General features: G+C 32.8%; 66 protein-coding genes and 3 pseudogenes (1 of these 69 only partly in view). 46 read left to right on the top strand and 23 right to left on the bottom strand.

The window, feature by feature from the left end:
• Positions 1–333 carry the 3' portion of a sensor domain-containing protein gene (locus D9842_RS08005; RefSeq protein WP_121662075.1) on the top strand. Its footprint begins 900 nt before the window's first position, so the window shows 333 of its 1,233 coding nt (coding positions 901–1,233); its start codon lies beyond the left edge, outside the window; the stop codon is at positions 331–333.
• 74 nt (positions 334–407) lie between these two features.
• Here D9842_RS08005 and D9842_RS08000 read toward each other — a convergent pair whose 3' ends face one another.
• Complete coding sequence (locus tag D9842_RS08000) at positions 408–1,337, bottom strand: DMT family transporter (protein WP_162987360.1); 930 nt, start codon at positions 1,335–1,337, stop codon at positions 408–410.
• A gap of 206 nt (positions 1,338–1,543) precedes the next feature.
• Between D9842_RS08000 and D9842_RS07995 the strand changes: the two genes are divergently transcribed.
• Positions 1,544–2,530: an LLM class flavin-dependent oxidoreductase gene (locus D9842_RS07995; RefSeq protein WP_121662073.1), complete on the top strand. Its 987-nt coding sequence runs from the start codon at positions 1,544–1,546 to the stop codon at positions 2,528–2,530.
• A gap of 85 nt (positions 2,531–2,615) precedes the next feature.
• On the opposite strand, the gene D9842_RS07990 is transcribed toward D9842_RS07995, so the two are convergent.
• On the bottom strand, positions 2,616–4,055 hold the full coding sequence (locus tag D9842_RS07990) for a L,D-transpeptidase (protein ID WP_373995097.1): 1,440 nt from the start codon (positions 4,053–4,055) through the stop codon (positions 2,616–2,618).
• Between the two features lie 402 nt (positions 4,056–4,457).
• Between D9842_RS07990 and D9842_RS07985 the strand changes: the two genes are divergently transcribed.
• From D9842_RS07985 to D9842_RS26520, 4 genes are all read left to right on the top strand, one after another.
• Positions 4,458–5,738, top strand: coding sequence for a replicative DNA helicase (locus tag D9842_RS07985; protein WP_257536010.1), 1,281 nt, complete (start codon positions 4,458–4,460; stop codon positions 5,736–5,738).
• A 210-nt stretch (positions 5,739–5,948) separates the two neighbouring features.
• On the top strand, positions 5,949–6,107 hold the full coding sequence (locus D9842_RS25775) for a hypothetical protein (protein WP_162987359.1): 159 nt from the start codon (positions 5,949–5,951) through the stop codon (positions 6,105–6,107).
• 355 nt (positions 6,108–6,462) lie between these two features.
• Positions 6,463–6,939: a DUF3231 family protein gene (locus D9842_RS26525; RefSeq protein ID WP_306821512.1), complete on the top strand. Its 477-nt coding sequence runs from the start codon at positions 6,463–6,465 to the stop codon at positions 6,937–6,939.
• A gap of 108 nt (positions 6,940–7,047) precedes the next feature.
• Complete coding sequence (locus tag D9842_RS26520) at positions 7,048–7,404, top strand: DUF3231 family protein (protein WP_306821511.1); 357 nt, start codon at positions 7,048–7,050, stop codon at positions 7,402–7,404.
• 121 nt (positions 7,405–7,525) lie between these two features.
• On the opposite strand, the gene D9842_RS07975 is transcribed toward D9842_RS26520, so the two are convergent.
• The 4 genes from D9842_RS07975 to D9842_RS07960 are packed head-to-tail and all read right to left on the bottom strand — an operon-like array spanning position 7,526 to position 11,520.
• The gene (locus D9842_RS07975) at positions 7,526–7,732 is read right to left on the bottom strand and encodes a hypothetical protein (RefSeq protein ID WP_121662071.1); all 207 of its coding nucleotides are present in this window, start codon (positions 7,730–7,732) and stop codon (positions 7,526–7,528) included.
• Positions 7,732–8,892 carry a Ger(x)C family spore germination protein gene (locus tag D9842_RS07970; protein ID WP_121662070.1) on the bottom strand — a complete coding sequence of 387 codons (1,161 nt, stop codon included), beginning with the start codon at positions 8,890–8,892 and terminating at the stop codon, positions 7,732–7,734. The genes D9842_RS07975 and D9842_RS07970 overlap by 1 nt, the downstream gene beginning before the upstream one ends.
• Positions 8,889–10,418 (bottom strand): spore germination protein, encoded by a 1,530-nt coding sequence (locus D9842_RS07965; RefSeq protein ID WP_257536009.1) that lies wholly within the window; start codon positions 10,416–10,418, stop codon positions 8,889–8,891. Before D9842_RS07965 ends, D9842_RS07970 begins: the two co-directional genes overlap by 4 nt.
• Entirely contained in the window at positions 10,411–11,520 is a 1,110-nt protein-coding gene (locus tag D9842_RS07960) for a GerAB/ArcD/ProY family transporter (RefSeq protein ID WP_121662069.1), read from the bottom strand. Before D9842_RS07960 ends, D9842_RS07965 begins: the two co-directional genes overlap by 8 nt.
• A 224-nt stretch (positions 11,521–11,744) precedes the next feature.
• Here D9842_RS07960 and D9842_RS26640 point away from each other — a divergent pair, with 224 nt between their 5' ends.
• From D9842_RS26640 to D9842_RS07940, 4 genes and pseudogenes are all read left to right on the top strand, one after another.
• Entirely contained in the window at positions 11,745–11,912 is a 168-nt protein-coding gene (locus D9842_RS26640) for a TetR/AcrR family transcriptional regulator (RefSeq protein ID WP_162987358.1), read from the top strand.
• Positions 11,896–12,279, top strand: coding sequence for a hypothetical protein (locus D9842_RS07950; protein ID WP_121662067.1), 384 nt, complete (start codon positions 11,896–11,898; stop codon positions 12,277–12,279). The genes D9842_RS26640 and D9842_RS07950 overlap by 17 nt, the downstream gene beginning before the upstream one ends.
• Before the next feature lie 15 nt (positions 12,280–12,294).
• Positions 12,295–12,447 (top strand): annotated as a pseudogene (locus D9842_RS07945) (GNAT family N-acetyltransferase); the annotation flags it as partial.
• Positions 12,448–12,471: 24 nt separating this feature from the next.
• Positions 12,472–12,901 (top strand): annotated as a pseudogene (locus D9842_RS07940) (FMN-binding negative transcriptional regulator); the annotation flags it as partial.
• Positions 12,902–13,219: 318 nt separating this feature from the next.
• Here D9842_RS07940 and D9842_RS07935 read toward each other — a convergent pair.
• The gene (locus tag D9842_RS07935; RefSeq protein ID WP_121662066.1) at positions 13,220–14,272 is read right to left on the bottom strand and encodes a DUF3231 family protein; all 1,053 of its coding nucleotides are present in this window, start codon (positions 14,270–14,272) and stop codon (positions 13,220–13,222) included.
• An 802-nt stretch (positions 14,273–15,074) separates the two neighbouring features.
• Here D9842_RS07935 and D9842_RS07925 point away from each other — a divergent pair.
• Positions 15,075–15,266, top strand: coding sequence for a hypothetical protein (locus D9842_RS07925; protein WP_121662065.1), 192 nt, complete (start codon positions 15,075–15,077; stop codon positions 15,264–15,266).
• 303 nt (positions 15,267–15,569) lie between these two features.
• Positions 15,570–16,121: a GNAT family N-acetyltransferase gene (locus tag D9842_RS07920; protein ID WP_121662064.1), complete on the top strand. Its 552-nt coding sequence runs from the start codon at positions 15,570–15,572 to the stop codon at positions 16,119–16,121.
• A gap of 420 nt (positions 16,122–16,541) precedes the next feature.
• On the opposite strand, the gene D9842_RS07915 is transcribed toward D9842_RS07920, so the two are convergent.
• From D9842_RS07915 to D9842_RS07905, 3 genes are all read right to left on the bottom strand, one after another.
• A complete protein-coding gene (locus D9842_RS07915) occupies positions 16,542–17,054 on the bottom strand; it encodes a CBO0543 family protein (RefSeq protein ID WP_121662063.1) in 513 nt (170 codons plus the stop codon).
• 313 nt (positions 17,055–17,367) lie between these two features.
• Positions 17,368–17,835 carry a CBO0543 family protein gene (locus D9842_RS26515; RefSeq protein WP_121662062.1) on the bottom strand — a complete coding sequence of 156 codons (468 nt, stop codon included), beginning with the start codon at positions 17,833–17,835 and terminating at the stop codon, positions 17,368–17,370.
• Complete coding sequence (locus D9842_RS07905; protein WP_121662061.1) at positions 17,832–18,320, bottom strand: CBO0543 family protein; 489 nt, start codon at positions 18,318–18,320, stop codon at positions 17,832–17,834. The genes D9842_RS26515 and D9842_RS07905 overlap by 4 nt, the downstream gene beginning before the upstream one ends.
• Before the next feature lie 757 nt (positions 18,321–19,077).
• On the opposite strand from D9842_RS07905, the gene D9842_RS07900 reads away from it, so the two are divergent.
• The 4 genes from D9842_RS07900 (at position 19,078) to D9842_RS07885 (ending at position 21,567) form a co-directional block, all read left to right on the top strand.
• Positions 19,078–19,785, top strand: coding sequence for a sigma-70 family RNA polymerase sigma factor (locus D9842_RS07900; protein ID WP_121662060.1), 708 nt, complete (start codon positions 19,078–19,080; stop codon positions 19,783–19,785).
• 33 nt (positions 19,786–19,818) lie between these two features.
• Complete coding sequence (gene clpP / locus D9842_RS07895) at positions 19,819–20,391, top strand: ATP-dependent Clp endopeptidase proteolytic subunit ClpP (RefSeq protein WP_121662059.1); 573 nt, start codon at positions 19,819–19,821, stop codon at positions 20,389–20,391.
• Positions 20,392–20,553: 162 nt separating this feature from the next.
• Entirely contained in the window at positions 20,554–20,922 is a 369-nt protein-coding gene (locus tag D9842_RS07890) for a hypothetical protein (protein ID WP_121662058.1), read from the top strand.
• A gap of 147 nt (positions 20,923–21,069) precedes the next feature.
• A complete protein-coding gene (locus D9842_RS07885) occupies positions 21,070–21,567 on the top strand; it encodes a GNAT family N-acetyltransferase (protein WP_121662057.1) in 498 nt (165 codons plus the stop codon).
• Between the two features lie 373 nt (positions 21,568–21,940).
• Here the strand turns inward: D9842_RS07885 and D9842_RS07880 are convergent, their stop codons facing one another.
• Positions 21,941–22,399, bottom strand: coding sequence for a GNAT family N-acetyltransferase (locus D9842_RS07880; protein WP_121662056.1), 459 nt, complete (start codon positions 22,397–22,399; stop codon positions 21,941–21,943).
• A gap of 260 nt (positions 22,400–22,659) precedes the next feature.
• Here D9842_RS07880 and D9842_RS07875 point away from each other — a divergent pair, with 260 nt between their 5' ends.
• The 3 genes from D9842_RS07875 to D9842_RS26110 all read left to right on the top strand — a co-directional run bounded on the left by D9842_RS07875 (position 22,660) and on the right by D9842_RS26110 (position 25,176).
• Positions 22,660–23,397, top strand: a complete 738-nt coding sequence (locus D9842_RS07875) for a metallophosphoesterase family protein (protein WP_121662055.1) — start codon at positions 22,660–22,662, stop codon at positions 23,395–23,397.
• 122 nt (positions 23,398–23,519) lie between these two features.
• Positions 23,520–24,083, top strand: coding sequence for a hypothetical protein (locus D9842_RS07870; protein ID WP_121662054.1), 564 nt, complete (start codon positions 23,520–23,522; stop codon positions 24,081–24,083).
• Positions 24,084–24,255: 172 nt separating this feature from the next.
• On the top strand, positions 24,256–25,176 hold the full coding sequence (locus D9842_RS26110; protein ID WP_180320418.1) for a hypothetical protein: 921 nt from the start codon (positions 24,256–24,258) through the stop codon (positions 25,174–25,176).
• A gap of 93 nt (positions 25,177–25,269) precedes the next feature.
• Here the strand turns inward: D9842_RS26110 and D9842_RS25770 are convergent, their stop codons facing one another.
• A complete protein-coding gene (locus tag D9842_RS25770) occupies positions 25,270–25,422 on the bottom strand; it encodes a hypothetical protein (protein WP_162987357.1) in 153 nt (50 codons plus the stop codon).
• A gap of 241 nt (positions 25,423–25,663) precedes the next feature.
• Here D9842_RS25770 and D9842_RS07860 point away from each other — a divergent pair, with 241 nt between their 5' ends.
• On the top strand, positions 25,664–26,320 hold the full coding sequence (locus tag D9842_RS07860; protein ID WP_121664986.1) for an HAD family hydrolase: 657 nt from the start codon (positions 25,664–25,666) through the stop codon (positions 26,318–26,320).
• Between the two features lie 96 nt (positions 26,321–26,416).
• On the opposite strand, the pseudogene D9842_RS07855 reads toward D9842_RS07860, so the two are convergent.
• From D9842_RS07855 to D9842_RS07845, 3 genes and pseudogenes are all read right to left on the bottom strand, one after another.
• A pseudogene (locus D9842_RS07855) lies at positions 26,417–26,816 on the bottom strand (TerC family protein); the annotation flags it as partial.
• Between the two features lie 106 nt (positions 26,817–26,922).
• Positions 26,923–28,272, bottom strand: coding sequence for an APC family permease (locus D9842_RS07850; protein ID WP_121662053.1), 1,350 nt, complete (start codon positions 28,270–28,272; stop codon positions 26,923–26,925).
• Positions 28,273–28,320: 48 nt separating this feature from the next.
• Positions 28,321–29,118, bottom strand: coding sequence for a carbon-nitrogen hydrolase family protein (locus tag D9842_RS07845; protein WP_121662052.1), 798 nt, complete (start codon positions 29,116–29,118; stop codon positions 28,321–28,323).
• 185 nt (positions 29,119–29,303) lie between these two features.
• On the opposite strand from D9842_RS07845, the gene D9842_RS07840 reads away from it, so the two are divergent.
• The 7 genes from D9842_RS07840 (at position 29,304) to D9842_RS07810 (ending at position 34,220) form a co-directional block, all read left to right on the top strand.
• Entirely contained in the window at positions 29,304–30,578 is a 1,275-nt protein-coding gene (locus D9842_RS07840) for a sigma-54 interaction domain-containing protein (RefSeq protein ID WP_121662051.1), read from the top strand.
• A gap of 4 nt (positions 30,579–30,582) precedes the next feature.
• The gene (locus tag D9842_RS07835; protein ID WP_121662050.1) at positions 30,583–31,380 is read left to right on the top strand and encodes a carbon-nitrogen hydrolase family protein; all 798 of its coding nucleotides are present in this window, start codon (positions 30,583–30,585) and stop codon (positions 31,378–31,380) included.
• Between the two features lie 180 nt (positions 31,381–31,560).
• Positions 31,561–31,995 (top strand): hypothetical protein, encoded by a 435-nt coding sequence (locus D9842_RS07830; RefSeq protein ID WP_121662049.1) that lies wholly within the window; start codon positions 31,561–31,563, stop codon positions 31,993–31,995.
• Between the two features lie 329 nt (positions 31,996–32,324).
• Positions 32,325–32,594: a CD3324 family protein gene (locus tag D9842_RS07825; protein ID WP_121662048.1), complete on the top strand. Its 270-nt coding sequence runs from the start codon at positions 32,325–32,327 to the stop codon at positions 32,592–32,594.
• A 137-nt stretch (positions 32,595–32,731) separates the two neighbouring features.
• Positions 32,732–33,382 carry a FusB/FusC family EF-G-binding protein gene (locus D9842_RS07820; RefSeq protein ID WP_121662047.1) on the top strand — a complete coding sequence of 217 codons (651 nt, stop codon included), beginning with the start codon at positions 32,732–32,734 and terminating at the stop codon, positions 33,380–33,382.
• Between the two features lie 210 nt (positions 33,383–33,592).
• On the top strand, positions 33,593–33,859 hold the full coding sequence (locus D9842_RS07815) for a hypothetical protein (RefSeq protein ID WP_121662046.1): 267 nt from the start codon (positions 33,593–33,595) through the stop codon (positions 33,857–33,859).
• A 61-nt stretch (positions 33,860–33,920) separates the two neighbouring features.
• Entirely contained in the window at positions 33,921–34,220 is a 300-nt protein-coding gene (locus D9842_RS07810; RefSeq protein WP_121662045.1) for a hypothetical protein, read from the top strand.
• 388 nt (positions 34,221–34,608) lie between these two features.
• Here the strand turns inward: D9842_RS07810 and D9842_RS07805 are convergent, their stop codons facing one another.
• Both D9842_RS07805 and D9842_RS07800 read right to left on the bottom strand, forming a co-directional pair.
• A complete protein-coding gene (locus tag D9842_RS07805) occupies positions 34,609–35,700 on the bottom strand; it encodes a polysaccharide pyruvyl transferase family protein (RefSeq protein ID WP_162987356.1) in 1,092 nt (363 codons plus the stop codon).
• A gap of 25 nt (positions 35,701–35,725) precedes the next feature.
• Complete coding sequence (locus D9842_RS07800; protein ID WP_121662043.1) at positions 35,726–36,670, bottom strand: glycosyltransferase; 945 nt, start codon at positions 36,668–36,670, stop codon at positions 35,726–35,728.
• Between the two features lie 161 nt (positions 36,671–36,831).
• Here D9842_RS07800 and D9842_RS07795 point away from each other — a divergent pair, with 161 nt between their 5' ends.
• The 8 genes from D9842_RS07795 to D9842_RS07765 all read left to right on the top strand — a co-directional run bounded on the left by D9842_RS07795 (position 36,832) and on the right by D9842_RS07765 (position 46,136).
• Complete coding sequence (locus tag D9842_RS07795) at positions 36,832–37,947, top strand: polysaccharide pyruvyl transferase family protein (RefSeq protein WP_121662042.1); 1,116 nt, start codon at positions 36,832–36,834, stop codon at positions 37,945–37,947.
• Positions 37,929–38,861 carry a glycosyltransferase family 2 protein gene (locus D9842_RS07790; RefSeq protein ID WP_121662041.1) on the top strand — a complete coding sequence of 311 codons (933 nt, stop codon included), beginning with the start codon at positions 37,929–37,931 and terminating at the stop codon, positions 38,859–38,861. The genes D9842_RS07795 and D9842_RS07790 overlap by 19 nt, the downstream gene beginning before the upstream one ends.
• A 212-nt stretch (positions 38,862–39,073) precedes the next feature.
• Positions 39,074–39,814, top strand: a complete 741-nt coding sequence (locus tag D9842_RS07785) for a sugar phosphate nucleotidyltransferase (protein ID WP_121662040.1) — start codon at positions 39,074–39,076, stop codon at positions 39,812–39,814.
• 20 nt (positions 39,815–39,834) lie between these two features.
• Positions 39,835–41,988, top strand: a complete 2,154-nt coding sequence (locus D9842_RS07780; protein WP_121662039.1) for a glycosyl transferase — start codon at positions 39,835–39,837, stop codon at positions 41,986–41,988.
• A gap of 2 nt (positions 41,989–41,990) precedes the next feature.
• Positions 41,991–42,968, top strand: coding sequence for an NAD-dependent epimerase/dehydratase family protein (locus D9842_RS07775; protein WP_121662038.1), 978 nt, complete (start codon positions 41,991–41,993; stop codon positions 42,966–42,968).
• Complete coding sequence (rfbG, locus tag D9842_RS07770; protein ID WP_121662037.1) at positions 42,958–44,028, top strand: CDP-glucose 4,6-dehydratase; 1,071 nt, start codon at positions 42,958–42,960, stop codon at positions 44,026–44,028. The genes D9842_RS07775 and rfbG overlap by 11 nt, the downstream gene beginning before the upstream one ends.
• Before the next feature lie 444 nt (positions 44,029–44,472).
• The gene (locus D9842_RS26280) at positions 44,473–44,601 is read left to right on the top strand and encodes a hypothetical protein (protein ID WP_257536008.1); all 129 of its coding nucleotides are present in this window, start codon (positions 44,473–44,475) and stop codon (positions 44,599–44,601) included.
• 215 nt (positions 44,602–44,816) lie between these two features.
• A complete protein-coding gene (locus D9842_RS07765; RefSeq protein WP_121662036.1) occupies positions 44,817–46,136 on the top strand; it encodes a SpoIID/LytB domain-containing protein in 1,320 nt (439 codons plus the stop codon).
• Between the two features lie 84 nt (positions 46,137–46,220).
• On the opposite strand, the gene D9842_RS07760 is transcribed toward D9842_RS07765, so the two are convergent.
• Complete coding sequence (locus tag D9842_RS07760) at positions 46,221–46,448, bottom strand: hypothetical protein (protein WP_257536007.1); 228 nt, start codon at positions 46,446–46,448, stop codon at positions 46,221–46,223.
• Between the two features lie 270 nt (positions 46,449–46,718).
• Between D9842_RS07760 and D9842_RS07755 the strand changes: the two genes are divergently transcribed.
• The 3 genes from D9842_RS07755 to D9842_RS07745 all read left to right on the top strand — a co-directional run bounded on the left by D9842_RS07755 (position 46,719) and on the right by D9842_RS07745 (position 48,745).
• Complete coding sequence (locus tag D9842_RS07755) at positions 46,719–47,177, top strand: hypothetical protein (protein ID WP_121662034.1); 459 nt, start codon at positions 46,719–46,721, stop codon at positions 47,175–47,177.
• A gap of 187 nt (positions 47,178–47,364) precedes the next feature.
• Positions 47,365–48,030, top strand: a complete 666-nt coding sequence (locus D9842_RS07750; protein WP_121662033.1) for an HAD family hydrolase — start codon at positions 47,365–47,367, stop codon at positions 48,028–48,030.
• 106 nt (positions 48,031–48,136) lie between these two features.
• Positions 48,137–48,745 carry a transglutaminase-like domain-containing protein gene (locus tag D9842_RS07745; RefSeq protein WP_121662032.1) on the top strand — a complete coding sequence of 203 codons (609 nt, stop codon included), beginning with the start codon at positions 48,137–48,139 and terminating at the stop codon, positions 48,743–48,745.
• Between the two features lie 112 nt (positions 48,746–48,857).
• Here D9842_RS07745 and D9842_RS07740 read toward each other — a convergent pair whose 3' ends face one another.
• The gene (locus D9842_RS07740) at positions 48,858–49,346 is read right to left on the bottom strand and encodes a spore coat protein (protein ID WP_121662031.1); all 489 of its coding nucleotides are present in this window, start codon (positions 49,344–49,346) and stop codon (positions 48,858–48,860) included.
• Positions 49,347–49,577: 231 nt separating this feature from the next.
• Here D9842_RS07740 and D9842_RS25765 point away from each other — a divergent pair, with 231 nt between their 5' ends.
• Complete coding sequence (locus D9842_RS25765; RefSeq protein WP_162987245.1) at positions 49,578–49,760, top strand: hypothetical protein; 183 nt, start codon at positions 49,578–49,580, stop codon at positions 49,758–49,760.
• 72 nt (positions 49,761–49,832) lie between these two features.
• Entirely contained in the window at positions 49,833–50,312 is a 480-nt protein-coding gene (locus tag D9842_RS07730; RefSeq protein WP_121662029.1) for a hypothetical protein, read from the top strand.
• A gap of 110 nt (positions 50,313–50,422) precedes the next feature.
• On the opposite strand, the gene D9842_RS07725 is transcribed toward D9842_RS07730, so the two are convergent.
• Positions 50,423–51,067: a hypothetical protein gene (locus D9842_RS07725; protein ID WP_121662028.1), complete on the bottom strand. Its 645-nt coding sequence runs from the start codon at positions 51,065–51,067 to the stop codon at positions 50,423–50,425.
• Positions 51,068–51,357: 290 nt separating this feature from the next.
• Here D9842_RS07725 and D9842_RS07720 point away from each other — a divergent pair, with 290 nt between their 5' ends.
• A complete protein-coding gene (locus tag D9842_RS07720) occupies positions 51,358–51,708 on the top strand; it encodes a VOC family protein (RefSeq protein ID WP_121662027.1) in 351 nt (116 codons plus the stop codon).
• Between the two features lie 171 nt (positions 51,709–51,879).
• Here the strand turns inward: D9842_RS07720 and D9842_RS25760 are convergent, their stop codons facing one another.
• The gene (locus D9842_RS25760) at positions 51,880–52,056 is read right to left on the bottom strand and encodes a hypothetical protein (RefSeq protein WP_162987355.1); all 177 of its coding nucleotides are present in this window, start codon (positions 52,054–52,056) and stop codon (positions 51,880–51,882) included.
• 225 nt (positions 52,057–52,281) lie between these two features.
• Positions 52,282–53,235, bottom strand: a complete 954-nt coding sequence (locus tag D9842_RS07715) for a hypothetical protein (RefSeq protein ID WP_121662026.1) — start codon at positions 53,233–53,235, stop codon at positions 52,282–52,284.
• Positions 53,236–53,458: 223 nt separating this feature from the next.
• Here D9842_RS07715 and D9842_RS07710 point away from each other — a divergent pair, with 223 nt between their 5' ends.
• The 5 genes from D9842_RS07710 (at position 53,459) to D9842_RS26270 (ending at position 56,134) form a co-directional block, all read left to right on the top strand.
• On the top strand, positions 53,459–54,439 hold the full coding sequence (locus D9842_RS07710) for an NAD(P)-dependent alcohol dehydrogenase (protein ID WP_121662025.1): 981 nt from the start codon (positions 53,459–53,461) through the stop codon (positions 54,437–54,439).
• A gap of 257 nt (positions 54,440–54,696) precedes the next feature.
• Positions 54,697–54,918 (top strand): superinfection immunity protein, encoded by a 222-nt coding sequence (locus tag D9842_RS07705; RefSeq protein WP_257536006.1) that lies wholly within the window; start codon positions 54,697–54,699, stop codon positions 54,916–54,918.
• A gap of 197 nt (positions 54,919–55,115) precedes the next feature.
• Positions 55,116–55,565: an inner membrane protein YiaA gene (gene yiaA / locus D9842_RS07700; RefSeq protein ID WP_121664984.1), complete on the top strand. Its 450-nt coding sequence runs from the start codon at positions 55,116–55,118 to the stop codon at positions 55,563–55,565.
• 45 nt (positions 55,566–55,610) lie between these two features.
• Positions 55,611–55,874, top strand: a complete 264-nt coding sequence (locus D9842_RS26275; protein ID WP_232273407.1) for an NAD-dependent epimerase/dehydratase family protein — start codon at positions 55,611–55,613, stop codon at positions 55,872–55,874.
• The gene (locus D9842_RS26270) at positions 55,793–56,134 is read left to right on the top strand and encodes an SDR family oxidoreductase (protein WP_257536005.1); all 342 of its coding nucleotides are present in this window, start codon (positions 55,793–55,795) and stop codon (positions 56,132–56,134) included. The genes D9842_RS26275 and D9842_RS26270 overlap by 82 nt, the downstream gene beginning before the upstream one ends.
• 327 nt (positions 56,135–56,461) lie before the next feature.
• Here D9842_RS26270 and D9842_RS07690 read toward each other — a convergent pair whose 3' ends face one another.
• The gene (locus D9842_RS07690; RefSeq protein ID WP_121662024.1) at positions 56,462–56,884 is read right to left on the bottom strand and encodes an SRPBCC family protein; all 423 of its coding nucleotides are present in this window, start codon (positions 56,882–56,884) and stop codon (positions 56,462–56,464) included.
• Between the last annotated feature and the right edge of the window lie 236 nt (positions 56,885–57,120).

Below are 57,120 nucleotides of genomic sequence, written 5' to 3'. Positions count from 1 at the left end.
ACGTTTGGACATGACGTTGGAGATCAACTTCTGATTGAAGTAGCTAAAAGGATGAGAGTTGCTGTTGGAGACGAAGGCATTGTTGCTCGCTGGGGTGGAGATGAATTCACGGTTCTTCAAATGAATATAGAAACAAGAGAAGAAATAACGTCGCTAATGAACCGAATTGAGTTTGTCATTTCCGAACCAATCATCATCATGGGGCATCCAATTTCTATTATGGCAAGCATAGGTGCCGCATTTTCGAAAGAAGATGGAGAAACGGTAGAGGATCTCATAAATCATGCTGACGCTGCAATGTATCGTGCTAAATTTAAATTGGGAATGGATTAAGCTTTCTAAAATGTAAAAAAGCACTCACAAAGATTGAATTATGAATGCTTGTGAGTGTTTTTTTCTATTTTTTCCTATATTTTAAAAGTTTCCCCGGGAATCTGTTCCACTTTTCCTTTCCTAGCCTTCACTTTCATACTTGTTAAATAAACCCCCATAAACACCAAAACACCACCAACAACTTGAACAACTGAAATGCTTTTGCCAAGAATTAAACCTATGATTGCTGTAAAAACTGTGATTAAATTCAAATAAATTCCGGCCTTACTAGCATCAATATGTCTTAATGAGATATTCCAAAATATAAAAGAACAAACAGAAGGGAACATTCCCATATACAAAATTCCGATTAGTGCTTGATGACTTAGATTTAAATTAAAATCACTTCCGTTAACCGCAATCATTGGAAGCAGCATTATTAACGCAAATATAACTGAAACAGAGGTAGCAGCGATAGGGGGAATATTTTTTGTTTTTCTCCCGATTATAGAATAAATTGTCCAAACGATAATAGCAAAGATCATTAGGATATCGCCCTGATTATAGTTATTATGGAAAATTAGATGTAACTGTCCTTTGGTTAACACTAGAAGTACACCTAATAATGAAATCATTAATCCAATCATATTTTTAAGCTGAATTTTTTCTTTAAGAAATAACACTGAAAATAAGACGATAACAGCTGGATTAATAGAATTGACTAAAGCCGCATTTAGTGAAGTGGTATACTGTAAAGCTTCGTATAATAGAAAGTTATAACTTATGATTCCAAGTACAGCTAACACAAGGAGAGTTTTCCACTCCTTCCAAACACTTTTCCAATTTGGCCGCTCGATAAAATGTGCTAAAGGTACAAGGAGAAAAACAGCGATTAACCATCGGAAAAACGTCATTTGCAAAGGAGTCATTTCAGCAACTAAGTATTGACCAAATACATAATTACCTGCCCAAAATAAATTAGCTAACACAAGAAACAGTAAAACAGAATATTTCTTCAATGACATCACTCTTTCAATATTTATAAAAAAGTTGGTATATTTATTCTACTAATATATCAAAATGGAAATAAATGAGCAATTCAATCATGAAAATATTTATATCTTAAAAAAATAAAATTTTATTGTATGTAGAAAAGGCAAGATAATTGAGAACTATAAAAATGTCATATAAACTAATTACTCAACACGATTTAAGAAAAGCGGTGTAAGAAATGAAACTCAGCGTTCTCGATCAATCTGTTATTAGTGAAGGGCAAACTGCTATTAATGCTCTTCAAAATACGATTGAGTTAGCAAAAATTACAGAGGAATTAGGCTATACAAGGTTTTGGGTAGCTGAACATCATAACTCAAATGGAATGGTTGGGACCTCTCCAGAGATACTTATGTCACAAATTGCTTCAAATACAAAAAAGATACGTATCGGCTCAGGAGGTGTACTTCTTCCACAATATAGTCCATATAAAGTCGCAGAAAACTTTAAAATGTTAGAAACGCTGTTTCCAAATCGAATTGATGTTGGGATAGGCCGATCACCAGGCGGATCAACAATAACTCGTTTAGCATTAACAGACGGGATAAGAAAAAGTATGAATGAGTTTCCGAGACAGGTTTCAGACCTTCAAGACTATTTATTCGACACTAACTCAAGTTCTCAACCAATTCACAATGTCAAAGCCTATCCAAGCATTCAAACATTTCCTGAAATGTGGTTATTAGGTGTAACACATCGTGGAGCCAGATTGGCAGGAGAAATGGGGACATCATTTACATTTGGCCATTTCATTCATCCCACAAACGGTTTATATGCTATGGAAACTTATAGAAGGAATTTTCAGCCATCAAAAACACAATCAAGCCCGAAAGCGAATGTATGTATTTTTGTTGTATGTTCTGATACACAAGAAAAAGCAGAAGAAATCGCCGTGAGTCAAGATTTATGGCTTTTAGCCGTTGAAAGAGGACTAGATACAAGAATTCCATCACCAAAACAAAAGAAGCTTTCACCTAGAGATAAAGAAAAGATCATGGAAAATAGAAAAAGGATGATTGTAGGAACTCCTCAGAAGGTAAGAGAGGAAATACAAAGACTAAGCGATTACTATCAAACAGATGAATTTATGATTATTAACAATACGTTTAATTTTGAGGATAAAGTACGAACCTATCATTTGTTGGCTGAGGTATTACTTAAATAATTTTACACAAACATAGCCAGTATCTATGATTACTTAGAAATCAAAGATACTGGCTATTTACCGTAAAAAATTCTCATTAGTTTTTCTAATAAACAACAACCGGCTCATAAGTTTCGAGATTATTATAAACCTCTTTCATAACGTTAGGAGGGACATTCACGCACCCACCGGAGCCTGCTGTCAGATAAGCGTTGCTTGACCAGTTATTTCGCCAGCCTGCGTCGTGAAATCCTTGCCCGCTGTTTGTGAAAGGAGCCCAATAGTCAACTTCTATTGAGTAATTAGGATTACCCGCAGTGCTACCAGTTAGAGTGTATGGACTTCTTTTATAGAGAATATACCATACTCCAGGAAGAGTATCTTGCTGCGTACTATGCTTACCAGTAACCACATGTGTTGATAGAATAAGTTTTCCATCCTTATAAAGCCAAATCCGCTGTTCTTTAATCGACACTTCAGCATAAGTATCGCCAATGCCGTTGTTTGTGAGCGTGTTATAGCCATAGCCCTCATTACTCCAACCATTTCCGATAATATTAGTTGCAGATAACGCTTTTTCTCCATTTTCGAAAGCACTTTTAACAAGGGCTGCTTCTTTTTCAACATCTAGTGCCCAACCGTAGCCTTGACCCTTAACAGAAATGACTTTCCCTGAATGGGTTTTAAAGGTGAAATGTTTACCTAATGTGGATTGAGAGTTATCGATTTCAGTTATTTTATTTGTGATATTCGCAGGATCAATGGATACGTCCAAATCTTTCGAGACTGTGGCATTTTTTATGAGCTCACTTGCTTTTAAAGAATACACCTGATCTTGTACCTTATACTCAACAGTACCCTGTAGAAGCTGCTGAAGCTTTTTTTCTTGATTTTTTACAATCTCGCTGTCTTCCTTAATCGGAAGAATAAATGAAGAGTCGAGATGAATCTCGCTGATATATTCCTGTTTATCATAATTATTTAATAGAGTAGTAACATCGTATTGAGTGCCATCTCTACTCTCTGAAATGATTATTTTTCCATCTTTCAAAATGGCTTGTGCATCTTTTGGTGCTTTTAATTGCTGATTCATTGAAATGAGTTTTTGTTCAAATTCTTCTTTAAGTGTTTCGCTACGATATTTGTCTTTGGTTTTTGGCATTAAGAAATAGTTTTTTGATTTAAATGAAGGGAAAAATGTCCACTGGCTTTTTAAATGCTTTTTGATTGCTGGTAGATCATCTTCTGTAAATTCCATCTTTGTATCTTTGCCATCGAAAATTAGTTCATTTCCGATATAAACTTCGTTAGTCAAAACGGATGATTGTAATTGCTTTAATGCCTCTTCAACGGTTAAGTGACCAACATTTACGTTATTAATCGTAATCTTGGCATTAAAATGATTTGCCTGATAGTAAGTCAATCCAATCACAATAAGTATAAAAATAATACCGATACCGCTTGTGATAAGCTTCCAATTTTTATACCACTTAACAGTGTGATAGTCGTGCCTTTGTTCAATCGTTTGTGCTGCAGTGTTCCTCATAACATTTCCCCCAATAATACCTTTACATGTAACTTTTCTAATGTTCATTTTACAAAGTTTACGATTATTTTACTAATATTAAACGATATCTACAATTTTACTAAAAAACTTTGTGTAATTTTGTCGTATTTTGCAATTTATTTATAGTTTTATCTATTTATTTTTTTAGTATAAAGTTTATTTTATTAGATTAGTTGGATTCTATATTGAGAAAATTATCCTATTTTTTCGTTATTGAATGAAAAAATTGTTAAACTTTGTGTAAGTATTTTTTAATAGTCCATCGCATTATTGTTTTGACTAACCATAGAAAAATTTTACAATATATTTACAAAAAATATGCTACTCTGACGACTTTTTTTCGTATATAAAGTGTGAAAAAAATTAAGGAAGGAATTTATTATGAGTTTAAATCATGCTGAATTTATCGTAACGGGTTTTGAAGAGATGAGTATCGCTGAAAAAGCATTTTTAGGTAGTTTAATGAAGGCAGATTACCTGCTAAAGGATACGGTCGTTCAACCTGAACAATTAGCAAGTACTCGCCATCAAGAATTAATGCGAAGGATGGTGGAATGGAATCGTGAAGGGAAAAATATTGACTTAATTTCACTCACAACTTTACCAGACCTTGAAAACTTTGGTGGGATGTCATATCTTGCGGAATTGCTTTCCTTTGCAGATCTAGAGAGATTTGAAGGAATGGAAAAACTTATCCTCGATTCTTGGAAGGAGCGGGAAAAGAGAAACATCTTATCAGTTGCGGCTCATAATGATTGGGAGATTGCTAAGGTTATTGCTGAGTTGGATAGAATTAACCAAAGCAAAGTTGACGATCATACTTCCTTACAACAAGCACTGTTAACTATTTATGAGGCACCTTGGGAAGAACAAACTATTTTGCAAGCTGCAACAACTGGTATTAATAAGCTTGACGAGATGACAGGAGGATTTCAGGAAGGCGAAGTAGCGATTATTGCTGCAAGACCATCGATGGGAAAAACGGATGTGATGCTTCATTTTGCAAAAATGTCAGGGTGGGCTGGCTATTTACCACTAATATTTTCCCTAGAAATGCCGGAAAAGCTAATTACTAAGCGATTAATTGCATCAACAGGTGGTTTTAACCGTTCAAAAATGCGCGATCCTAAAAGATTGCTAAGTGAAAATCAGAAGAATAATTGGGCGAATGTAATCGGTCATCTTAACGAAACTCATATACAAATTTTTGATGGTTCTGGACAAACTGTAGCGGAGATGAGAGCAAAAACGCGTAAAATGATGAATCAATATCCAAATAAAAAACCGATTCTTTTTATTGATTATTTAACACTCATTCAACCAGGACAAATCTACGGTGGTAATTCACATCAACAAGTAACAGAAATCTCCAAATCTCTCAAAACAATGGCAAAGGATTTTAAATGCCCTGTTATTTGCTTGGCACAGCTAAACCGATCGGTCGAATCACGAGCAGATAAACGGCCAATGATGTCAGATATTCGGGAATCAGGAAGCGTTGAACAAGACGCCGATGTGATTTTGTTCTTATATCGCGAAGCCTATTACGATAAGGAATCTCAAGACAATACTCTTGACATCATCGTCTCGAAAAATCGAAATGGCTCTGTAGGATACATCTCAGTGAATTACAACAAATATACAGGAGAGATTGTGGAGTAAAATGACTTTTTTCACTATATTTTACATAACCATATTCTTAATAAGGAAATCAAATCACACTAATAAATTTACTTTTTTGTAAAAAATAGGATATACTAGTTGTAGTTTAATGGTATAATAGTTCTATAGGAGCGAGGTTTGCATTAGTGCTTTTTACTCATACTCCTAAAAGCGACAAAGTATAAATACCATGAAAAGGGGTAAATAAACATGAACAAGGAGCAAGGAAAACCAACTTATTACGATGGTTCAGGTAATTCAAGTTTATCTCCAACAGTACTTTCGTCCAATACATACGTTATAAAACCGGAGTATGATAAAAAGTCTCTTATTAAATATCCTTATTTTCCTTATATGGGTAAGGAGTAAGTATTGAAAACTTAATCACTGATATTCATTATTAAAACCTGGTTACGAGATGATCGTAATCAGGTTTTAATCTTTGTTAAGGAGTCAAAAGTCATTGAGATTATGATGCAAAAGAATGATGAGAGAGATGTTTACCTTAAATACAAAATGAAAAATCCCTTGAAAAAACGCATTTTAAACATGAGTAAGCATAAAAAGTTCTATAAAAAATAAAGAAAGTTTGAAAATAATAAACAGGGTACATTTGGAAAAACTATTTAAGACTAATATTTAGGAGGTTTAATAAAGGAAATGAGTGACCATATGATCAGAATGAGTGCTTCTGAATAAGCAAATCTTTGGACACAATATATAAATGACAGTCTGGCACGCTGCATGTTCCGCTATTTTCTTCATCATTAAGGATCATGATATTATTCAGGTGCTTAAATATGCTCTCGAACTTACTGAGATGCACCTTCAAAAGGTTGAGGATTTTCTAACAAAAGATGGTTATCCAATACCGATTGGTTTTACAGATGAAGATGTCACAGTAGAAGCACCTCCATTATTTACAGATACATGTATAATTGTTTACCTTCATATTATGTTTATGTCTATTCACGGATTGACTAGATATTCAGGGGCAATAGGCAATGTTATTCGGGAGGATCAGAGAAAATACTTTATTGGTGTTATTTCAGAGTCATTGGAATTGCATGATAGAGCAACTAAGGTCCTTACAGATAAAGGAATCATAAGCAAACCACCAAGTTTATTAATCATCAGAATGTTGAGTTTTTTTAAAAACAAAGCTTTATTAAAGGTGTTTGGGAAAACGAAGACCTATTAGTGCATTGGAAATTAGCGGTACATATCTTAACTTGCAGAAAACACTGACAAAAACTGTCTTAGAATTAGGGTTCAGTCAAGTAACTAAATCTAATATGTTAGAAGGTTTATGGAAAGGTCTAGGAATCTGTGCAACGATCACTATAAAGTGCTAGTTTCAATGTTAATTGAAGGTAATTTACACATTCCAAGGACATTTGAGTCAGAGGTGACTGATTCAACAACTCCTCCTTTTTCCGATAAGCTTATGATGTTTCATATCACTTCATTACTTTCTTCTGCAATTGGTTATTATGGCGAAGCAATGTCTATATCTCAACGAAAAGACTTATCAGCTAATTACGCAAAAATGATTGCTGAAGTTGGATTGTTAGCAGAAGACGGTATGAATCTATTAATAGAAAATGAGTGGATGGAACAACCTCCTCAAGCGACAGACCATGAGGATTTGGCGAAAAATAAATGATGTAAATGATATGGAAAGAAAGATAAAGTAATTTAGAGTATTTTGTGTTAAAGAAGGGGTAACTGTTCGGTTTTTTCTAAGTCGTAAATAACACCACCAGTTACTAAGGTGGTGTTATTTATTATCTAAATAAACCGACCGTATACGTAATAACCTGGTTTAGCCCTATAACCTTTACTCCAAGGATATGTAACTCACTTAAGAGAAAGGCAGTTCCTAGAATAGAGGTATAAATAATAAGCTTCTTTCGCTTTTTTTCTTTTAGAAGCAATCTAAGATCATGGAAGGAAATAATGATAAAAAGCAAAATAAGAAGAAATGTATTCATTATTTCGTGCCTTCTTTCACTTTTAGTTGTGTTGGTTCAATAATTAACCCAGATCTTCTGACATTTGATTCAATTTGTATATCAAATTCTACATTTTGTAGATATGCGTATGAATCCTTTTGTTCTTTCCAATAGCCAGGGTGAAATTTTCTAATATCTTTCCCAATTCCATAAATATCGGAATTCATCTCTCTAGCCATTTCAAATTCTTTTGTAATGATCTCTTTTAAGTTATTGGCAATTTCTTTTTCAACTGCTTTTAGATGATTAGGTTTAAGAAGATCTATTTGACAAGTTTGGTCAGTAAGATTGCCTTCAAGAGCTATTTTAATACGATAAATGATCTTTCCATTTTTTAAAATAGGTTTTTTTGTGCTAGTATAATCCGTTATTTGAAACGAGAAAAAACCTTCGTTTGCCGGGCACTTTCCATCAAGAATTGAGAAATTTAATTCATTTGATACAGCCTCCGTACCAATTGCGTGTTTTCCATTGATAAAACCCATTAATTTATCCTTGTTAAATACTGCTACACCGTCTAATTCATAAGTTTCAATCTTTCCTCTAACTTCCCGTGGATTAATGACATCAAGCACGGGATCAACTCCTGGTGTAGATAAAGTGTTCATAATATCCCGAAGTTTTACTTCCCGAGCGTTAATTTGTCTAATAGTTGATGCTTTTAATAGCTCTGCCATTGACTTAGCTGGAACGTTTCCTAACTCAATTTTCTGGTTAAGCAAATCTTCAGCTAATCCATTTGTCACAATTAGATAAGATCCTGCCCGACTATCTCGATCCCTTTCAAACCAGGTGATGATTGGAGATAAACTTTCTCTCGCTAATTCTTCTCCAAATATAATAATTTGTAAATGTGCCCAATAAAGTCTGCGTGGACTTGATTCATTTAGGTTTCTTATTGCGCTCATGACCGTTTTACCTGTTGCAGAAATACTCCACGTTGGTAACTCAGAGCCTCCTGCCTTATCCTGACCAGATGATGGCTTAATAACTTGTGCCGTAATTTTATAACTTTCATCTTCCACTTTATCGAGTCCGACACCAATAACTAAGGCAACCTCATTTAATTCTTTCTTATCCCAACAGCCACTTAACAGAATTCCGAAAATAACGGGTAAAATGATAAAGAGTTTCTTCATCGTTTATTATTTCTCCTATGTAGACGATTTCGTTTTGCTGTTCCTGGAGGCATTCGATAATGATTATCTCCAGCTATTTCATCAGGTCTTTGCTCCATTTTCCACCAAGGAGCTCTTACAAATAGATCTCTCCAATTCGTTTTATGAAACGGGACGAGGGGTGTTAAATACGGTACACTAAAGGATCTAAGAGAATTTAAATGAATAAATAGAAAGAGTAACCCAAAGATGAGACCAAATGCTCCTAAGGCAGCGGATAAAATTAATAAAAAAAATCTTAACATTCTAGCAGTTATAGCAATATTATAAGATGGTGTTGTAAATGAACAAATAGCGGTTATTGAAACAGCAATAACGGTTGATTGACCAACAAGACCAGCTTCAACAGCAGCTTGACCAAGAACCAAACCTCCGACAATTGAAACAGCAGCACCTATTGTTTTTGGTAATCTAAGGCCTGCTTCTCTTAGAATTTCGAAGGTTATTTCCATAAATAGTACTTCTAACGCTATTTCAAATGGTACACCTTCACGTTGACCGGTAATGGCTATTAATAATGGGGTCGGAATCATTTCTTGATGAAATGTTAGTAAGGCAACATACAAACCAGGCAATACGAACGATAATATAAAAGTGAAAACTCTCAGTAATTTAAGGAAGGTAGCAAAATCATAGCGTTGATAATAATCTTCATTTGCTGCTAAAAATAATCCTATTGTTGCCGGAACCATTAATACAACTGGTGTCCCATCAACGATAATCGCAATTCTACCCTCTAATAAGCCTGCTGCAATACGATCAGGTCTCTCTGAATTAAAAATGGTCGGAAATGGTGTATACCCATTTGGATCTTCAATTATTTCCTCAATATAGAGTGAATCAAGTATTCCATCTATTTGAATTTGATCAAGACGTGATATCACTTCCTTTACAATCTTTTCTTTTGCAATATCTTTAATAGAAAGGACGGCAACCGTCGTTTTGCTTTCTTCACCTAATTCAAGTTTATGTACGTGCAATTTAGAAGTGTGTATTCTTTTTCGAATTAATCCGATATTCGTAACCCATGATTCATTAAAAGATTCACGAGGTCCTCTAACAACCGTTTCTACATTTGACTCTGAAACCGGCCTTCTCTCGCCACCAGAAGTCTCGGCAGCATAAGCAATTTGCTGCCCATCAAGAAAGATAATGGAATATCCTTGTAAAAAGTAATCTGTGATCTTATCATCGGTAATGAGTTCAACGACTTTGTTTGTAGACAATATACTTGGATCAAGAATAGGAGATTCAAACAATTCTTTTACATGTGTCTTTAGCTCATGAATAACAAAGCGATCGATATTATCCTTTTCAACCAAAGTGTCAATGTACATAACTGCAATCTTATTTCGGCCATTATACTGTAGTCTACGTACAGTTAAATCAGATTTTTCGCCAAACAATTTTGTATATCTCATAATATTTTCTTCTAAATAGGGAGAGAGGAATCTATCCTTTTTTTCCTCCTTTGGATATTCAAACAAGCTTTTTTTCCTCCTTTGACTTTTTGTTTCTATCTCTTACAAAACTAACCATTAGTAAAAAGAGGGGTAAAATGAATCCAACAAACGTCCCATAATAAGGATAAAAATCTCTTAAAAAACGATAAATTCCAATTAAATCTTCACTGTTTAATATGGAAATAATGGTGAGCAATGCTCCTACGGGTACGACAAGCACTTTATAATTATCTAATTTAAATAATTGTGCTAATGCAAGAACAATGGCATATAAAAACAAAGCAACTTTTGTAAAGGAACCAAGTGACCAAAGAAGGATTCCTAGAATATCTAAGCGTTGTAAGGCACCAATTTCGATATCTCTTAATATTTGGAAAGTCGGGAAGTAAAGTCCAGTGGCTCGTTCTTCCCCATAAATGGCGATCACTCCAGAAACTGGACCTATAAACATACAAATTAGAATGATCATTGTTATGATGGAATACTTCTTTAGATGCTTTGTATTAGAGATATTTTGAAATACCATGCTTAAGACAAAAAATGAACTATATAATGACACGATTGATAACATCCCTGGAAACACAGTTATGATACTGTCTTCTAAAATAGGTAAGAAATTCTGATAGTCCTTATCCTTATGTGTAAGAATGGATGCTAGGATACCGATGGGTATTAAGAAGAGGAGAATGGCTTGATTTGTTCTTACTAACACTTCCAGACCACACCTAATTGAATAACCAGCTAGAATTAAAATCGCAATAAAATACACAACGATTGGTGTACGAGGAGTAATTGCTGCTGTGTAAAACTCCCCAAAACCCCGTATTGATAAACTTGCTTCATGGAGAAAATAAAAGAGAAATATAAAGACAAAAAGCTTCCCAATCCACTTTCCTAAAATAATTTGACTATATTCAACCATAGAGCACCCGGGATATCGTTGAGATAATAAGGCGACAGTTAGCCCGACCAGCATTGCTGGAAAAATGGCTACCAATAGGGAAATCCAACTATCCCTGCCAGAATGAAAAATAATGACCGGTATATACAAAAGATGCCCCGTTACGATAATGCTTGAAACACCAAGCATTAAAGCTTGAATTTTAGAGATTTTTATGATATCCATTGAGACACTCCTCATCTATAATCTTTTTTAGTATCTTCAGTTATCCTATAGATTAGTCAAATTTAATAAAAGAAGGTTTATTATGAAAAAAATGAAAAATGTTAACTATGGAAAGAAATTTAGATAAACTTAAAAAGAATAATATTAACTGAATAATCAAAAAAATGAGGTGAAGATTATTCCTAGGCAAGAAGAACAAAATAAACAGATTCGAGAGTGCAGCTTTGCAAGTTTTTGCTCGCAGGGGAATGGTTGCTACAAAAATTTGTGATATTCCAAAAGAAGCAAGGTTAAGTCACGGACTTGTTTATCATTATTTTAAGTCAAGAGAGGAGATTTTTTACGACTCTGGTAAAATAAGCATCAAGCAGTTCAATGGAAATAATTCATAAAGCAAATATAAAAGAAGGAAAACCTTTAGAAAAATTAACTTGGATGACAGAAAGGATAATCGAAAGTTTAGAAAGTACTGAGAATGCACTTCTCTTTTTAGTTATGATTCAAGCGAGTACATCAGATGCAATACCAGAAGAAGTAAAAGAAGTTTTAACAGGAGAAAATTCTGATTCACCTGTTATGGCAACGATTCCCTTAATATTAGATGGTCAGAAAAAGGGAGAAATCATTAAAGAAGCCCCAATTACATTAGCTGTTACCTTTTATGCAGTTATCCAAGGTTTAGCCATAAACAAAATCCATTGGGATGAGTGCCCATTACCTAATGCAAATATAATTTTAAAGCTTTTTAAAGGGGCTTAATACTTATATATAGGGAATAAACTGAAAATTTGGCTAGGTGTATGGGAAGAAAATGAAAATGATATAGCTTTTTATAAGAAAATGGGGTTTGTTGAAACGTGATCCCACTCTTTTTATATGGGTGATGAAGAACAATTGGACTTGATAATGACCAAAACACTCAAATAACTTCAATTGAAGGCTGGATTATGAATTTATATTCCTAAATATTTTAAGATCACAGATGAGACGATGGCACATAATATAATAAAAGAACATAGTTTTGCGAATCTTTTTTCTCAACACAATGGAATGCCTTTTGCAACACATCTACCGTTACTTTTGAACAAGGAAAATACTTTTTTATATGGACACTTTGCACGTCCAAATCCTCAGTGGAATGATATTAAAAATCAAACTGTTCTAGCTGTTTTTCATGGTCCTCATTGTTATATCTCACCATCTTGGTATGAGACGAATAAGGCAGTACCAACATGGAATTACGTGGCAGTTCATGTATATGGAGATGTCGTGCTAGTAGAGGACGAAAATGAGTTAATAGATTCCTTACATAACCACATAACCTAACCTAGTATTAAAATATGAAACTCCTGAAAGTTCATATAAATTACAGGATGTAGATGCTGTCGAAGAAGGGCAAATGTGCAATAACATTTGTGAGACTCAATTACAAAGAGAATTAATAAAAAATAGGTTCTAATAATAGTTCAATTAGCTTAATCTTGGTTGAATTAATAAAACCAAAAGTTACATAGTATGCTATGCTGAAAAAACAGAAGGAAGAAACAAGAACGGAGAAATTTCTTCTTCTCCGTTTGCATCCTTTGCTTCATCCCACATTGGAAAAAGGACAAACAGGGGTAAAATACTAACTAACTGTAATCGATTTGGTTAAATGATGTGCGAAATCTAATTCACAATTTTTATCTTCCTGATTAGTTTAGTTACCTGGTGATGATTTAGAAATTTTCTTTCGATCTGGTGCAGTAAAGGGTTCTTCCAACCACCCATGTTCTATCATCATATTCATTCCGTCATTGTTATACTTTGCAATAACAGGAATTAATGCTAGGAACTCTGCCGCTAAATCATGCCTCATCATTTGTCCGAGTGCAGCACCTATGTTAGAAAGTGCTACGCTTCCTGCTAATCCCCCATGAAATAGCATAAGTTTATCTGAAAAAGGGGAAATAGTTGAATCAGTTATATGTGCATCCATTAACTTAGGAGAAGGTAGATCCTGACTAGATAAAGGCAAGGAAAATGCCTTAATTTGTCTATCTGAAAGTTGAGCACCTTCTCTAAAGTATTTTCTAAGCTTCTCTGAAGAAGCTACCTGACTGAAACCTAACATTACTGATTTACCTAAAATATTAGTATTGATGTTAAACTGCAGATGCTTAATCTCTGGGGCTATAAGCGGTCTGTCTCTACCCGTTAATATGGAGATAAATGATTTTTTCTCAACAAAATCAACCTTCTTAGCATAAGGTATTGTCGGAGAACTTATTAAATCCATTCCTTTAGAAAGTAATAAGTGAACTCCTCTTTCATATGTTTCTGCTGAATCATTTATATTGCTTCTAAAATAATCCATAATATCTTGTCTAGTCGCACTACTATAAGCACTACTATATATGGGTAATGAAATTGTTGCCATTTGTGTAATGTAAAAAACCATAAGCATATCACCGAATAATCGAGGGGCATCTTTTCGAACATCCTGTTCCCCAAAACCTACAGGTACAGGGATTTTTTCCTTAATAAAAATTTCTCTAATTTGCTTAATATGTCTTCTAGATAGTTCTAGTGCAAATTCTACATAATCTCTAACCTCATCATCTTCTACCACTTGAAGAAAATGTTCGAATACACAAGAATACATACTATCTCCCTGAAAATTCGCAAACAAATCCGCTAGTTCTGAAGCAGTTAATCTCTTGTTTTGCTGGTGTTCAGCAATCTGTGCTTTAATAAATGAACTTTTATCCATCTTGTTCCTCCCAAATCTTGTTAAAGGTATTATTCTCTTTTATTTAGAAGAATATTTTATTTTTCTTCAATGGCTGTAAACACAACAACAAAACTATATTTGCTTGGGAGTTTATTCTTGTTGTCCTTTATATAATCTTTTAAACGACAAAACAAAGCCAGGAAAAGCCTAACTAGTTGAATTTTTACAAAATTTATTGTTTCTGTAAGCTAAGTTTCGCTCTCTTGCTTAATAGTTCACTTTGTATTTTTTGAAGAAGAAAAAGAAACAGACTAAGAGAAAAAGGATAGGGGCTTTTTCACGTTTTAAACTAGGCTAACATGTTAAAATTAGGAAGAATATGAAGTTATGAAATAAGCAAAAGTCGATAGAATGGAATATTTATAAAGACTTAGGAGAAGTAGTGGAGTAAAGTGAACAATTGGGAAACATTGCCTGTATGGTTTTTGACAGTATACTACATATTTTTATTTATAACTTTAGTTGCTGCAATATTTAGTGTTTTAAAAAGGGCTAACAAAGGTTTGTCTATTGTGGCCATGTTAATTACTTTTACAGTACCTATTATCTGGCTAGTTATAGTATTGGTAGAGCAGAAGGATTGAATGAATTTGAACATTCAGTATATCAAATACAACAAGTTTGCTATTTGGTCTATTTTTACCTTGATCGGTTTTATGTTTCTATTTGTGTGGTGGGTTATATTCTTACGCAATTAATCTAAATTTATTAATTTGTGGCACACTAACCAGAGTAGTTCCTTTATGGATAAAAATTTATTAGTTCGATTGGAAGTGGTAATATGCAACAGTTTGATTTGAGTGGAGCAACTCCAATTGTTTTTATAGTTGTTCTCATAATTGGAGGTTATGTTCTTTTCGCAATTCTCATGTCTCATTTTTCAGGCAGAAGAGAGAAAAAGAAAGATTCATTAAAAGAGTTTAAGAAAAACAAGGATCAAATTGTAGTGAAGAATCAAGATGAATTACCTTAGTTAACATAATTTTATGATGACTTTTTTATAAGGTTTTTTTCTTAAAAATAGGTAGCTAAAATATATTTGGAATCATTAACAGTAAAAAAGCGTTAATTTACAAAGGGATTGACGCTTTTTGTTGAAGTTTAAATAATTGGCATGGTGCAGCTGAAAATCTAGTAGAGAGTAATGGCTGTCAATTCAGTAGGTTTTATGAAGAATGAGAATTGACTTAAACTCGGATAATTTTGCAAATAATCTCCTAGCACAGTGTAATGAATAATCAGACTGATACAAACTTAATCGAGAGAAGGAAAATTAATGAAAAATGAATTTCCTATAATTGAAACTGAGCGATTAATCTTAAGAGGCGTAACAATTGAGGATGCTAATGATATGTTTAAATATTTATCTGATAAAGAAGTTGTGAAGTATATGGGGTTAGCATCTTGTCAAACAGTTAGGGATGTTTTGGATGAAATTAATTGGTATAAAACTATACGAAAAGATGGCACTGGCATTAGATGGGGAGTTACTTTAAAAGGTGATGGAAAAATTATAGGAAGTTGTGGGTTTCTGAATATGGTTACCAAGCATCATCGAGCTGAAGTTGGATTTGAATTAAATAAAGATTACTGGGGGAAAGGAATCGCCAGTGAAGCATTAGAAGCAGTTGTAAAATTTGGGTTCCATCACTACCAGTTAGAAAGAATTGAAGCTTTAATTGAACCAGCAAATCTCCCATCACAAAAATTAGTAGAAAAGCAAGGATTTACAAGAGAGGGGTTGCTTAGACATTATGAGTATACCTGTGGCAAATTTGATGATTTATATATGTACTCAATCATAAAAGGAGACCTCGATCTTACTTAAGAATATTAATTTCAACCATATAAATTATAGGATTTACTAATGAGCATAGCAATAATCTGATCCAGTTAACATAACGAATTAAATTTGTTAGGTGTATCATGACAAAAAAGACTGATAATACCCTTAGTTGTTCTCGGGAACACGAGTATTATCAGCTTTTCTTACTAACGCAATACAAATACGAGATATGAGGAAAGTCAAAGTAAGTGATATAAAACTTAGATATATTCCAACCATTTCTAAACTTAATTAAACTTGTGTGCTTTTCAAAAATTCGCTTAAGTTTATCAGTAGAAATAAGAAACAAATATTAATCTTTATTTCTAAAAAGATAAATCCACATCAGTATATATATTGAGAACAACAATAGTAAGAAAACAGGTGTTGTTATTTTGTCAGTTGCCATAAAATCACCATCAATTATTTTAAATCATTTATGGAAGGGTGGAACAATGTTAATAGAATTGCAATTATAGGTATTGATACGATTAATGCTGTGAGAGGGCGTTTATAATGGATTCTGACCATAGTAAAAAGAATCAAGTTAAAGACACCAGACCAGAAAAGGTTCCAATTATTATCGTATATAAAAAGTCCCTTTTTATAAAAAAGGTATTCAATGATTGTAAAGTAAGCAATCCATATTCCTATATATAAGTATTGTTTTTTCCCTTTAGGATAATATCTTAAATAAATCATAATAACGACTGGTACAATGAAAAATGAAAAGGTAATATCTATTAAAGTATGATTTAACCAGTCAACAGTTACGGCATTATATCTCCATAGGGTATGATTATAAAAAATGACATTATATAACAAATTACAAATAATAAAGAATTGAATTGTTGGATAATACTTTTTCCAGTTTTTCCAATCAACAAAGTAATAAGCAAAGATAATATAAACAATGACAACTAATAATAAATACATTTAAAATTAACCTCTTTAATTTTTTTATCAGTCTTCACATTAGTTTATGTTGATAAACATGCAAGTCGAAGTTTTGTTAGTTCCTATAGTATCGTATTGTAAGAGGAAGTAAACCAAACCTTATACTAATGGGAGTACCACGGTTTCTTTAACTCATTTCATGAACACTCAACAATCAAAGCGCCTTATTGGGATAAGGAAAGGCGCTAATTTCAGTTTAAGGCCAGTTCGGGTGATACTTATGGTAAAGAGGATTGTGGTCTTAGAAGGGAATAAATGAATAGTAGAACAAAAAATGTAGAGCGCATAAGTATTACTTGTTATTAATTTTAAAATACCATTTATAAAAATACCAAGATAATAATAAAGCAGCGTAAACAGATAACCAAGTGATATACCAATCCCATTTTATATATTTAATAAGCTGTGTATACCTTTCAAATATGGTTTCAGGGATGGTTATTCCTGTACAAAAAGCACTTGTGTATAAAAACTTTCTCATAAAACTCTTTGTATATGGGAAATATATACAAAAGAATATGCTGATTATAGGAAATACTAAGAACTCGAAAAGAAAACTTGATTTATTTATATTTGAAAGTTCCCTTACAGGGTATTCTATTAGATGCAATTCGACTACAAGCAATCCTAAAAACCAGGTAGCAAACTGTTGAAACAAGAAAATAATACTTGCTTGTTTCAATTTGTTTTTTGGTATAAAAGCAAGCGAAATAAATGTACAAGCATATATAACATATAAAATGGTGTGCTCAATCTTCATATTATTTGATCACTCTTATTATTATTTTTATTTATTATCCATAAGACATATTGACGTGACAACCAGAGCTCAATAATAAAATTAAAAAAGCTCATTATTAGATGATTATTGTTAACATCCATTATGTCGGTGAACTTCCCTATTAAATAGATAAAAGATACAATGATCCCAACCCAAAGTAGATAGTGAAGTAATCTTCTTGGGTAATTTGAATGATTAGGAAATTTCAATTGAAACCCTACAGCTAGTGCTGGGAATACTAAATATTCCATGGTGAAATTTAGTTTTGTAGCATACTTAAAGAGTCTAATTGGAGATTCAAGTGTATTCGTATAGCTTAGCCCAATACTAAACAACCATGTTAACATTTGAAAAAACAAAAAGGTAACGATGGCTTCTCGTAGACGATTTCTTGGGACCATCTTATACAATATAAACGGGAAAATAATCCATAATAATAACAAGACAAAATAATCAACATTCAAATAAATCCACCTCATACCTATTATGAGAATTGATGAGAAAATTCATCCACATAATGGATAAACTAGCGAAGTAATGCTAACTGTTCAACCTCCCCATTTTTTATTCAAAACATCCTTCAGCAATAATGGGGCCTTTTGTAACAAATAAAGTTGCTTAAATGATTTTGGCTAGTTCCCCAAATTATTATTCAGAGTATCATTTTTATTTTATTAATAGCTGCAAGTATAGATTGGTAACAATAGTATACATATAAATAGGAAAATTTAATCTTAAATGCTACATATTCTTAATAAGTGTCGAGCGCAACTAATTAAAGTCAAAGGATGATAATTATGGCTTTTGCTGTCTGTTTTTTTGTATCTTAGATTATAACGTTCATTTTCATGCAAAAAAAACTTTCATTTATGCAAAACTCTTTTGTTTTTCTCCTTACTTTAATGATTAGTATCAATTGGTCATAGAATATTTATGAGGAATTGAGTTTATCAAGCTTTCAACTTAGGCGATGGACTATACTGCTTTTATGATCAATAGAAGTATCGCGATTCCATTAATTGTAGTCATCACAATATTTACTTACGGTATCCAAGTCTTTAAGACAGTCTATACTCATTTGCATTTGGGTAACAAATTGTACATTATGAAATGGATGAAGGTAAAATATTATTTAAACATACAAAAATTTTTTTCCACCCCGTATCTTTTCGTTTTCGTTATCCGTTTATACAGTAGAGACGTGCTGAAGGAGTGATTGTGATGCAGAGAAGCCGTGTGCACGGTGCAGAGAATTTATTAAATGAGGAAGACTTTCAAGAGCTTTATCCTAAGCTGAGACGATACTGTCTGGGACTAGCAAAAAATCAATGGGATGGCGAGGAACTGGTTCAGAATGCGATGATGAAGCTTTGGCTCTATTATGGGGACCAATCTTCAATTCCAGCAGCTTTAGTGAACAAGATGGCGCACAATGCTTGGGTTGATACGATCCGAAAGCACAATAAGGAGTGCTTAGAAGCCGATCTTAATGAACTGAATTCGGATAATTCGACTAGCAATATTGCGACTCGTTTTGAGATTATTCAACGTTTGACGACCCAATTAACACCGAAGCAAGTCGTTATGCTTGTCTTAAAAGAAGGGTTTCGCTATCAGCTCACTGAAATTGCAGACATCTTTTTGACATCTGAGACAGCTGTAAAATCAACCATTCATCGAGCCAAACAACGCTTAGCGAAACAGATGAATCAAGAAGGAAGTCCGCTCATTGACCTTTATTGGGAGAAAGAAGAACGTGAGCAAGTGGAACATCTCCTTCATGTCTCATTTAAGAGACAGGATCCAACGATTCTGATCCAGTCGATACCGTTATTGCGCTCATTAGTGAAAGATCAGCGTCCAGCAAGCTCTATGCACTGCACACTCGCTCACTCTCGTCCTTCACGCACTGTCCTAATGGCGGCATAAATGGGGTTTCCGCCTAAAAAAGGAGGAAGCGAAATGAATGTGACACCGTATGTTATCGAGCAATCTAATCGCGGGGAGAGGTCTTATGATATTTACTCACGATTGTTAAAGGACCGGATTATTATGGTTGGTGATGAAATCACTGACGGGCTTGCAAATAGTGTTGTAGCACAGCTGTTGTTTCTTGCAGCTGAAGACCCTGACAAGGATATATCGATGTACATTAACAGCCCTGGTGGGTCAGTAACTGCTGGCTTTGCGATATTTGATACGATGCAATACATCAAACCAGATATTAGAACGATTTGCATGGGGATGGCTGCTTCATTTGGAGCAAACCTGTTGCTGGCTGGTACCAAAGGAAAACGCTATGCCCTTCCGAACAGCGAGATTATGATTCATCAGCCGTTAGGTGGTGCTAGAGGGCAAGCGACAGATATTGAAATATCCGCCAAACGGATTATCAGCCTGCGCGAGCATATTAATCAAATTATCGCAGAACGCACCGGTCAACCAATTGAAAAGGTCGCACAAGATACGGACCGTGATTATTTTATGAGTGCCGAAGCTGCAAAAGAATACGGCATCATAGATGACATTATTTAGAAAAGAACGTGAAAAAACCACTGAAGAAGGTGAATGACCTTTTTTAGTGGTTTTATTAGTATATTGGACATTATTATATTCCAAAATCTAATACCAACATCTCGAAACTTTCATTGTATTTGTTCGTATATATAGAGAGAATTATAGTGGGAGGTCAAGTTGGTGCAAATACAACAGCAAACATCCAATAACGTTGAGATCGTGACAAAAAAGAAACTCAATACGAAAAGAGTATTAAATTTATATGGACTTTTTACCGTAATTGCACTGATATCATCTTTATTTACAATCCCAATTTCGGTTAATGAAAACTTGCAATTGTTCTATAATAAAGAATTACTATTAGAAACATATAAGGTAAAGGAATTTTTACAATTTATTTTTGTAAGTGCTTTGTTCTTTTTCTTTTTAGTAAATATATATGCAAAAGGAAAGGTTTGGAGTAAGGTGTTTTATGTTACACTTATTCTTTTATTTGGATATAGCTTGGTGAGGGCTATTTATCTAGTAGTATATTCTATGCCTCACTAAAACTCGAAAACTTACTTTTTTACGTAATAAAAACGCAGATTAAGAACGCGTCCTCTTCTTTTATTAGGTAATGAATGCGGAGTAAATAGATACGGAGAGGCTACATAAATCCAATAGAATTGAGTTAGGATAGGAGTTAAAGATTATATGATTATCTTAAAAAATGTTCAAGCTACAGATTTAGAACAGCTCTTACTTATTGAAAATGAAGGATTTCCTGCCGAAGAAGCTGCCACGAAAGAAGCATTTGAGGAGAGAATTCAGCTGATACCTGATACCTTTATAGTGGCAAAAAAGAAAGGGGAGATTCTTGGTTATATCAATGGACCTATCATTAATCAACCTTACATTACTGATGATCTTTTTGAGAAAATCAAAAGAAATCCGAATAGAGGCGGATATCAGAGTATTTTAGGTTTAGCTGTGTCCAAACAGGCAAGAAATCAAGGAATTGCTAAGATGTTAATTGAGAAAATGGAAGAGCTTGTGAAAGAAAATGAAAGAAAAGGCATTACTTTAACATGTAAACAGGAGTTAGTTTCCTTTTATGAAAAATGTGGATTTATTAATCATGGATTGTCTCAATCACAACATGGTGGAGTCAGCTGGTATAACATGGTGAAAGTAAGAGAGGGTATGGATTGATAACGGGATAAAAGAGAGAGAATAATTAAGCGTTAATCTGAAATAATGAAATAAATATAGCTAGATAATCCAAAAACTATAAATATCAAAGACAGAATTAATGCAAGTTCTCTCCAATCCTTATTAGGAATTTTTAAGAACCGTAAATAAGAAATAAATCCTAATATAACGAATAGTATGCTACCAATTAGGTTTAGAGCTGTGAGCATAAATGTATACACCTCAAAAAACATATAATAATGATCAATTACCAAATTTGTCATTATTATACAACATACTTATTCATATGAAAATAAGAAAATTTTCTTCGACTATCAACATAATTTCTTCGTTCTCTGACTGGAGAAGAAAAAGGATAAGTTCAAAACAGAACTTATCCAAGTTTCTTTGTCATAAAAACGCTATTTGGATCTTCCTTATAGTCTGCAAAAGGCTCACAATAGTCAAAGCCGAAATTTTCATAGAGCTTCCTTGCTGGTTCAAATTCAATCATTGATCCCGTCTCTAAACTCAGTTGTTCATAGCCTCGCACTATAGCTTCGTCTAGGATGTGCTGGAGCATTTTTCTGGCAACACCCTTTCTGAGATGTGACGATGAAGTTCTCATTGATTTAATTTCACCATGAGAGATGTCGAGTTCTTTTAAGGCTCCCATTCCGGCTAATTCATTGTCTTCCCATGCAGTCCAAAAGGTAATATTTGATTGTCTTAGCTTCTCTAAGTTTAAAGCATGGATGCTTTCAGGTGGTGAATTCAACGTCATGGCATGAAGATGCTCTCTTATCAATTCAGCTACTTTGTCTCCAGTTAAATCATCTTTTTTTATCTCCATAAAAACAACCTCCAAAATAAATATAAGTTTTATCCCACTCTTTTTTCAATCATCATGTAAGAAAATCTGACAATTAGTTTAATGAGAAGCTATTGTTTTACAACAAATTCTAGTAACTGAGGGGTAGTTCTTAAAAAAGACAGCTCCTTATTAGTATTATAGAGTCAAATGAAGGATAATAGTGATTTGTGGTGAATGATATTGAATAAACTAATAGTTTATTAGGTTTTATAAATTTTTAGTGATCGAGGGTGTATCTTTTGGAACAAACAATAGCGGTTATTTCAGATATTCATGGAAATAATTTGGCATTAAAGGCTGTCCTGCAAGATATTACAAATCGCGGTATTGATAACATATTCAACTTAGGAGATAGTTTATATGGTCCTTTAGACCCTTTGGGTACTTATAAACAATTAATTAAGCATAAAATGGTTCATATCATGGGGAATTGCGATCGTATGTTACTTGAAGCAGTAGACAATTATTCCCAATCTACCCTACATCATATTAAGCAAATGTTGACTGAAGAACATCTCGATTGGATAAAGCAACATCCTTCTTCGGTAGTTATAGATGATATTCTCCTATGCCATGGTACACCTGATTCTGATGAAGCTTATCTCTTAGAAGAGATGACGGAAGCGGGAGGAACCTTAAAGAGTTCACTAGAAATCATGAAAAGTCTTCAACACGTAGAACAGAGCGTGATATTGTGTGGACATAGTCATATTCCTAGAATTGTCTATTTACCTAATGATAAGTTGGTCGTTAACCCAGGAAGTGTAGGGCTTCCAGCATATAAAGATGATTTACCTATCCCTCATAAAATGGAATCAGGATCACCATATGCAAATTATACTATTATGAAAAAAGAAGCAAATCAATGGTTAATCGAGCAAATTAATGTGCCTTATGACTGGGAAAGAGCATCTAAAGTCGCAATCCAAAATAATCGGAAAGACTGGGCTAAACCTCTAATGAGTGGAAGAGCTTAGAAATATTTCTAGAACACTACAAGACTACAGTGACTAGAGGTATCATCTATTTTTCTTTAGTCTTTTGAGAAGGATAGTGACAATATATTAGTTCTATATAACAATAATTAAAGGAGTGTAGGATGAAGAAGCCTATTTATATCTACATTTTTGGTTTAATGATACTTTTCTCCATTTCATGTTCATCAGAAACGGAACAGTCCATAGAGTTAATTGATTCAAAGGTTGAGATCATCTCAGATAAAGAAAGACTTGGTTCGTATGGATTTAATGAGGAGGGTATAGAACTTATCCCTACATCTTTATATTATGAGTTTTCACTTAAAAATGATGGTAAAGTGAAGATTGGCGAATTGGTAAATGATCCCCTAAAAATAGAAATAGAACCAAATGACACCTTAATAAACGCTTCCAATGAAGTTATCGGATTCAATGTCTTTAACCCATTTTATTATAATAATACTGGTTTGGGTTATGGAGGATCATCAACACCTGTTTTAAAACCAGGAGAAGAAGGTCAATTCATCCTTACTTTTGATCTTGGTGTAAGTCATGAGAATAATCATATTAAAGTGATGGTACCACCAGTTGAAAAACTTAAAATTCTTGAGGACAATGCATTGGATGCTACATTAATTATTTCAACAAATGTTGGTGAAATTGCTCGGTTTGACCTTCATAAATAAATTAAGTGATTGGTAATTTTGATTGGAGTAGTAACAGACATTTCTTAATAAATAAATGGGTTGTTAGAACTAATGAAATTAGTTAGGATTAACAAACAGATGTGGAGTAGGCTCTGCAAGCCGTAATAATATGTTGAATTGAGGATTTGGTTTTTAGACAGGAGTGACTTATATGAACAAACTCTTGACATTATTTGTAGGAATGCTTTTTATTTTTGCATTAACAGGCTGCTTTGGCGAGGATTATGATGTTGGTGTTCCTATTGCTCATTTACATTTAGAAAAGGGTTTACAAAATCAACAAATAAAATTAACAGAAGCTAATGTTAGTTGGAGTTCATCGAGTGGAGAAGTAAAGGAAACAGTAGATAATATCGAAAAATTTGGATTATCACAAGATGTGATTAGTGTTTCTCCAAACCAAAAAGCTTCTTTGGAATTTAAAGAGAACGAAGATAATGGTGGAGATATTTGGAGAGATCCTACGATAACAGCTGTACTTTGGAAACACGGAGAAAAAATCGATTTGGAATTGAAAGATAATAGGGAATTTCAATTTCCAACAAACGAAGGGGATTATGTATTAGAAGTTGAATTTATTAATTCAGTTTCAGTTAACAGAGCTCAGTATGTTGGGAAAATAGTGATCAAAGAAACAAATGAGCAAATGAAAATAACAGATGGAAAGCTTCCAGAATTCACACTTATGGAAATACCTGAAATTAAAAAATTCAAATCAACTGAATCAGATGGTGAGTTATTTGATTATGGGTATGCTGAAGTATGCTGGAATAATTGTAGTAAAAATAACATATATAACTTTCCTGACATTCACTCTGGGGACGTTGAAATAGGTGATGACATACAGATTGATTGGCATGAAATGAGACCGCAGCCTACTGAGATAAACTTACTTCAAATTAATACAGACAATTATGAAGTAATAAAAAAGAAAAATATAAACGTTACAAATATACCCTTAGACATTGAAATTGATGAAAAGAAAATTGGTGCACAATATGCTGTAGAGTTTTTATGGAAGGATGGAAATAAATTGATAGGAAGAAGTATGTTGAACTTTAGACTGGAATAATTCCTTAATTGAATATTATTCATTTATTACATAGGAATACAAAATATGTATTTTAGTGTGCAAGTTTGTTTATTTTACACAATAAAAAAACTGCTATTTACAAGCAGTAATTAATAACGCTTTTATAAGAAGAGAAATGTCTTGGTGAATGTGTTCTCGGACTTGGTCATCATTACAGCTTTTAAATTCATTCTGTAAACGTCCAAGTTCTCTAAGAAATAGTAAGTTTTCAGCCTTACTAAGCATAGTGTATTCGCTCCTTTACATAGGAAAAAACACTATGTTACATAACACTACCATTATTATCAATAATTCACAATGAGTTAACTCTCTATGAGATTTTAGGGTATATTGTGATTTAACATTACTTAATGAGATTAAAAACTCAAATAGTTATTGATGTTTTTTTCGACGGTCATTCATAGCACTTTTGGGACTTTAGTTAGTTGGGGAAGGTTGTGAAGTTTAATTGAGAGAATATGAAGCAATGATGTTTGATTTAGATGATACCTTGCTTAATAGGGATAAAGCAGTAGATAACCTGTTTTTCATTATTTTAGAAAAGTGTTATGAGAATGTAAAACCTTCAGTTAAATATGAAATGCTACAAAAATTTAAAGAAGATGATAGAAAAAGCTACGGAAATAATAATAAAATTAAAGTTTTGGAACCATTCTTTGATGAATATCCACCACAATATAGACTACCACGCAACTCCATTCAAGATTTTTGGAACCATCATTTTCCTTATTGTTTCTCTACAGACCAAAATACGATAAATATCGTAAATAATATAAAGAAGCATGTTAAAGTTGCAATAATAACAAACGGCTCTACTCAGAGACAAAAAGATAAAATAACGAACACTAATTTAATTAGTTGTTTTGATACCATAATCATTTCTGAAGAAGTGGGATATAGTAAACCTGACAAACGCATATTCGATTTAGCATTAAATAAGTTAAATGTGAATCCAGAAGCCGCATTATTTATTGGAGATGACATAGAAAAGGATATTAGTGGTTGTCAAAATGCAAATATAAAGGGGATCTGGTATAACCCTCATAGAATCAAGAATGATACTGAAATAAAACCATATGCTGAGATCAATTCTTTTGATAAATTATTAAATTATGTCACATAATGTGTTTACAAAAATATTTTTTAAGAGTTAAAGGATTAAGGGATTTTAATCAAGCAAAGATCACGTTAATTAGTGACCTTTGCATCTTGTGAAAGGTTATGATGTTGTTTCTTCTTCATCCTTTCTCTCTTTTGGAAGAAACCATCCTAGGACAGCAATTAGTAATAAAACAGACCAAATGTAATTTTCCATCCAGCAGATTTAGCAAATCCTTTTGGCAAATACGCCAAATCAGGATGAGATAAAGTATAAACAGCTAGTTTTACGCCAACCCAACCTACAATTAGAAAGGCAGCTGTTTCAAGTCCAGGCTTTTTGTGAAAGATCCGGACAAAGAAGTTAATAGCAAATCTCATCATAACGAGTCCGATGATTCCACCTGCTAAAAACTAAAAAAATGCCTCCCATCTAAACCTCCAATGGGTGGTAATGGAGTTTTTGGTAATGCAACGGCGAAAGCAACTGCAGCGAGAATAGCATCTACGGCAAATGGAAGATGATGTTCTTCTTGAAAACGCTCTTTTCGTAGTTTATCAAGAAAAAAGACTGTCCAAACACCGATTTTTACGTGTTTTGTACAGTCTTTTTTGTATATGGGTGTATTATCCGGCGAGATCATTTTGTATATCTAACTCTGGTGGTGCCTCTCTGAAGAATTTAGTTAATAATAATAAATAAAAGAAACCAATTGTAGCCCATATTGATCCTAGTACAAGGGCATTTTTATCAAGATTAATGAAAAGTCCGATATCTAAAATAACTCCTATTAACGGAAAGATTAAAAAGAAGATGATATCCTTTCCACTTCGTCTATTCTCGTTTATAAAATAATGAAAAATAACTGATAGATTAACAAAGATAAATGTCATAAATGCCCCGAAATTAATAAAAGAAGTTGATGTTGTTATGTCTAAGAATAGTGCAAGCAATCCTACAATTCCAATGAATATAACATTAAGGATTGGCGTTCTAGAATTAGGGTTTATATAACCAAAAATTTTCTTCGGTAAGACTGAGTCTCTACCCATGGCGTAAATTAATCTTGCTGCACTAGTTTGTGCAGACATTCCTGACGTAAATTGGGCAATGATAAGTCCAGCGAGGAATACTGCACTAAATAGATTTCCACCGATTTGCTTAGCTATCTCTAGAGCGGCTGAATCAGTATTGACAAAGGCATTGTAGTCCGGTTGAACTAATTGAATGAAATAAGAAGCACCGATAAAGATCATCCCACCTAGTAGAGTAATGAGTATTATGGCTTTCGGGATTGTTTTTTCAGGTTCTATGGTTTCTTCAGAAAGAGTTGAAACCGCATCAAAGCCCAAGAAAGAGTAACAAGCAATCGAAGCACCAGCAATCACCAACGAAAATGGAACGTCTGTCTGATAAAAAGGAGCGATAGAAAATAACGTTCCAGTACCCAGTCCATTTAGAACACTTACAATGGACAACACGATAAAAATTAAAATTACGAGGATTTGGAAGATCATTAAGATGAAGTTGATGTTTTTCGTTGAATTAATGCCGATAATGTTAATGACCGTCGTTACTAATATAAAAGCTAAAATCCAAACCCAAGTAGGGATGGAAGGAAAGGCAGAATGTAAGTATACTGCTCCAATTAACCAAATCACCATTGGTAGAAACAAATAATCTAATAGAACCGACCACCCAACCATAAATCCTAAACGTGGTCCAATAGCTTTTCTTGTATAGGTGTAGGCTGAACCTGAAACTGGGAATGCTTGCACCATTTTTCCATAACTAAAGGCTGTAAAAAGCATCGCTCCCAAACCGATAAGATAGGCAGGTGGTACGAGGCCATGTGTGGTTTCTGCAAGAACACCAAATATACCAAAGACAATCATAGGTGTCATATAAGCTAATCCAAATAAAACAACTGCTGATAAGGTTAAGGTACGATTTAATGAAACATTTTGTTTTTCCATTATGTTTCCCCCTCTTTAATTTTAAACCTATTATCATACTCTCTTAACTTATTTTTTAGTTTCCTTTAATTCTTGTAATTGAGAATAAATAGTTGGATTAATATTATTGATGTATTTTAATTTTGGATCTCGATTGTTTGATAATGTAAGTCTACATGTTTGTAAGCTCTCATTCCCTTTTACATCCATAAGGACTTGACCTTCATGATCTACAACCATACTATTTCCAAAGAAGTCCAAATTTCCTTCCTGTCCGATACGGTTGCAGATGATAACGGGTATTTCATTCTCCATTGCTCTACTTTTAACGTAGACTTCTTGATACTTTTCATAAGGCTTCATATTAGCAGTAGGAACACAAATGAAATCTGCTCCTTTCATTCGTAATAACCTAGCTACTTCAGGAAATTCCAAGTCGTAACAAATCATAATTCCGACTTTCCCCCATTGTGTATCAAAAACATGATAATCTTGACCCTTAGTAAAATAATTAGATTCTGTATGGAATAGGTGTGTTTTTCTATATTTACCTTTTATCTTACCCGAGCTATCGATATAGATCGCTGTTATAAAATAGTGCTGCATTTCTTTCTCTGGGAAAGATATGATTATGTCGACACCTAGTTTTCTACAATGCTCTCTGAGTTCTGTAATACTAGTGCCAGTGACCTCTTCAGCAAATAATTTTGTAGAATCCTCAAGTAAGTATCCTGTTAATGACATCTCAGGAAAAAGTATGAGATTCGATTGCTGTTTTTTTCCCTCCTCCATCATTTTTTTAATTTTTACCATGTTGAATTGTTTGTCTTGAAGTTTAGGCTGAAATTGACCCAAAGATATTTTCATGTAATGTCCACCTTTCTTGCTATTATTTATTGCAAAAAGTATGCCAATTCTGAAAATATTGAAATACCAATGTTTTTTTGGTTAAATAAATATTAAGATGAAATAAATCATCAAATTACAACTAAAACGATGATAAAATTCATCATTAATGATTTTTATCATCAAATGTACGGGTGGGGGATGAAATGGAAGAATACATAGGCTTCCGTTGTATAATAAATGAGGAAAAGAGCATTGTGAATACAGAGGGTGAATGGAGAGACATCTTTACTAATGCAGAAAAACCACTAAAAGTAGGTCAGTTATTCGATGATGAGATATTAGACTCGACCTTCAAAGGAAGGTTTAATAAGAACAGAAGGATACAAACTTTAAAGAATGTAAACGGGGAAAAGGTGTTAATCTATCAATTCAAATTTTCAAGTGCTACTTATTTTATTTTTATAAAAATAATAGACTTAGAACAGTCTATTGAACCTTTACATTATGAATTTAATCATCTCGATGTTTCTTTTCATTCGAGTGCTATGAAAAGGATAATGGGTATTATTCAAAAGGTTTCTGATGTCAATTCTACTGTGCTATTACTTGGAGAATCTGGTGTCGGGAAAAGTACATTAGCGAAGTCAATCCATAAGCAAAGTAACCGATCTGATCGTCCATTTATATCGGTTAACTGTGGAGCATTACCTAGTACTCTTATCGAATCTGAATTATTCGGCTATGAAGCAGGGGCCTTTACTGGAGGTCACCATAAAGGGAAAAAGGGGCTTTTCGAAGCAGCAAATGAAGGCACGATATTTCTAGATGAAATAGCTGAACTTCCTTATGAAGTTCAATCAAAATTACTGGATGTGATTCAGGAAAATCGGATACGCCGAGTAGGTGGAGTGAACTATACTGATATTGATGTTCGTATTATTGTTGCAACAAACAAAGACCTTTTAACTCTTGTGAACCAGAAAAAATTCCGCGAAGATTTATTTTATCGTTTAAATGTAATTCCTTTAATCATTCCTCCTCTAAGAGAAAGAAAAGAGGATATACCTAGTTTAATTGATTACTTTCTTTATCAATTTAATATGAAATATGGTCGAAATTTGCAAATAGATCAGCATGTTCGTGAGGACTTAACGAAAAAGGATTGGCTAGGAAATATTAGAGAAATTGAAAACACAATTGAACGGATGGTTGTCACAAACTCCTCTTCACTTGAAAATAAAAATTTTGATAATAAACATTCCGAGAAAACTATCTCTGTTCAAATTCATGAGTATCTAACACCTCAATTTGAATCTTTAAAAGAAGCAAAGGAAGCATTAGAAAAGGAAATTATTCTAAATACTTATAACCGATATCAAAATACATATAAGACTGCACAGGAGTTAAAAGTCGATCAGTCAACAATTTCAAAAAAGCTTAAAAAATATATGAATCAGTCACATTCTACTAAGGGGTAAAAAAATGTCAAACAAAATTCGAATTGTACTTGCGCAACTAAAATGTGAGCTCTTAAAAAAAGAAATCAACTTGAAGCGAACACTTGAGACCATTAAACAAGCAAAAGAAAAGAATGGAGACTTCGTGTTATTTCCAGAATTATTTTTAACCGGTTATGTGATGAATCAAAAAGTGAGAAATTTAGGTGAATCGATAGATGGAGAAAGTATTAAAACAATTGCTCGCTGTGCAAAAAAACATGGAATTGGGGTAATTTATGGATTTCCAGAGTTAGAAGGTGAAAAGTTATATAATTCTGCAGTTTTAATTAATAATAATGGGGATATAGAAGGGGTATATCGAAAAACGCACCTATTCCATCATGAGCGGAAATTTTTCGAACCTGGAAATCAATGTCCTATTTTTTCACTACCTCAAGGAAACATGGGAATTTTGATCACGTATGATATGGAATTTCCTGAAATGCCAAGAATATTAGCAACAAAAGGAGCGAATGTCATCTTTGTTTTATGTGCAAATATGGTACCATATCAAAATTATCAGAATACATTTTTGCAATCGAGAGCCATTGAAAATCATGTATTTACTGTAGCAACGAATAAAGTGGGACTTGACTCTGACAATATCTTTTTTGGAGAAAGCCAAGTCGTAAATCCAGAGGGGAAAATCCTTTATAAAGGTGGAAATAACGAAGAAGTATCCGTGATTGAAATAAATCTTGATGATATCAAACAGTCTAAAGGTGTACTCGATTATTTCAATAATAGACGTGTAGATCTTTATCAGTTGGAAGGTTGGTAATACATTGCTAAAGCACTCCGAAGCTTTTTATTAAGAACTTATATAAACTGAAGTGTATCATATGATTTTATCTGTTTTATTAATTAAGGATCCAATTTTACTTGATTACTCTGATTTTGAATGCTTTCTAATCCCAGAATCTAAGCAATTGCAACCTCATTCCCCATAGGAGGCAAGTATATGATGATGAAAAGAAGATTATTGTATGTACTATTTATATTCATTTTAGGTGCTTGTAGCCAACAAGAAGTAGAGGAGAAGTCGTCTAAAACATACGACATTACTTTAGAAGATGTAGAAACTGTCATAGCGGAGCAAGGTTTTGAATTGGAAAATACAGAGTTATCAAGTGAGGATTTCTTTATGCAAGAATTAAACGAGATGCCGCCTGAAGTGTATATTTTGGAAGGTCATACATTATCAGTTTATGTTTTTCCTTCAGAGGGTGAAAGGGAAAAGGGAGTCCAAAGGTTTGAGGAAATAACTGCAGCAGCAGAATTAGTAGAACACAAAGTCTATGAAATAAGTAACTTATTAGTCTTTTATGTAAATAATGATGAAAAGGTACAAAATCGATTGCTTGAAGCATTAAAAAACTTAGATGTTTCAACATAATATATGACCAATGATGAGTTCTTTCTGGAAAATGTTGAGGTTCTGTTTTCTAGGAATCTCTGCAAAATTAGTGGTTAATAAAAGGAAATATTTACATAAAAAAGGTCCACTTCATCATAACTTAAGCTATAATGTTATCTTAAAGGGGGTGCTTACATTATGGAGAATCACATAAGATTGTCTGGTACTTCTTCCACTCATGCAAAGCCTAAAATTGGAAAGGCGATACTTTGTATGGGGCGAAATGATAAAAAAATCGCTGAATAAGCTTTTCTAATATATTGGCTTTGCACCTTATTTTTATTAAAAATAAATAAGGAGCGAGCAAAGTGAAGTATATGAATGCAAAAAAAGTTTTACCTGAAAAGCTAATTGTGGAAATCCAGAAATATGTCCAAGGAGAAACCATTTACATTCCTAAGCCAGAAGCGGAATATCAGAAATGGGGAGCTTCAAGTGGTGGACGACAGTTGCTTGATTTGCGTAATGTAACTATTCGAAATGCTTTTACTAGTGGCAGTAGTATTCAACAACTTTCCGAAGAATATTACCTCTCAATTGAATCAATCAAAAAGATTGTTTATTCACATAAAAAGTAAAAGAAGTCACTGGTGAATCATATTCATCAGTGATTTTTTATGTAAAAAACGTTTCTTAATCATTTTCTACCTTTTATTAGCTACATGCACTTCTTAAAATATTTCATAAGAATAAAAAAAGATAGGAGTGTCATGTGATGACAGAAAAATTTTTGAAAAATGAACACTATAATTTTATTAAAAAGCAGGTGCTTTTAATTAAAGATAGCTCTAAAAAGAATTTGCCTTCTTCGGTTTTTACTTCTTTAAAGGACTTAAGTAATGCCAAAATCTTAGATCTAATTCCTAATATTTCATTAGATCAACAAAAAATATTGGATCTATCTCGATTGAAAACTGATGAGGAATACCAACAATATATTCAGCATCTTACCGAGTTTTTGTTGCCGTTCCCAGAAATCACCGAACAGAAACTGAAAAAAATGTTTCCAAAGACTAAAAAGTTAAAGCTGCCTGATTTATCAAAAGTTGATCATAGTCAGTTAACCTATTTAAGTTGGAACGATTTAAGATCGAATAGAAAGTATATTATATATGAGCTGGATGGAGAATTGGTGGGCATTGAATGTAAATTCTCCCCGACATCTAAGAAAAATATTTGTTCCTTGTGTAAATGTACTAGTGAGGTTTCCTATTTTTCTGCTGTAACAAAAGTGAAAAAGTCTAACAATCCGGATTATTTTAAGTCTATTGGCAACCTTATTTGTAAAGATAGTAGCGAGTGCAATAAAAAAATCACTAGCTCTTTATATCTTGAAAATATTCTTAGAGACTCCTTAGGAATGTAAAGGACCCTTATCATGTCACACACCAAAATGTCAGAAATGAACAATCAAAGTACGTTTTAATAACGTGCTTTTTTCATATTTACTTTTACCTGAAAAATAATGGTAAAATAAGTAAGTGGTCGTAAATAAAAGGTAGAGACTATATTTCCTACTAATCATACTACAGGATTTATAGCAGCCAAAATATATAAGTACGGTAGATGAGGAGAGTTGAGTAAAATCATTCTTAAAACAAAAATATATTATTATCTATCACTATCTCTTTTCCTTTTAGGTGTTATTTCATGGTTTCCTTATCTGGTGCTTACTATGCAAGACCCTTATGGAATGTTAACGTTTATTTTTAACCCCATAGGTTTTTATTTTGCTTGGGTAGCAAAAAATAGACTTCTAGCTTTATGTAATTTAGCTATGATATTTAGTTTTGTCCCTGTAGCTATATATGTTTACATGACAAAAGGATATATACCTATGTAAGTGTTTAATAAGGTACAAATTATATATTTCTATTTACGTTGTTGAGGGGAGCTTTAATCCTATGAATAAGAAATATAGTAAATGGTCTGCACTATTGGTTGTCATTTGCACATTAACTTTAATTGTTACATATGCAATTGCTCCAGATCAGCCTAAGGGTGTAATGGTTATTTTGTTAAAAGGATTGTTTTTCACTTCAATTCTTTCGGGCATTCTAAGTTTAATTCTTAGTTATCTCAGCTATAAAAACAAAGAAGGTGGATTCTTAAAGAAGGTAGCACCTATAATAATATTATGTATTTTATTACTATTTACCCTTTCAGTTATCGGTATCATAGTAAGTATAGGTGATTTATTCTAAAATAAAAAATTGTACGGCCTAAGTTTATTTAAAAACTTTGAGACATTAAAAGACTATTACCCAGCGATCGAGTAATAGCCTTGTTGGAAAGAAGAATAGGTTTTTCGTTTTTTACGTTGAATATACAAATAAGTGAATTCCTATATTTAATGTGTTGTTCTAAGAATCAAAATATAGAAATACTAATTCAATAGTTATTGCCATGAGTCTTTGTGCTTTAACAGATTTAGAACCAGAAATACGACATACAAGCAAGTACTTGTTCATGGTTGGTTCTAGAAAGGGGGAGATATATTGTGATTCGTGCATAATTACCTCCAATGGGAAAAGATTCACTTAGTGAATAATTTATGCAGCTATTATCAAAAGGTGCAGATATTTATCGCAACTAAAAATGGCTTTGTATAAAACATTTGTGCTTTTCAGTGTATTTTTCTTTTTCTGCTTTCAATTTGTTGGCGTAATTTTCACGATAACGGGTAAAATTTTTCTCTTTCTCTTTAATTGTTTCAAGTATTGTTGAGGAATGGGGATATAATGTGTTTTCAAATTGGTTTATAGATAAAGCAAAATCAAAGCCTTTTGAACGGTAAGCAAATTGAATAAATGGAGTAAAGGCCGCTGCAGATAAAATATTAGCGTGCAGTTTTAAGTTGATTGAAAAGTGACATTTACCTAAGAATGAGTAAATTTGTGACGAACTACAAACCTCTGGAATGAATGTAACAGAATCTTTGTTGTTCAGACGGTTGTAAAGATTCCTGCATGATTCAATATCTTGATTCCACATTGGATAAATGACAATATGGTACCCTTTAGATATCAAGTAGAAACAGCTTTCAATAAGTTGGTCTTCTACTAATGCTTCATTATATCCGAAAAGTTTATTAAAAGTAGTTCCCCAGTTAATTGCAATTAGGGGTGCTTGAACAGGAAATAAATAATGATTCAAGATATAATGATCAGAATTTGGACTATAAATAAAGCCTGAATCACCAATTATCTCAATAGAAGAGTTAACGGGTGATAAACCTTTAATAAATTGAAGGGTTAACGGACCTCTTACTCCAGTATATGTTAACGACTCAACTAATTTTTTTATCCGACTTGTATTGATTTGCCGATTATCAAAAAAAGATGATGGTTGAAAAGACTCTCCAATTATATATTTAGACATGGTGTCCTCTGTTAGATAATCGATTCCAGTACCATAGCTATATAAGGGTATTCCCAACTCGATTGCTTCCTCGGCAAGTGTTAAAAAAATATCGCCTTGAAAAAGTGAACCTCCACCTAAGATTACAGCATCGATTGTTTCTTTGTTTAATATATTCTTTATTCCTTTGTTTTCCTTAATGTCATAAGCAATGACTTTGTCTACAGAGTTAGACCATCTGTTGATAGATTGAATAAATGATTCATAACAGACTTCGTCTCCAACATTATTAAATCCTAGATAACCGATATATAACAACTTCATCTTAATATTCATCTCCTTTCCAATTTTATTTCTTTTTTGCTTTTACAATTTTTTTTATTGTTTTAACTAAAAATTTCGCTCTTGTGCTGACAGAATGTTGTTTGCGAACCATATTATATCCATTTTTTGCGATTTCTTTTCCAATACTTTCGTAGTTTTCTAGATAATACATAGCCTTTTCATAATAGTTTTCTGTATTGATTTCCACAAAGTGAACATTAGGAATAAACCCTAAGTCTTCTAGTTCTTTTGAATGGGAAGCTAATAGAAGGGTATTACTGGCAAGCACTTCATAATATTTCATAACTGGATATTTATATATGGAATCACAGGTAAAAAAAATTTTGGCTTTATTAAGTTCTTTTGCATACCTCCGTCCTACAAAATATTCCTTTTCGTCATATTTGCCTTTATCATATCCTGGATGTTCGTGAAAGGTGAAATTTGGTAGATCTTTCATCCCATCTAAAATAGCTGCTCGTAATGGATAGATCGGAGGGTATGTTGAGCCCATTAGTAGAAAATCCATTTCTTTTTCTTGTTTATAATCTTTGAAAACTTCTGTATGAACATAATGAGGAAACCAGATCATTCTATCCTCATATTCCGGAAACCATTCTAAAAACTTATCCCGATAATGTGTAAAAAGATATAGAATGTTGTTTTCTTCAATAAATTGCTTTCGATAACTCGTTTCGTACTGCAAATCATGCATAATCATTCCTATAGGAATATCACATGTTTGCAATCCTTTTATTTCGGGGCATCGTGATGGGCGTAAATCGTTCAAAAGAATAAAATCAGGTATAAAATCAAGAGAAGATAGAATATCGTGAATATTTCCTGGTTCTTCCCAAATAGTTAATTTAGTCAGCTTTCTTAACGATTGGGAGAGATAGTAATTATTTCGTTCGATTCCGCTAGACCAATCCTTCGTAATAAATAGTAGCTTTAACTTCTTAAACAACAAATCTTATCCCTCCTTATTTTCAAAATTAGAAGAAATCGTACATTAATAACATATGAACTTGTATATATATCGGAACAAGACAGATTCATTAATTTCTTCTAAATCTAGAACACTAGTATATTTGTTTACGTACATTAAAATTAAAAAATAGGAGAGATAATATGAGGAAAATTCTATTATCTGGATATTACGGTGAGTACAACACTGGTGATGATGTGTTATTAGCATCATCAACTTGGGGATGCAACCAATTCCTTAAATCTAATGAGATCCTTGCGACTTCAGTTCATATACCTAATTTTGAAAAGAAACTACCTGTATTACCCTTGTATGTAGAACGAGAAAAAGTTAAGAGTGAAAATTTAATCAGATTATATTACCATGCTTTAACATCAAATATAATTGTTTTTGGTGGAGGATCTGTCTTTCATTCCACGGATAAATTGACCCGCGACGCAGACTTAATTGATTTAAGTAGAGGAGATTGTGCAATTGCATTAGGGGTTTCTTTTGGGCCATTTAGAGATAGTGGAGCAGAACTAGCATGTAAGAAATTTATAAATAAACTTTCCTATATTGGTGTACGTGATGAAGATAGCTTCAACATTGTTAAAAGTTTAGCACCTGATCTAAATATTGAGAAAACGTTCGACCTAGCTCCACTTTTTCCATTTTCACAACAAGATAACAACCTCAATAATCATTCATCAAATAGAAGAGGACTAGCCATTTCATTATGTCATTACGAAAGGTATATTGGCTTAAATACTGAGATTGAAAAAAGAAGATTTGAAAAGATCTTAAATGTTTTAAATCGTTTAACATTAGAAGATGTTGAAGAACTAATTTTTATTGATTTTAACGGTCACCGGGTATTTGGAGATTTTGATATTCACAACGAGATGATAAAACGACTTAACATACAGATTCCTGTTTCACGAATAGCTTATCAGCATAATCCAGCTGATGTATTAAACTTAATTTCAAGATGTAGAGGGATTGTTGGGATGAGACTTCATAGTTGTATTTTTGGTTATATGACAGAAACTCCTACAGTGATCTTATCATACCATCCAAAATGCATGGGTTGGGCAAATGAGATTCAGGCAAACCCAGATTTTACAATTGATTCAACTCATTTTGAAGAGGAGCAGTTGTATTCTTCTATAATGAATATTTTGCACAATAAGTACATTCCACCAATATTAACCCTTCCGAATGCTCAAAAATTAGCAATGAAAAATTGGGAGGGAGCACTATGTTCGATGTCACAGTAGTCATTCCACTTTACAACAAGGAACACTATATAAAAAGAGCGGTACAATCTGTTTTAAGTCAGACTATTCAAACATTTGAAATTGTGATTATCGATGATGGTTCAACGGACAATAGCTATAATAAAGTTGCGGAAATTGGAGATCCGCGTATTCGAGTGATTCAACAAAAAAACGCAGGAGCTTCTGCGGCTAGAAACAGAGGGATTGAGGAAGCAAAAACGGACCTAATCGCATTTTTAGATGCGGATGATGAATGGAAACCAACATTTCTTGAGACTGTTTTTCGTTTAATAGAGAAATATCCAGAAGCTGGAGCATATGCTACTGCATATCAAATCATCTTAAAAAATGGACGGAAAATTACACCAATAATTGAATCAATCCCCAAAACCCCATGGGAAGGTCTAATACGTCAATATAGTAAATGTGTTCTTAGAGACCTTCCAGTTATCTCTTCTGGAGTTATTGTTCCAAAAAAAACGTTTGAGAAAGTAGGTCTTTTTGCGATTAATCATCACCATGGGGAAGACCAAGATATGTGGTTCCGAATAAGTATTCATGATCATATTGCATATAGTCATACAAATCAAGTTACTTACTATCGCGGACTACCAAACAGCATGTGCACAATTCTCTATACACCACAACCCTATCCAATAATTGAAACGATTAAAAACATTATAGAAAGTAAAGAGGTAGTGGCATCAAGTGAACTAAAGGAATATTTGGTTAAATTAGAACTGGACTATGCTGATAGACTTATAAAAACGAACCGTTTTAAAGAAGGGTTAAGTCTTGTTAAAGGTATTAGTACAAAAAGATATAAAGTGAAAAAGCTAAATATTTTCTTGTTATATCTAAAGCAGAAACTGCTCAAAGCATTAGGTCGAGATATCCAAATGACACAAAAGTAACGGGAAGACTCTATTAGCCCTTAGTAAATTAGAAAGGTCTAAACATTAAAAAAGGGACAATATTTCCTGTTTTTAAATAAATATTGTATGTCAATCACCTACTATTACTAGTTTGTTAGTAGGGTTTTTCTCTCTTTTAGTATATGTACCTCATACAATAAAGTAAAAAACGGAATAGCATATGCAATAAATAGATAGAAAGGGTGATGATAATGAAAGTTGTTATTTTGTGCGGTGGTAAGGGACTTAGAATGAGAGGATTGGAAGAAAATATACCAAAGGCATTGGCACGAGTGAATGAGAAACCTATTATTTGGCATATTATGAAATTGTATAGTCAATATGGATATAATGAATTTATCTTGCCACTTGGATATCAAGGGGAAAAAATTAAAGAATATTTTATTGATTACAAGTGGAAGGAAAGTGATTTAGAGCTAGTATTAAACGAGAACAAACCTATTCCACTTACTAATATTGAAGATTGGTCCATAACATTTGCAGATACAGGTTTAGAAACAATGACTGGCGCTAGAATAAAAAATATTGAGAAATATGTTGATGATGATATCTTTTTGCTCACTTATGGGGATGGATTATCAGATATTAATATTGATAAATTGATTCAGTTTCATAAGGAAAAAGGAAAAACAGTGACTCTTACAGGAATAAGAAAACAAAGTCAATACGGAATTCTGGAAGTAGAAGATGGGATTGCAACAAAATTTGTAGAAAAACCTGAGATGAACTCGATCATTAATGGAGGATTCTTCGTATGTAATCGAGACTTCTTTCATTATTTAAGTGATGACCCAGAGTGTGTTCTTGAGGAGGATCCTTTAAAGAATCTGATTAAAGATGAAGAGCTAGCAATCTATGAACATGATGGATTATGGATGTCGATTGATACCCCGAAAGATTTAGTTGAAGCTAATAAAATATGGAAGTCATAGGAAAAGGGGAAATATTCAAAATGAGTGATTACATTGGGAAATTAGTCAATAATTTCAAGTTATGGTGGAACAACGAAAGTGAAGAAAAGGTAAGTAATGATGTTTCAAGTAACAGTTTCCACCGTTATGACGAACTTGAGGAACCTATGATTCTAACTAGTCATCAAATGAAGGATACATTAGAACATACAAATGACAATATGTATGATCAGTTATCTAAAACAAAAGTGAAGTTAGAAGAACCAAATATAGAAAGTAAACGATATAACTTTTGTGTAATTTCTGGGAAAGAGTATATTTTTAAAGTTCTTGCTTTATATGAATCAATAAAGAATTTTACTAATGAATTTCATTTATTTGTTTGTTGTATCGATGAGGCGACCTATTCGATTTTCAATAAACTATCTCTAGAAAATATGGTTTTAGTTAAAGTGCAAGATTTGGAAGATAACAGACTAAAGAAGGTGAAAAAAACCAGACAAACGAATGAATATTGTTGGACTTTAAAGGCACCGCTAATGGAATATTTGCTAGAAAGCTACAGTTTACCTTCAATTGTATATGTAGATGGAGATTTGTTTTTCTTCTCAAATCCCGAACCTATTTTCAGGGAGTGGGGAGAAAAATCAATTTATTTATGTCCTCAAAGAGATTTAGAGTGGGTTGAGGAAAAATACGGTAAATTTCAAGCTGGTCTAGTAGGATTTAAAAACGATCATTATGGTCGTGAGGCACTTAAGTGGTGGAAGGAAAAATGTATAGAATGGTGCTTTAAAGAATCTTCTAATAATAGATTTGGTGATCAAAAGTATTTAGATGATCTAACAAGATTTTTTGCTAGAGTTAAAATATCAACGCATTTAGGGATTGATGCAGCACCTTGGAATACAATTTACAATAATAATTATAAACTTACGACAAAAGAAAATAGACTTTATATCGAAAACGATCCATTAATTGTCTTTCATTTTGCATGTCTTTCCATTTACAATTTTACAGAATTTGATTTATGGTCATTAAATACTTTACAAATAGACCGCACGATTATGAATTATGTGTATGTTCCTTATCTAGAAGCGATTCGTAGAAGTATAAACAAAATTGCTCAAATTGATAAGAATATTTTAGAACAGGGATTACAGAAAGAAGACCCATCAAATGCAAAGACTTATTATAAATATTCTAAATTAAGTCGCGAAATAGATCAGTGGGATCATTTTATGAATTTTACAGCGATTATCAGTAAGGAATATTTAATAAAAGGGTTGGCATTATATGGGTCAATTCATCAAAAAATGCGAAATTTTCACATGTGGATATTAACAATAGACAATACAACTCACCAAATATTAAGTGATATGAATTTACAGCATGTTTCCCTTATTCGATTAGAAGAGTTAGAAGATGAAAGACTACTTAAAGTGAAAAATGAACGTGCTATAAATGAATATTGTTGGACGTTAAAAGCCCCGTTATGTCAGTATGTTCTAAATAATGTTAAAGAAATAGACCACATTATCTATTGTGATAGTGATATTTATTTCTTTAATAACCCAATGGAATTAATGAATGAATGGGGAAGTTACTCTATTTTCTTAAGTAAACAAAATGGTACAAAGGAATTAGAGAATATTCATGGACAGTACCAAGCAGGATTGATTGGATTTAAACGCGATAATATGTCTTTTATGATTCTTGATTGGTGGAAAGAGAAGTGTATTGATCATTGTTCGAACGAATATAATCCTCAGTATGATAGTTGGGGTGATCAGAAATATTTAGAATCAATACCAAAGCTTTTTTCAAATATCAAAATAATTGATCATGTTGGAATTAATGTTGCTCCTTGGAACTTAGTTATGAAAAATGAACATACTGTTTCTAAAGAGAATGGTACATTAACAATAGACGGAAATCTATTAGTTTCTTATCACTTTGGAAGTATGATCATGATAAATGAAAAAAATTATGATCTTTGGAAACTTGAGAAGTTATTATTTTCTGAAGAAGTCTTAAATTATATCTATATACCTTATATTTATCATTTAATAAATATTAGTGAAAATTTAAGAGATATAGCAGGAATTTATGATCTCAAACCTTTCTACACTCCAGTTACTTCAAACTATTCTGCAAAAAACCCACTACATGTAAGTAATTTGCAAGGGGCTTAGTTATGATTCAAAACACACTTGCCAATAAAAAAATACTTGTAACAGGTGGATATGGTTTTATTGGTTCTCACCTTATAAGCAGACTTTACAAAGAATGTGAGGTTGCCGTCTTTACAAGAAAAACCTCAAACCCATGGCGATTAAGAAATGCTTTATCTCAAATCCAACAATTTACAGGTGATATATCTAATTATTCTGATATAGAGAATGCTATTAAGCAATTTCAACCACATGTTATTTTTCATTTCGCTGCATATGGGGTTAACAGTAGGAATGACAACTACCTAGATGCTATTCGAACAAATATAGAAGGAACTGCCAATCTCATTTTTTCAGCACAATACAGTAAAAATCTTGAAAAAATTATTAATCTTGGCTCTAGTTCAGAGTATGGTGAAACTGATGAAGCTATTCATGAGGAAATGATGCTAAAACCAATAGATGTATATGGTAGTACAAAAGCATCAGCCACTTTAATTGCCCATCAGTTAGCTACTCAGCTAGGGATAAATATTATTACATTTAGGCCGTTTAATTTGTTTGGAGAATCAGAAGAATCTCATAAGTTATTTAGTTATGTTATTCAACAAATCTTACAGAACAAAGAAGTTTTGTTAACGCCATGCGACCAACTAAGGGATTATTGCTATATTCAAAATATAATTAATGCATTTTTACTAGCTGTAGTAAACCCAGAAATTAAGAACGAGATTTTTAATATTGGAAGTGGTCAAGTATATCCAATTAAATATTTTGTTGATACTATTTTTTCTCATATGAATACAAACCTACAACCACAATATGGGGCATTGAAATATAGGGAAAATGAACGAATGACACCACAACCCAATATCTCTAAAGTTAAAAATCTATTAGGTTGGCAACCTAACATCTCTTTAGAAGAAGGGATTCTTCGCACAATAAATTGGTATAGACAAAACGAATACGGAATAGGAGGGGGATTGATCAATGACCATTAATTTTGTGGACACATTTAAAGATCGGACAGTTCTTGTGACAGGTCACACAGGCTTTAAGGGTACATGGCTAACGATATGGTTAAACATGCTTGGTGCTAAAGTGATTGGTTATTCCTTAGATCCATTAACAAATAAAGACCTATTTGTTCTATCAGGTATTGAAAATAAGATAACTGATATAAGAGGGGACATTAGAGATCAACATGCAATAGAAAATGTTTTTGAGCAATATCGTCCAGAAATAGTTTTTCATTTAGCAGCGCAACCTTTAGTGAAATATTCATATAGCCACCCTAAAGAAACATATGACGTAAATGTAATGGGGACAATGAATATCCTAGAAGCGATAAGAAAAACTGACGAAACAAGGGTAGGTATTTTTATTACAACAGACAAATGTTATGAAAATAAAGAATGGGTATGGGGGTATCGAGAAATTGATCCAGTAGGAGGGTATGATCCATATAGTTCCAGTAAAGCTTGCAGCGAACTATTAGTAGCTTCCTATCGAAATTCATATTTCAATGAGAAGAATTTTAGTGAACATGGAAAGATCATCTCAACAGTTAGGGCAGGCAATGTGATTGGAGGAGGAGATTGGGCAGAAGATCGAATTGTTCCGGACAGTGTACGTGCAATAGAAAAAAGGAAACCGATTTCCATTCGATCACCAAAATCAATTCGTCCTTGGCAACATGTGTTAGAACCATTGAGCGGATATCTTTTATTAACATCACAAATTCTTACACATGGCCCGGCTTTTTCTGGGGCTTGGAACTTTGGTCCTGGAGAAGAAGGAAATGTTTCGGTAGAAAATCTTGTAAGCTTATTAGTGGATATTTGGGGAGAAGGAACGTGGGAAATAAATCAACAAGCAGATGTTCATGAAGCAAACCTTTTAAGCTTAGATATAAGTAAAGCAAAACATCAATTAAACTGGTTGCCTAAATGGAACATTCATGAAACTATTGAAAAAACCGTTCATTGGTATAAATCCTATAAAAATTGTGATATTTACAATTTATGTACAAATCAAATAGTGGACTATTGTCGAGAGTAAGTTTTTTAACTTTTTAATTTACTATTGCCAATCTAACCTCCATATTTAAAGAACACGAATGTGTCATAATAGCGGGTTCGGTTTTGAAGTACAAAATTAGTAAAAGCAGTACTGTTTAGTACGGTGATTTGCACTTGAATTAACAGATAACTTCATAAGCAAAAAAGCTTGGAACATTGTGTCTCCAAGCTTTTTTTACGTTATCTAGCACTGTATAGTGAAGCATAAACGTAAAAATTCCGTTTAAATTGGAAAATACCAATATTCGCCACAAAATAAAAGGAGTTTTTCCGCTTATATGAACATAATCTTTAGATTTAGTTATAAATATAGAAGTTAAACGGAATATATCCGCTTATTTCGGCTTTTTAAGCACCTAATATATACCTTAAGCGGAATTTCTCCGCCTATTAATTGAAGCAACAAAAGGAAGACTTAAAATCTTTGTTGAAACAAAATATATTAAAGCAAAAAGAAACCATTAGAGCTGTGGCTAACAAGGTGGAAACTACTGTGGAAGATGCGAATGAGCAAGTTCAAGAAACGATTGAGGATGAAGAAAGAGCTGATTAATAAACAAATGGTTATAAATAAGTTAGTTCAAATTTTATTAATTTTTAGTTGAAATAGGACAATTAGAGTGTTAATTGGGCTTCTTTAGGATTCAAAGTGCGTTTTCATAAAACGTGCTTTTTTCGTATTTACATATACCCTATAAATGACGAATGATTTAATAAGTAATTATAAAGACAGAATACGATTACCTGAACATAAGAATACTAAAAGCTATGAAACGTATAATCTTACTGTTGCTATTTGTATTTATATATTCTAATCATGAAAATGTCTATGCGAGTGAACTATTAAAGATAAAGTTAAAAAATTACATAGGAGACAAAGAGGAACTGACAATACAGGTCAAAGGTAGATATACAACAATGAATGGTATTGAAGAGTTTAGAGAAGGAGCTAAATTCATAGTAACTGCAAAAAAAGGTTCTATTTTATTGACAAATCAAAATGAAAAACTAACATTTAAAGATTCCTTAGTATTAATACCAGATCAATATGACCAAGACCATATTATAACAGTGAATGATAAAAAATACCTTGGTGCAATGGAATTTATGATTGAAGATGGTAAATACATCAGACCTATTAATCAAATCCCTATAGAGGATTATTTAAAAGGTGTTGTTCCGTTTGAGGTATATCCCTCGTGGAAGCTAGAAACCTTAAAGGCCCAGGCACTTGCTGCCAGAACGTACACTATGACACATATGGACAAGGAAATGGATGATACCATTCAATTTCAAGTCTATGGAGGGTATGAGTGGTTCGAACGGGCTTCAAAAGCAGTTGAAGAAACAAAAGGTGAAATCATTACATTTGAAAATAAGCCCATCAATGCTTATTATTCGGCAAGTAACGGTGGTGTTACTGAGAACAATAAGAATGTATGGGGAGAAACAGCAAAAGCTTATTTTCCAATAAAGAAAGACCCGTACGATCCTATTCAACCATGGACACTTACTTTACAGAAAGAGCAGCTATTTTTGAAAAATATAGGCGCTTCTAAGATGACTTGGTGGGATATGTTAGAAGAAAAAGATCCTTCTATAGCAGAACCCATGAAAAACAGGCTGAAGAAACAAGGTTTTGCAGGGGATTTAAAAATCTTATCCATTTCAAATCTGGATATATTACCAAATTTAAATGAATCAAATCGTGCAAAAAAAGGTTCAATCAAAATAGAATTTTTAAGACGTTTAATCGAAGGAACCATTCTGTATGAAGTTGTTGAACTCAAAGATACGGAAATTGATCGAATAAGGCCTCTAATAGGAGGATCCTCCTTTAAAAGCTACTTAATTGATACATTTGAAGAACATGATCGTTATTATGTGATAAAAGGTAGAGGATTTGGTCATGGTGTAGGAATGAGTCAATGGGGCGCAAGTATAATGGCTGATAAGGGATACTCTTATAGAGAGATCATCGATCATTATTATCCAGGAACAACGATTAAGAAAATAGATGATATACAAAAGGACGAGGAGAAAAAAGGGGAGACGAGTAAGAGTAGTGAAGGCAATAGTGGAAGCTGATTTGTTCTAAACATAATCAAAGCCAAACTTCTCGGTGTGATCATCGAGAAATTTGGCTTCCTTAGATTGTAATGTATTCACTTCCTATTTTGGTTTCGTGAAAATTTTTCCATTATTTAATTCACACCAATCTTCTAATTCATCATATGAATCCTTATTTCCGTATTTCCCTAAAAAATCTTCTTTAGTTTCGAATACTTCCATTAAATCATTTTCTAGTAATGTGATCATTTGGAAAGGATTAAGATGGAAAACCTTAGAGACGGCTATTAATTCACCTATATGAACAGTGTTAGCGATGTCTTTCATCATTTCATCTCCTTTTTCAGTTAGAGATCTTTCATGTTTTTTACACGTACTTGTCGTTTCATTGTTGGTTAGAATAGAGCTTCCATCAAAGTAATGCAGAGTCGGGAAAAATTTACAAGATATTTGAATTTTAATAATAGTACCTCACTGGTATTATTTTCAGTTTTTATCATACTATGTGTTCCTTCACTAACTCGAATTTATTCAAGAAGCAAAGTAATTACGAATTATCAATGTATGATCGGGCATACTGATATAAAAAAAGGAATTATGATGATCTTACTATTTACTTCAATAATCATCTTTAATTTTGTAGCATTAAAATTTCACAAAATACCAGTCAAGAGCCGAATTGTAAGTATATGGACTTTTACAATAGCATTTCAGGTTCTATTTGACTTAATCATTGAATTTAAATTTCATGGGTATTGGTATTTTGATAAAGGAATTGAAGTGTTAGGATTCCTTGCTCATACTGTTTTAATTCCCCCAGTTAATGTGCTGCTACTAAGCTTTTACCCATATAAGAAGAATCTATTTAAGCAATCTTTTTATATGATCGGCTGTACAGTGGGGATTATGATTTACGAAGCAATAAGCTTACTTCCAGAACCTTGGGGGTTTTTCCATCTAGGTTGGTGGAACATATGGTATGATTTGTTTGTAGTCCCAATTCTTATCTTTATTTTGCTAGGCTATTATAAGTGGATTTGTAAGTTAGAAACTGTTTAGCGGAATGAATCGAAGTATTGTTACTCAATGACAATGATCTAAACAAGGAAGTAATTTTATCTATTATTTGGGGTCTTTCGCAAATGAGAGCGCTGTTCTATTATTAAGAACAGTGCTTTTTAATGTAACAATGAATGTGATTTTTTGGTAACATAAGATTACTAAGAGAATCAAGAGAGGAGTTAAAATGAATAAATATAAGATTATTTTATTTGATTTAGACGGCACACTTTCAGACCCCAAGGTAGGAATAACTAAATCCGTTCAATATGCGTTAAATAAAATGAATATTGTAGAGGGAGATGTAGATAAATTAGAGTGTTTTATAGGACCACCATTACATGTTTCTTTTTCTGAATATTACAATTTTAATGAAGTGGATACGCTAAAAGCGATAGAGTTTTATAGGGAGCGTTTTAAAGAGAAGGGTATGTTTGAAAATGAATTATATCCAAATATCCCCTTACTATTAAAATCTTTACGTGAACAAGGTTTTACTTTAGTTGTTGCAACTTCTAAGCCTACTATTTTTGCTGAGCAAATAGTAAAGTACTTTAAACTTGATCAGTTCTTTGAACTTATTGTGGGAAGTAACCTAGATGGAACAAGATCCTCAAAGGCTGAAATTATTCAATACATACTAGAAAAATATAATGAACATAAACTTGATGACTTTATCATGATTGGAGACAGGAAACACGATATGATAGGAGCAAATCATACTAAAATTGACTCAATTGGGGTTACTTATGGATATGGGTCATATGAAGAGTTAAGACAGACTAACCCAACACATATTGTAAAAAGTGTGGAAGAGTTAAAAGATATATTGATAGGAACTAAAGTGAAATGAAATGAAGAACATAAAATAGAAATAATAAGAATTCGAGTTAAAGAGTTTTGGAGCACATTTGATAAATAATTGTAATGAACATTCGATTTGGTCAGGAGTGATAATAATGAATATGATTTGTAAGTCTGAAAATATAAATGATTACTTACTAGAAATAAATGAAGTGAATTACTCTCATCCAAATATAAAAGAGAAAGTGAGTGAGCTTTTTCATGAATATCAGTCGGATATTGAAAAAGCAATAGTAGCTTTTGAATTTGTTCGTGATGAAATTTCTCATTCCTGGGATATTCAATCAAAACGAGTTACGTGCTATGCTTCTGAAGTATTGCAATTGAAAGAGGGAATTTGCTATGCAAAATCTCACCTCTTGGCGTCTTTATTGCGTTCACAGGGAATACCTACAGGGTTTTGTTATCAACGGTTGATGTTGTTTGATACTCCTGAGAAAGGGTATTGCATTCACGCTTTAAATGCTATTTTCTTAAAGTCAGTAAATAAGTGGATAAGGATAGATGCTCGTGGGAATAAAGAAGGAGTTAACGCCCAATTTTCAATTGAAGAAGAAAGACTTGCTTTCACAGTTAATGAAGAACTTGGTGAGAAAGATTATCCTATAATTTTTAGTAAGCCTCACCCCAAAACATTGATTGTTTTAGAAGAACATACAGATGCACTCGAGATGTACAAACATTACTTACCAGAAAGTTTGTAGGAATTCTCTTAATGCAAATAAAATTAGTTATTTTATCATCAATGTCACAATTTATTGAGTTTGTAATAGAGAGAAAGTGTAGGGAGTGATTCCCTACACTTTTTTCTTATATTTAAAGAATGTCAAGGCTAACGACTAATGATACTAGTATTTGCAACATGGCTTGAATTGAAATTGCAACATCCGTATCAGTTGTTGTTACTTTTATATCTTTAGAATTTTCTATAACAAGATTTTGTTTATTTATTTGTTTGATATCTGCTTCTTGGAGTAATTGTTGGGTGGCTTTTTCTGCACGGTCATTATCTGCGATTGTTAAGTTTACGACTAGAGCAATCGCTGCTTGTATGGCAATCTGTAAAGAGGCAGCTACTTGTGTATCAGTAGAAGTAACCTCTATATCACAAGAATCTCTAACTATAATTTTTTCAGACGAAACTTGTTCTGTTTCATTTACCTGATTACCACCTTGTGTACCGGCTCCATTGTCTTTAAAGAAGTTATCAGAACTTAAATCCAACACCTCTTGGTAAGAATCATTTTTGTTAGTATGACATGAATTTGAGTCTGCTGTTACCCATTCATATGGTTTAGCTCGCATGATTCATTCCTCCTTTCGGTGTAGTATATTAAATGTTTATTTAGACAAATCGTGTAGTATAAATATCTTGATATCTCGGCCCAGTTTTTTTATTTAGTGGTATTAATGGAATTATTGTTTGTGGGCTTACTAAGGGGACATGTTAGGTACAAGCTTTTTAGAATAATCGAAAAAACAAGGAATGAACTTCCAAAATTTAGGCAACCTAACATTATCATCTTAGGGAGGATTGTGTGTATACCAGAACAAGCATCCATCACATTACCTGAATTAGGAACTTTGTGGCTTACATATCAAGAAAAGACAATGATATTCCGAATGTTAGAGTATTTTATAGAAAAAGCAGATGACGAAAATGCCAAGGATATTATGACTAATTTGCATGCTGAGCTTGAAGTCAATGTTGGATCATGATTAAAAATGGTTGGATGGAAGAGCCACCTCAAATGGAGGATCGTAAAGAAAAGATGAATTGAGTGATAATGGGTGAGCAATAATAAGAAACCTACTAAACATGAGGCACTATTATGGAGTATTGCATTACCAGGGTTTGGTCAGTTCTTAAATAGAAGATACTATAAGGGAAGTATCTTTATCCTTTTGGAATTTCTTGTAAATGTATTTGCTAACTTTAACTTAGCGATTATCTATTCCTTTACAGGAGAAATACAGAAAGCCATTAATGTAACAAATTTTCAATGGCTTATGTTCTATCCTTGTTTATATATGTTTGCCATGTGGGATGCATATAGAGAAGCAGAAGGTGAAACAAATTCATATTCGTATCTTCCCTTCGTATTTGGTGCCTTTTTTGTAACAATTGGTTTAATTTATTCAACAAAATTAAAAATAATGGGGGTCCTATTGGGGCCCGTCATCTTACCAATTCTTTTTTTATTACCAGGTCTAACAGTTGGGCTTATCATCTATTATATTCTTTTAACAACTAAAGGTAAGAGAAAATGAACTGGTATAAGTTATCTTCTCCTAAAACTCTGAGACTCCTTTACTACATTGAGAAAAGGGGTCTTACATTTCTTGAATCTACACAATCCCTAAGATGGACTTTTACTTTTTCAATTATTAAATAAATTGTTAAAATTTGTATCTGAGCTTATATCAATGACTTTTTTCTGAATAAGATCGACTGCATATCGTCCATTAGTAGAAGAATGACCTGATACTAAGGTAGAATATCTTACAAGTATATAATCATTTATTGTTCCATCATATTCTACAAAGTTGTTTTTATCTTCTATTAATTCGTTTCTTTCACGCAAATATTTTTTGGTAAGAGAAATAGCCTGATGTTGTTCTTCTGTTGTTGCTGTATCTTGGATGGTTTGATCGTCAGTAGTATTTTCTTTCATTTTTTGATCTTCATTTTTGTTTACATCGATTTCCTCATCAGATATATTTTTCTCAGCCTCATCTTTTACATATGATTCATTGTTTTCATTTTGCATTACAGTGGAATCTTTATTTTCTTCATTTCTTTCCGTATCAACTGTCTTAAAGTGTGTTGAGTTTTCTGTTAATGCTTCGTTGGAATCACTTGTTTTTATATTTTTTGTTTCTGTTGTTGACTTTGATTGTAAAGTAGACTCTTGCTCCGTATCTTCTGTATTTACTTCGTTCACCTCGCCAGTACAACCGACGAGCAAAAAAACAAGCAATAAAAGGGCAGTGTGAGCATAATAAATCTTTATTAGTTTCTTCATTTATTTCCATTCCTTTTCAAAAAAGCAGCTTTTGGTAGGCATTTTCTAATTACCATTTTACATTTTACCATATTATTGAATTTTTAGCAGAAACTTGTGTAAGGAAGAAGTGATGTTAATTAGGGTAAAGAATTCAACCTGTAAAAGAATTAAGAATGGTAGGGAGCAGTTCAAATATTGAATTCAACGTATGCATATTCATAAGAAATTTATGATAAAAGTCAAATTAAGTAGAGGAAAAAGCCTATGATTATTGAAATGATAATAAAGCAATTTATTAGGAGGTTAAAATGAACATCTTTTCAAACAGTATTGGTGGTGTCTTTATTCCGGTTAGTAATATTGAAGCAGCACGTGATTGGTATTGTGATATTTTAGATTTGCCTACAGATGGAGAAATATTCTTTGGACATATTTATGTTCTTCCGTTAAATGGACCAAATATAGTACTAGATAGTAAGATTTATGCTCCAGAAAATAGATATAAGGTTCCAGCTTTTCAATTGCAAACGGATGATATAAATAAGTCATACGAATACTTGAAAGAAAAAAATGTTCAGACCACAACAGAGATCGAGAATGGACATTGGTTCAACTTTAAAGACCTAGATGGGAATATAATAATGGTTTGTAAAAATTAAGAATGCCAGTTTTGCTTTCATTTTCGATCGTCCAATGATCATTTATAAGAGTTTACACAATTTTGTGGTGGGTGATAGGGAGGTGTAAGGAATTTATTTTGTAACAAAAACACACCGAAATAGATAATTAAATCGGTGTGTTTTTGTGCATTCAATTTTTCAACTATAGCATCAATCTTCCTTTTTGCTAATTTCAACAATATCCAGTTTGTTTGAGATTTCTTTAAGAACAACATTCCGTTCTTTTTGGGCTTTTATAAGGCTAATGGCAAACCAAATGGTAAAACCAATAACTCCTATATAAATAATTCCTATAAATAATATCGGTAATAATGCTAAGGCTTCCATTCATATTAACCTCCAATCACATTTACGTTTCACCTTCAGAATATGGAAACAATCCTATAATTATGCATTTTACTTTCATTCAATGAGTATCCATTAAAGCTGTTTTAGGATGAATGAGAAAGAATTTTATACTTCTATAAAAATGAAAGGGATATTTTTAACTATCGAACTGTCGATTACGTCTCGAATCATTGTACCTGACTCACGCACTATTAACCTTTAAATCTACCATAATTTTCTAAAGCGAATATTCTGCTGATGATACTCGACTTCCAATGAATCATCAGCAATCGAAAGAACCTGTATTTTAATTTTATCCGGATGGTTTACCGGCTCCCAGGAAATATTTTCAGCATCGTCTACATTAAATGTAATGAGCTTTGCTTTCTCGTCATACTCCCAGCTACCATAATAAAATATTCCTTCTTCACCCTTAATTTCTCCCAAATTGGCTAAACCCGTTTCGGAAAAAAGGAATGACATATACTCATCCTCATTTGTATACTCCCATGAACCAGTCACCCGATTGTTAATTACCGTTGGATCTGCTTGTTTAACCGATACGTCTGATTGGATTTGTCGCTCTTCTAATAGATTAAAATTCCTAATGATTTTCGTATGAGGCAAATAGTCAATTTTCACTTTATCTCCTATAGAAAACCTCTCATGATGAGATAAAACATAGCTCACATTATTTATTTCAACTAAAGTATATGGAAGTGATTTTCGACCTGAAACCTCATCATAATGTGATACGTAGCCGGTCACAGTTTCTGTTTTGCCGAAGAGATAGGCTGGAAAATCAAGCAGAAAGGAACCTCCAATGGCAAAAGCTCCTATCGGGATTCCTAAAAAGATACAAGCCGCCAGCACCCAAGAGAAAACGTTAAAGAGCTTTTCTTTTACTATGCTTTTCCATTTTTGGTATGCTGACAATTTCCGCAGACTTTTTACTTTCTCGTTTCGCTTTCTTTCTTTATAACTATCCATTTTCTTCTTATAGGAAGGATCTGTCCTTAGACGATATTGTTTATACATCCCGTCCCAGACAATTTTCCAAAAAAATATCGCGAGGATTCCAATAGAGCAAACGGAGAAGGTTAGTAAATAGAACAAATAATAAGAAAAAAATGATGTCAATAACCATAATGCAATTAATGCAAAAAGTATGTATAACATTATACTCTCCTTTCTGTCTTTATTATAAAAGAAAAATCGGATGATGGATGATTTTTATAGTAGTTACCCAATAAATATTCCCTTTACCTTATCCAGGATTAAAGAGAATGATATGTATTAAGTTTCAGATTCAGTTCAGAACAGTTATAGTTATTGGATTATGGTCTAATTATTCGTAATAATCGTATCTTATTAAAGAATAAAACGAATATGAGGTGAGTTGATGAAAGCGATTGTGTATAGTAGGTACGGTCCCCCAGATGTCCTTAAAGTGAAACAGGTAAAAAAACCTATTCCAAAAGATAATGAAATTTTAGTGAAAGTAAAAGCCACAACTGTAACGGTTGCAGATATTCGGTCACGGAGTTTTACTGTTCCACCTGCTTTTTGGCTACCTGCACGGATAACGCTTGGTTTGAGACAACCCAAAAAAGAGATATTAGGAATGGAGTTAGCAGGAGAAGTTGAATCGATTGGTAAAAATGTTAAAAAATTCAAGAAAGGAGATCAAGTTTTTGCAGCGACCTTAACTGATTTTGGTGCTTATGCAGAATACAAATGTTTAAAGGAAGATGGACCTGTAGCTATAAAGCCGTCCAATATATCCTTTGGAGAAGCTGCAGCTATTCCTATTGGAGCTCGAACAGCATTGTATTTTCTTAGGAAAGCAGGTATAAAGAGTGGTCATGATGTCTTAGTCTATGGTGCTTCAGGTAGTGTAGGAAGCTATGCAGTTCAGATTGCGAAATATCTCGGAGCAAACGTTACAGGGGTATGCAGTACCAGTAATTTGGAGTTAGTAAAATCTTTGGGAGCTGATAAAGTCATTGATTATACCGCAGAGGATTTTGCTAATATAGACGAAACATATGATGTCATCTTTGAAGCTGTAAACAAGAGCTCTTTTTCAGTCTGTATTAAATTGTTAAAGAAAAACGGTACCTACATAAATGTCACTGATCCGCTACCGAATGCTCAAATGCTATGGACTAAAATGACTACCAACAAGAAATTATTGCTGAGCAGAAATTCACCTGAAACTTCAGAAGCATTAAACTTCCTTAAGGAACTTGTAGAAATGGGGAAATTAAAAGTACTTGTTGACAGATATTATTCGTTTGATGAGATTGTGGAAGCTCATAGATATGTAGAGAAAGGTCACAAAAAAGGAAATGTGGTTATAAATGTGGAAGATAATAACTAAGATTTACCAAAGTTTATGAAAACCTATAATAAGGGCTTCATAAAACTCATACTCATAAAGTTTTTCTATCTCCATAGTAAGTGAGTGTTTTTATCTAGGTTAATAGTATGATGTCTTTTATATTTAGTTATAATTAACTATATTATTTCCAATTCATTTATTTATAATACTAATGTATGCAGAATGCATAATTATGACAAGGGTATTAATTATTCACTATATAAGATGAACTAATTGCATGAGGGAGAGTTTACTTTTTGGAATTCATAAACATTTTACCTTTAATTTTAATAGGTTCTATTTATTTTATCCCAAGTTTCATAGCCAGTAAGAAAAACAAGTATAACAAAACACTCATTTATTTTATAAATATCTTCTTAGGCTGGAGTTTGTTCGGTTGGCTAGCTGCTTTATACTTAGCATTAAAAAAAGATCAACGTGATCATTTTTCAGAACATAATAAAGGTCTTCGTATGTAAAAGGAGTTATTTAATAATAGCAGGAAGCCTTTGAAAAAGTTTTTGACTCTGGATACGAGTATGATATGAATTGTTTATTCATTCCTCGTGTCAATTTGAGTTTAGTATCTATAACTCTAAAATATATTTATTTAAGTGGGTTATAGTATTTATAAAAGTATACGGGAGGGGTTACATTGTTAAACAATAAAGAAGGAATGCTAGAAAAAAATGAACCGGAGGAACATAAAATCGAAATAAAAAGAGTGGAGGGTGAGCCAACTGCTGCTTTCAAGGGGGCTTCTTGGTCAGCATTATTAATTGGTGTAACGGCTTATTTAATTGGCCTGTTCAATGCAACAATGCAATTGAATGAAAAAGGGTATTATTTTGCTATTTTAGTATTTGGATTATATGCAGCAATATCCTTGCAAAAGGCAGTAAGAGATAAAGATGAAGGAATACCTGTTACGAACATTTATTATGGTATTAGTTGGTTAGCATTGGTTATTGCAATATCGTTAATCGCAATTGGACTATACAATGCTACTAGTATCACACTTAGTGAAAAGGGTTTTTATGCTATGGCTTTTGCACTTTCTTTGTTTGCTGCGATTACCGTACAAAAAAATATTAGAGATACACAACGAGCAAGAGAAAGGGAATAATTGTGTTTACATGATTGAGTATTTTTAAAAGTAGGAGTGTTGTAGTTGAGGATACTTGTTACTGGTTCAACAGGTCATCTTGGTTCTGCTTTACTTAATCAATTAAAAGGTTCCGATTATAAAGTTAAAATAACTTCTAGAAATAAGCCTAAAGGAAATGAGCATTTCGAGTGGATTTATAGCGATTTATTTTCAGGTGAAGGCTTAGAAGAAGCAGTAAAAGAGATGTGGATGTTATTATTCACTCAGCTACAAGTCCGAATAAGCATACAAAGGTTGTTGAGGTTTCAGGTTTTAATGAGTTATTAAGAAGAGCAAAACACATAAAACATTTTATTTATCCTTCAATTGTTGGGATAGATGAAATACCATTAAACTATTATAAACATAAACTTGAAGCAGAAATTTTGCTGAAAAATAGTACGATCCCACATACGATTGTACGTGCCACTCAGTTCCACCATTTTATCGATGAATTATTTCTATCAAGATCTGTTCTTAAAAGATATATTGTTCCAGGTAACATTAAATGTCAAAGCGTGGATGTAAATGAATTTGCAATCATCTAATAGGTATAGTCGATAAAGGTCCTCAAGGTAAAATAGAGGATTTCGGTGGTCCTGATCTTGTAACATTAAAAGAAATGGCTGACTTAAAAATCAAAATAAATAACGAGAATAAGAAGGTGTTAAGCATATCTTTTCTAGGAAAACTTTTTAAGGCTTTTTCTGATGGGGAGAATACCAATTCTCTTCGGAAAATGGGCAAATTTACATTCGAGGATTATCTTAGAAGTAAAATTAAATGAGAAAATGGAGGTGTCTGTAGATCTATATTAATAACAGATACCCCACCTATAATTTTGAAGGATTAAAAGGGTTGAATAGAGATTTATTTTATTTGTTTGTTTCTACATATTTTTTAAAATTATTTAAGATCGCTTGCCATCCTTGCTGTTGTACCTCAATGGAATGACTAGTTTCTGCATCAAAAGTTTCAATTATTTCAGTTTCACCTGCTCTGTCCTTAAAAGAGATTCTTACTTTTCTGCCATCCTCCATTGTATAAGCGATTACCTCATGTAATTTTATTTCATCATAAACTCCACCAAAATCAAAGCCAAAGCTACCATCTTTTGCTTCCATTCTTGAAGTGAATTTTCCACCTTCTCTTAAATCGTTCTCAGCAAAAGGAGAGTGCCATTCATCTGAAGCAAAGTTCCATTTTGTAATATGTATTGGATCTGTCCAAAACGTCCACACCTTTTCAACGGGCGCTTGAACGTTTGTTTCTACTGTAATTTCCTGTTGTATTGTCATTTTATCTACCTCCTTTTAGGGTGTGATCACAAGTGTTTTTATACACAAACCTTTTTTATTATAAGTTATTTTAAAAAGAAAATCTATTCTGAAAATTCCTTAGTTACAGGAATATTTATTATTTCATAAGAATGAATGAATATGATATTTTTCCTTCAATAACGAGTAACAAAAAAAGAGGTATCTCCTTTAAAATATGGAAATTAATTTATATTAATTAAAATATTTTTAGAGAA

Source organism: Metabacillus litoralis (genome assembly GCF_003667825.1).
GTDB classification, from domain to species: domain Bacteria; phylum Bacillota; class Bacilli; order Bacillales; family Bacillaceae; genus Metabacillus; species Metabacillus litoralis_B.
Note: the sequence above shows the minus strand (reverse complement) of the source record. Positions and strands in the feature narration are given on the sequence as shown.

What these genes read in the sequence shown, in the direction of transcription:
- D9842_RS07840 (WP_121662051.1), top strand. Translation starts at nt 29,304, where the DNA reads ATGGAAGAATACATAGGCTTCCGTTGTATAATAAATGAGGAAAAGAGC.
- D9842_RS07820 (WP_121662047.1), top strand. Translation starts at nt 32,732, where the DNA reads ATGACAGAAAAATTTTTGAAAAATGAACACTATAATTTTATTAAAAAG.
- D9842_RS07975 (WP_121662071.1), bottom strand. Translation starts at nt 7,732, where the DNA reads ATGAATACATTTCTTCTTATTTTGCTTTTTATCATTATTTCCTTCCAT.
- D9842_RS07900 (WP_121662060.1), top strand. Translation starts at nt 19,078, where the DNA reads ATGCAGAGAAGCCGTGTGCACGGTGCAGAGAATTTATTAAATGAGGAA.
- clpP (WP_121662059.1), top strand. Translation starts at nt 19,819, where the DNA reads ATGAATGTGACACCGTATGTTATCGAGCAATCTAATCGCGGGGAGAGG.
- D9842_RS26110 (WP_180320418.1), top strand. Translation starts at nt 24,256, where the DNA reads ATGAACAAACTCTTGACATTATTTGTAGGAATGCTTTTTATTTTTGCA.
- D9842_RS07985 (WP_257536010.1), top strand. Translation starts at nt 4,458, where the DNA reads ATGAGTTTAAATCATGCTGAATTTATCGTAACGGGTTTTGAAGAGATG.
- D9842_RS07990 (WP_373995097.1), bottom strand. Translation starts at nt 4,055, where the DNA reads ATGAGGAACACTGCAGCACAAACGATTGAACAAAGGCACGACTATCAC.
- D9842_RS07785 (WP_121662040.1), top strand. Translation starts at nt 39,074, where the DNA reads ATGAAAGTTGTTATTTTGTGCGGTGGTAAGGGACTTAGAATGAGAGGA.
- D9842_RS07690 (WP_121662024.1), bottom strand. Translation starts at nt 56,884, where the DNA reads ATGACAATACAACAGGAAATTACAGTAGAAACAAACGTTCAAGCGCCC.
- D9842_RS07860 (WP_121664986.1), top strand. Translation starts at nt 25,664, where the DNA reads ATGATGTTTGATTTAGATGATACCTTGCTTAATAGGGATAAAGCAGTA.
- D9842_RS07880 (WP_121662056.1), bottom strand. Translation starts at nt 22,399, where the DNA reads ATGGAGATAAAAAAAGATGATTTAACTGGAGACAAAGTAGCTGAATTG.
- D9842_RS07970 (WP_121662070.1), bottom strand. Translation starts at nt 8,892, where the DNA reads ATGAAGAAACTCTTTATCATTTTACCCGTTATTTTCGGAATTCTGTTA.
- D9842_RS07950 (WP_121662067.1), top strand. Translation starts at nt 11,896, where the DNA reads ATGGAAATAATTCATAAAGCAAATATAAAAGAAGGAAAACCTTTAGAA.
- D9842_RS07725 (WP_121662028.1), bottom strand. Translation starts at nt 51,067, where the DNA reads ATGAAGAAACTAATAAAGATTTATTATGCTCACACTGCCCTTTTATTG.
- rfbG (WP_121662037.1), top strand. Translation starts at nt 42,958, where the DNA reads ATGACCATTAATTTTGTGGACACATTTAAAGATCGGACAGTTCTTGTG.
- D9842_RS07780 (WP_121662039.1), top strand. Translation starts at nt 39,835, where the DNA reads ATGAGTGATTACATTGGGAAATTAGTCAATAATTTCAAGTTATGGTGG.
- D9842_RS07750 (WP_121662033.1), top strand. Translation starts at nt 47,365, where the DNA reads ATGAATAAATATAAGATTATTTTATTTGATTTAGACGGCACACTTTCA.
- D9842_RS25775 (WP_162987359.1), top strand. Translation starts at nt 5,949, where the DNA reads ATGAACAAGGAGCAAGGAAAACCAACTTATTACGATGGTTCAGGTAAT.
- D9842_RS07720 (WP_121662027.1), top strand. Translation starts at nt 51,358, where the DNA reads ATGAACATCTTTTCAAACAGTATTGGTGGTGTCTTTATTCCGGTTAGT.
- D9842_RS07740 (WP_121662031.1), bottom strand. Translation starts at nt 49,346, where the DNA reads ATGCGAGCTAAACCATATGAATGGGTAACAGCAGACTCAAATTCATGT.
- D9842_RS26520 (WP_306821511.1), top strand. Translation starts at nt 7,048, where the DNA reads ATGGAAAGGTCTAGGAATCTGTGCAACGATCACTATAAAGTGCTAGTT.
- D9842_RS07960 (WP_121662069.1), bottom strand. Translation starts at nt 11,520, where the DNA reads ATGGATATCATAAAAATCTCTAAAATTCAAGCTTTAATGCTTGGTGTT.
- D9842_RS07830 (WP_121662049.1), top strand. Translation starts at nt 31,561, where the DNA reads ATGATGATGAAAAGAAGATTATTGTATGTACTATTTATATTCATTTTA.
- D9842_RS07760 (WP_257536007.1), bottom strand. Translation starts at nt 46,448, where the DNA reads ATGATGAAAGACATCGCTAACACTGTTCATATAGGTGAATTAATAGCC.
- D9842_RS07870 (WP_121662054.1), top strand. Translation starts at nt 23,520, where the DNA reads ATGAAGAAGCCTATTTATATCTACATTTTTGGTTTAATGATACTTTTC.
- D9842_RS07850 (WP_121662053.1), bottom strand. Translation starts at nt 28,272, where the DNA reads ATGGAAAAACAAAATGTTTCATTAAATCGTACCTTAACCTTATCAGCA.
- D9842_RS07765 (WP_121662036.1), top strand. Translation starts at nt 44,817, where the DNA reads ATGAAACGTATAATCTTACTGTTGCTATTTGTATTTATATATTCTAAT.
- D9842_RS25770 (WP_162987357.1), bottom strand. Translation starts at nt 25,422, where the DNA reads ATGCTTAGTAAGGCTGAAAACTTACTATTTCTTAGAGAACTTGGACGT.
- D9842_RS07920 (WP_121662064.1), top strand. Translation starts at nt 15,570, where the DNA reads ATGAAAAATGAATTTCCTATAATTGAAACTGAGCGATTAATCTTAAGA.
- D9842_RS08000 (WP_162987360.1), bottom strand. Translation starts at nt 1,337, where the DNA reads ATGTCATTGAAGAAATATTCTGTTTTACTGTTTCTTGTGTTAGCTAAT.
- D9842_RS25760 (WP_162987355.1), bottom strand. Translation starts at nt 52,056, where the DNA reads ATGGAAGCCTTAGCATTATTACCGATATTATTTATAGGAATTATTTAT.
- D9842_RS26515 (WP_121662062.1), bottom strand. Translation starts at nt 17,835, where the DNA reads ATGAAGATTGAGCACACCATTTTATATGTTATATATGCTTGTACATTT.
- D9842_RS07845 (WP_121662052.1), bottom strand. Translation starts at nt 29,118, where the DNA reads ATGAAAATATCTTTGGGTCAATTTCAGCCTAAACTTCAAGACAAACAA.
- D9842_RS07775 (WP_121662038.1), top strand. Translation starts at nt 41,991, where the DNA reads ATGATTCAAAACACACTTGCCAATAAAAAAATACTTGTAACAGGTGGA.
- D9842_RS26525 (WP_306821512.1), top strand. Translation starts at nt 6,463, where the DNA reads ATGACAGTCTGGCACGCTGCATGTTCCGCTATTTTCTTCATCATTAAG.
- D9842_RS07885 (WP_121662057.1), top strand. Translation starts at nt 21,070, where the DNA reads ATGATTATCTTAAAAAATGTTCAAGCTACAGATTTAGAACAGCTCTTA.
- D9842_RS07925 (WP_121662065.1), top strand. Translation starts at nt 15,075, where the DNA reads ATGCAACAGTTTGATTTGAGTGGAGCAACTCCAATTGTTTTTATAGTT.
- D9842_RS07790 (WP_121662041.1), top strand. Translation starts at nt 37,929, where the DNA reads ATGTTCGATGTCACAGTAGTCATTCCACTTTACAACAAGGAACACTAT.
- D9842_RS07995 (WP_121662073.1), top strand. Translation starts at nt 1,544, where the DNA reads ATGAAACTCAGCGTTCTCGATCAATCTGTTATTAGTGAAGGGCAAACT.
- D9842_RS07715 (WP_121662026.1), bottom strand. Translation starts at nt 53,235, where the DNA reads ATGTTATACATACTTTTTGCATTAATTGCATTATGGTTATTGACATCA.
- D9842_RS07795 (WP_121662042.1), top strand. Translation starts at nt 36,832, where the DNA reads ATGAGGAAAATTCTATTATCTGGATATTACGGTGAGTACAACACTGGT.
- D9842_RS07710 (WP_121662025.1), top strand. Translation starts at nt 53,459, where the DNA reads ATGAAAGCGATTGTGTATAGTAGGTACGGTCCCCCAGATGTCCTTAAA.
- D9842_RS07835 (WP_121662050.1), top strand. Translation starts at nt 30,583, where the DNA reads ATGTCAAACAAAATTCGAATTGTACTTGCGCAACTAAAATGTGAGCTC.
- D9842_RS07935 (WP_121662066.1), bottom strand. Translation starts at nt 14,272, where the DNA reads ATGGATAAAAGTTCATTTATTAAAGCACAGATTGCTGAACACCAGCAA.
- D9842_RS07810 (WP_121662045.1), top strand. Translation starts at nt 33,921, where the DNA reads ATGAATAAGAAATATAGTAAATGGTCTGCACTATTGGTTGTCATTTGC.
- D9842_RS07805 (WP_162987356.1), bottom strand. Translation starts at nt 35,700, where the DNA reads ATGAAGTTGTTATATATCGGTTATCTAGGATTTAATAATGTTGGAGAC.
- D9842_RS07915 (WP_121662063.1), bottom strand. Translation starts at nt 17,054, where the DNA reads ATGTATTTATTATTAGTTGTCATTGTTTATATTATCTTTGCTTATTAC.
- D9842_RS07745 (WP_121662032.1), top strand. Translation starts at nt 48,137, where the DNA reads ATGAATATGATTTGTAAGTCTGAAAATATAAATGATTACTTACTAGAA.
- D9842_RS07755 (WP_121662034.1), top strand. Translation starts at nt 46,719, where the DNA reads ATGATCTTACTATTTACTTCAATAATCATCTTTAATTTTGTAGCATTA.
- yiaA (WP_121664984.1), top strand. Translation starts at nt 55,116, where the DNA reads ATGCTAGAAAAAAATGAACCGGAGGAACATAAAATCGAAATAAAAAGA.